This window comes from Emticicia aquatilis (assembly GCF_014644295.1).
GTDB classification, from domain to species: domain Bacteria; phylum Bacteroidota; class Bacteroidia; order Cytophagales; family Spirosomataceae; genus Emticicia; species Emticicia aquatilis.
Genome location: NZ_BMKK01000009.1, coordinates 173,015 through 230,685, shown reverse-complemented (window position 1 = coordinate 230,685; position 57,671 = coordinate 173,015). Strand labels below are relative to the sequence as shown.

Annotated in this window: 57 protein-coding genes (2 of these 57 running past the window's edge); 35 read left to right on the top strand and 22 right to left on the bottom strand. The window is 37.6% G+C overall.

Translation table 11 applies throughout. The annotated features are described in order from the left end of the window. The 3 genes from IEX65_RS20475 to IEX65_RS20465 all read left to right on the top strand — a co-directional run. A protein-coding gene (locus IEX65_RS20475; RefSeq protein ID WP_188768855.1) for a SusD/RagB family nutrient-binding outer membrane lipoprotein crosses the window boundary here: on the top strand, positions 1-1,098 show its 3' portion. 582 nt of this gene lie to the left of the window's left edge; the window shows 1,098 of its 1,680 coding nt (coding positions 583-1,680); its start codon lies beyond the left edge, outside the window; its stop codon occupies positions 1,096-1,098. 100 nt (positions 1,099-1,198) lie between these two features. After that, entirely contained in the window at positions 1,199-1,915 is a 717-nt protein-coding gene (locus IEX65_RS20470; RefSeq protein WP_188768853.1) for a hypothetical protein, read from the top strand. A 75-nt stretch (positions 1,916-1,990) separates the two neighbouring features. Next, the gene (locus IEX65_RS20465; RefSeq protein ID WP_188768851.1) at positions 1,991-3,265 is read left to right on the top strand and encodes a monooxygenase; all 1,275 of its coding nucleotides are present in this window, start codon (positions 1,991-1,993) and stop codon (positions 3,263-3,265) included. Between the two features lie 3 nt (positions 3,266-3,268). On the opposite strand, the gene IEX65_RS20460 is transcribed toward IEX65_RS20465, so the two are convergent. Continuing rightward, positions 3,269-3,886, bottom strand: coding sequence for a redoxin domain-containing protein (locus tag IEX65_RS20460; protein WP_188768850.1), 618 nt, complete (start codon positions 3,884-3,886; stop codon positions 3,269-3,271). Then, positions 3,883-5,199 carry an alkaline phosphatase D family protein gene (locus IEX65_RS20455; RefSeq protein WP_188768847.1) on the bottom strand — a complete coding sequence of 439 codons (1,317 nt, stop codon included), beginning with the start codon at positions 5,197-5,199 and terminating at the stop codon, positions 3,883-3,885. Before IEX65_RS20455 ends, IEX65_RS20460 begins: the two co-directional genes overlap by 4 nt. A gap of 201 nt (positions 5,200-5,400) precedes the next feature. Here IEX65_RS20455 and IEX65_RS20450 point away from each other — a divergent pair, with 201 nt between their 5' ends. From IEX65_RS20450 to IEX65_RS20420, 7 genes are all read left to right on the top strand, one after another. After that, on the top strand, positions 5,401-5,787 hold the full coding sequence (locus IEX65_RS20450; protein ID WP_188768846.1) for a DUF3127 domain-containing protein: 387 nt from the start codon (positions 5,401-5,403) through the stop codon (positions 5,785-5,787). Between the two features lie 116 nt (positions 5,788-5,903). Beyond that, complete coding sequence (gene lysA / locus IEX65_RS20445) at positions 5,904-7,124, top strand: diaminopimelate decarboxylase (RefSeq protein ID WP_188768845.1); 1,221 nt, start codon at positions 5,904-5,906, stop codon at positions 7,122-7,124. Positions 7,125-7,156: 32 nt separating this feature from the next. Continuing rightward, on the top strand, positions 7,157-7,690 hold the full coding sequence (locus IEX65_RS20440) for a Uma2 family endonuclease (RefSeq protein ID WP_188768844.1): 534 nt from the start codon (positions 7,157-7,159) through the stop codon (positions 7,688-7,690). A gap of 135 nt (positions 7,691-7,825) precedes the next feature. Then, positions 7,826-8,374: a hypothetical protein gene (locus IEX65_RS20435; RefSeq protein WP_188768843.1), complete on the top strand. Its 549-nt coding sequence runs from the start codon at positions 7,826-7,828 to the stop codon at positions 8,372-8,374. 104 nt (positions 8,375-8,478) lie between these two features. Continuing rightward, positions 8,479-9,690: an acyl-CoA dehydrogenase family protein gene (locus tag IEX65_RS20430; protein ID WP_188768842.1), complete on the top strand. Its 1,212-nt coding sequence runs from the start codon at positions 8,479-8,481 to the stop codon at positions 9,688-9,690. 155 nt (positions 9,691-9,845) lie between these two features. Further along, positions 9,846-11,594: an aspartate--tRNA ligase gene (aspS, locus tag IEX65_RS20425; RefSeq protein WP_188768841.1), complete on the top strand. Its 1,749-nt coding sequence runs from the start codon at positions 9,846-9,848 to the stop codon at positions 11,592-11,594. Positions 11,595-11,772: 178 nt separating this feature from the next. Further along, positions 11,773-12,156 carry a hypothetical protein gene (locus IEX65_RS20420; protein WP_188768840.1) on the top strand — a complete coding sequence of 128 codons (384 nt, stop codon included), beginning with the start codon at positions 11,773-11,775 and terminating at the stop codon, positions 12,154-12,156. Between the two features lie 122 nt (positions 12,157-12,278). Here IEX65_RS20420 and IEX65_RS20415 read toward each other — a convergent pair whose 3' ends face one another. The 4 genes from IEX65_RS20415 to IEX65_RS20400 form a co-directional block, all read right to left on the bottom strand. Beyond that, positions 12,279-13,298 (bottom strand): MlaD family protein, encoded by a 1,020-nt coding sequence (locus IEX65_RS20415; protein ID WP_188768838.1) that lies wholly within the window; start codon positions 13,296-13,298, stop codon positions 12,279-12,281. Between the two features lie 11 nt (positions 13,299-13,309). Further along, positions 13,310-14,056: an ABC transporter ATP-binding protein gene (locus IEX65_RS20410; protein ID WP_188768836.1), complete on the bottom strand. Its 747-nt coding sequence runs from the start codon at positions 14,054-14,056 to the stop codon at positions 13,310-13,312. A gap of 107 nt (positions 14,057-14,163) precedes the next feature. Further along, positions 14,164-14,943: an MlaE family ABC transporter permease gene (locus IEX65_RS20405; RefSeq protein WP_188768833.1), complete on the bottom strand. Its 780-nt coding sequence runs from the start codon at positions 14,941-14,943 to the stop codon at positions 14,164-14,166. 99 nt (positions 14,944-15,042) lie between these two features. Continuing rightward, positions 15,043-15,660 (bottom strand): YiiX/YebB-like N1pC/P60 family cysteine hydrolase, encoded by a 618-nt coding sequence (locus IEX65_RS20400; protein ID WP_188768831.1) that lies wholly within the window; start codon positions 15,658-15,660, stop codon positions 15,043-15,045. 88 nt (positions 15,661-15,748) lie between these two features. Here IEX65_RS20400 and IEX65_RS20395 point away from each other — a divergent pair, with 88 nt between their 5' ends. Both IEX65_RS20395 and IEX65_RS20390 read left to right on the top strand, forming a co-directional pair. Continuing rightward, positions 15,749-16,075, top strand: a complete 327-nt coding sequence (locus tag IEX65_RS20395) for a HesB/IscA family protein (RefSeq protein ID WP_188768829.1) — start codon at positions 15,749-15,751, stop codon at positions 16,073-16,075. A gap of 94 nt (positions 16,076-16,169) precedes the next feature. Next, positions 16,170-16,370, top strand: a complete 201-nt coding sequence (locus tag IEX65_RS20390; RefSeq protein ID WP_188768827.1) for a PspC domain-containing protein — start codon at positions 16,170-16,172, stop codon at positions 16,368-16,370. Positions 16,371-16,517: 147 nt separating this feature from the next. Here the strand turns inward: IEX65_RS20390 and IEX65_RS20385 are convergent, their stop codons facing one another. From IEX65_RS20385 to IEX65_RS20370, 4 genes are all read right to left on the bottom strand, one after another. Beyond that, a complete protein-coding gene (locus IEX65_RS20385; protein WP_188768825.1) occupies positions 16,518-16,700 on the bottom strand; it encodes a hypothetical protein in 183 nt (60 codons plus the stop codon). Positions 16,701-16,764: 64 nt separating this feature from the next. Then, on the bottom strand, positions 16,765-17,199 hold the full coding sequence (locus IEX65_RS20380) for a hypothetical protein (protein WP_188768823.1): 435 nt from the start codon (positions 17,197-17,199) through the stop codon (positions 16,765-16,767). After that, positions 17,196-17,585, bottom strand: a complete 390-nt coding sequence (locus tag IEX65_RS20375) for a hypothetical protein (RefSeq protein ID WP_188768821.1) — start codon at positions 17,583-17,585, stop codon at positions 17,196-17,198. The genes IEX65_RS20380 and IEX65_RS20375 overlap by 4 nt, the downstream gene beginning before the upstream one ends. A gap of 59 nt (positions 17,586-17,644) precedes the next feature. Continuing rightward, positions 17,645-18,286 (bottom strand): MgtC/SapB family protein, encoded by a 642-nt coding sequence (locus tag IEX65_RS20370; RefSeq protein WP_188768819.1) that lies wholly within the window; start codon positions 18,284-18,286, stop codon positions 17,645-17,647. Between the two features lie 189 nt (positions 18,287-18,475). On the opposite strand from IEX65_RS20370, the gene IEX65_RS20365 reads away from it, so the two are divergent. The 5 genes from IEX65_RS20365 (at position 18,476) to IEX65_RS20345 (ending at position 23,704) form a co-directional block, all read left to right on the top strand. Further along, the gene (locus tag IEX65_RS20365; RefSeq protein ID WP_188768817.1) at positions 18,476-18,973 is read left to right on the top strand and encodes a hypothetical protein; all 498 of its coding nucleotides are present in this window, start codon (positions 18,476-18,478) and stop codon (positions 18,971-18,973) included. A 3-nt stretch (positions 18,974-18,976) separates the two neighbouring features. Then, positions 18,977-20,695, top strand: a complete 1,719-nt coding sequence (locus tag IEX65_RS20360; protein ID WP_188768815.1) for a lamin tail domain-containing protein — start codon at positions 18,977-18,979, stop codon at positions 20,693-20,695. A 30-nt stretch (positions 20,696-20,725) separates the two neighbouring features. After that, entirely contained in the window at positions 20,726-21,610 is an 885-nt protein-coding gene (locus IEX65_RS20355) for a serine hydrolase (RefSeq protein ID WP_188768813.1), read from the top strand. 70 nt (positions 21,611-21,680) lie between these two features. Further along, the gene (locus tag IEX65_RS20350) at positions 21,681-23,147 is read left to right on the top strand and encodes a multicopper oxidase family protein (protein WP_188768811.1); all 1,467 of its coding nucleotides are present in this window, start codon (positions 21,681-21,683) and stop codon (positions 23,145-23,147) included. A 29-nt stretch (positions 23,148-23,176) separates the two neighbouring features. Continuing rightward, positions 23,177-23,704, top strand: a complete 528-nt coding sequence (locus IEX65_RS20345) for a toxin-antitoxin system YwqK family antitoxin (protein WP_229250802.1) — start codon at positions 23,177-23,179, stop codon at positions 23,702-23,704. 92 nt (positions 23,705-23,796) lie between these two features. Here IEX65_RS20345 and IEX65_RS20340 read toward each other — a convergent pair whose 3' ends face one another. After that, positions 23,797-24,063, bottom strand: a complete 267-nt coding sequence (locus tag IEX65_RS20340; RefSeq protein ID WP_188768808.1) for a hypothetical protein — start codon at positions 24,061-24,063, stop codon at positions 23,797-23,799. Between the two features lie 100 nt (positions 24,064-24,163). On the opposite strand from IEX65_RS20340, the gene IEX65_RS20335 reads away from it, so the two are divergent. From IEX65_RS20335 to IEX65_RS20295, 9 genes are all read left to right on the top strand, one after another. Continuing rightward, positions 24,164-24,532: a winged helix-turn-helix transcriptional regulator gene (locus IEX65_RS20335; RefSeq protein WP_188768806.1), complete on the top strand. Its 369-nt coding sequence runs from the start codon at positions 24,164-24,166 to the stop codon at positions 24,530-24,532. A gap of 46 nt (positions 24,533-24,578) precedes the next feature. Next, entirely contained in the window at positions 24,579-25,937 is a 1,359-nt protein-coding gene (locus IEX65_RS20330) for a YHYH protein (protein ID WP_188768804.1), read from the top strand. A gap of 6 nt (positions 25,938-25,943) precedes the next feature. Then, positions 25,944-26,486: a YbhB/YbcL family Raf kinase inhibitor-like protein gene (locus tag IEX65_RS20325; RefSeq protein ID WP_188768802.1), complete on the top strand. Its 543-nt coding sequence runs from the start codon at positions 25,944-25,946 to the stop codon at positions 26,484-26,486. 205 nt (positions 26,487-26,691) lie between these two features. Beyond that, positions 26,692-26,967, top strand: a complete 276-nt coding sequence (locus IEX65_RS20320; RefSeq protein WP_188768800.1) for a helix-turn-helix domain-containing protein — start codon at positions 26,692-26,694, stop codon at positions 26,965-26,967. Between the two features lie 244 nt (positions 26,968-27,211). Beyond that, positions 27,212-29,347: a methylmalonyl-CoA mutase gene (gene scpA, locus IEX65_RS20315; RefSeq protein WP_188768798.1), complete on the top strand. Its 2,136-nt coding sequence runs from the start codon at positions 27,212-27,214 to the stop codon at positions 29,345-29,347. Between the two features lie 404 nt (positions 29,348-29,751). Continuing rightward, the gene (locus IEX65_RS20310; protein ID WP_188768796.1) at positions 29,752-32,343 is read left to right on the top strand and encodes a DUF5686 and carboxypeptidase regulatory-like domain-containing protein; all 2,592 of its coding nucleotides are present in this window, start codon (positions 29,752-29,754) and stop codon (positions 32,341-32,343) included. A 42-nt stretch (positions 32,344-32,385) separates the two neighbouring features. Next, positions 32,386-33,000 carry a Uma2 family endonuclease gene (locus IEX65_RS20305; protein ID WP_188768794.1) on the top strand — a complete coding sequence of 205 codons (615 nt, stop codon included), beginning with the start codon at positions 32,386-32,388 and terminating at the stop codon, positions 32,998-33,000. Positions 33,001-33,114: 114 nt separating this feature from the next. Next, a complete protein-coding gene (hemL, locus tag IEX65_RS20300; RefSeq protein ID WP_188768793.1) occupies positions 33,115-34,401 on the top strand; it encodes a glutamate-1-semialdehyde 2,1-aminomutase in 1,287 nt (428 codons plus the stop codon). 155 nt (positions 34,402-34,556) lie between these two features. After that, complete coding sequence (locus IEX65_RS20295) at positions 34,557-35,534, top strand: glycosyltransferase family 2 protein (protein WP_188768791.1); 978 nt, start codon at positions 34,557-34,559, stop codon at positions 35,532-35,534. On the opposite strand, the gene IEX65_RS20290 is transcribed toward IEX65_RS20295, so the two are convergent. The 6 genes from IEX65_RS20290 to IEX65_RS20265 form a co-directional block, all read right to left on the bottom strand. Next, positions 35,515-36,456 carry an energy transducer TonB gene (locus IEX65_RS20290; protein ID WP_188768789.1) on the bottom strand — a complete coding sequence of 314 codons (942 nt, stop codon included), beginning with the start codon at positions 36,454-36,456 and terminating at the stop codon, positions 35,515-35,517. The genes IEX65_RS20295 and IEX65_RS20290 overlap by 20 nt on opposite strands. A 26-nt stretch (positions 36,457-36,482) precedes the next feature. Next, positions 36,483-36,752: a hypothetical protein gene (locus IEX65_RS20285; RefSeq protein WP_188768785.1), complete on the bottom strand. Its 270-nt coding sequence runs from the start codon at positions 36,750-36,752 to the stop codon at positions 36,483-36,485. A 79-nt stretch (positions 36,753-36,831) separates the two neighbouring features. Beyond that, on the bottom strand, positions 36,832-38,163 hold the full coding sequence (locus tag IEX65_RS20280; RefSeq protein WP_188768782.1) for a spinster family MFS transporter: 1,332 nt from the start codon (positions 38,161-38,163) through the stop codon (positions 36,832-36,834). Between the two features lie 73 nt (positions 38,164-38,236). Beyond that, positions 38,237-38,803, bottom strand: coding sequence for a DUF4126 domain-containing protein (locus tag IEX65_RS20275; RefSeq protein WP_188768780.1), 567 nt, complete (start codon positions 38,801-38,803; stop codon positions 38,237-38,239). A gap of 118 nt (positions 38,804-38,921) precedes the next feature. Then, positions 38,922-39,161, bottom strand: a complete 240-nt coding sequence (locus IEX65_RS20270) for a hypothetical protein (RefSeq protein WP_188768779.1) — start codon at positions 39,159-39,161, stop codon at positions 38,922-38,924. Positions 39,162-39,274: 113 nt separating this feature from the next. Next, on the bottom strand, positions 39,275-40,711 hold the full coding sequence (locus IEX65_RS20265; RefSeq protein WP_188768776.1) for an NADP-dependent isocitrate dehydrogenase: 1,437 nt from the start codon (positions 40,709-40,711) through the stop codon (positions 39,275-39,277). Positions 40,712-40,806: 95 nt separating this feature from the next. Between IEX65_RS20265 and IEX65_RS20260 the strand changes: the two genes are divergently transcribed. From IEX65_RS20260 to IEX65_RS20240, 5 genes are all read left to right on the top strand, one after another. Further along, positions 40,807-41,730 carry a LysR family transcriptional regulator gene (locus IEX65_RS20260; RefSeq protein ID WP_188768775.1) on the top strand — a complete coding sequence of 308 codons (924 nt, stop codon included), beginning with the start codon at positions 40,807-40,809 and terminating at the stop codon, positions 41,728-41,730. Between the two features lie 100 nt (positions 41,731-41,830). Further along, positions 41,831-42,718 (top strand): S1 family peptidase, encoded by an 888-nt coding sequence (locus IEX65_RS20255; RefSeq protein WP_188768772.1) that lies wholly within the window; start codon positions 41,831-41,833, stop codon positions 42,716-42,718. A gap of 115 nt (positions 42,719-42,833) precedes the next feature. After that, entirely contained in the window at positions 42,834-43,187 is a 354-nt protein-coding gene (locus tag IEX65_RS20250; protein WP_188768771.1) for an RNA recognition motif domain-containing protein, read from the top strand. After that, positions 43,184-44,431: a DEAD/DEAH box helicase gene (locus tag IEX65_RS20245; RefSeq protein ID WP_188768769.1), complete on the top strand. Its 1,248-nt coding sequence runs from the start codon at positions 43,184-43,186 to the stop codon at positions 44,429-44,431. Before IEX65_RS20250 ends, IEX65_RS20245 begins: the two co-directional genes overlap by 4 nt. Positions 44,432-44,565: 134 nt before the next feature. Next, complete coding sequence (locus tag IEX65_RS20240; protein ID WP_188768767.1) at positions 44,566-44,793, top strand: VF530 family protein; 228 nt, start codon at positions 44,566-44,568, stop codon at positions 44,791-44,793. Positions 44,794-44,856: 63 nt separating this feature from the next. Here IEX65_RS20240 and IEX65_RS20235 read toward each other — a convergent pair whose 3' ends face one another. Next, positions 44,857-45,804, bottom strand: coding sequence for a WG repeat-containing protein (locus tag IEX65_RS20235; protein WP_188768765.1), 948 nt, complete (start codon positions 45,802-45,804; stop codon positions 44,857-44,859). Between the two features lie 535 nt (positions 45,805-46,339). On the opposite strand from IEX65_RS20235, the gene IEX65_RS20230 reads away from it, so the two are divergent. The 3 genes from IEX65_RS20230 to IEX65_RS20220 all read left to right on the top strand — a co-directional run bounded on the left by IEX65_RS20230 (position 46,340) and on the right by IEX65_RS20220 (position 48,297). Further along, positions 46,340-46,531 carry a cold-shock protein gene (locus tag IEX65_RS20230; protein ID WP_188768763.1) on the top strand — a complete coding sequence of 64 codons (192 nt, stop codon included), beginning with the start codon at positions 46,340-46,342 and terminating at the stop codon, positions 46,529-46,531. Between the two features lie 192 nt (positions 46,532-46,723). Further along, positions 46,724-47,770, top strand: a complete 1,047-nt coding sequence (locus IEX65_RS20225) for a coiled-coil domain-containing protein (RefSeq protein ID WP_188768761.1) — start codon at positions 46,724-46,726, stop codon at positions 47,768-47,770. Beyond that, positions 47,767-48,297, top strand: a complete 531-nt coding sequence (locus IEX65_RS20220; RefSeq protein ID WP_188768759.1) for a hypothetical protein — start codon at positions 47,767-47,769, stop codon at positions 48,295-48,297. The genes IEX65_RS20225 and IEX65_RS20220 overlap by 4 nt, the downstream gene beginning before the upstream one ends. Positions 48,298-48,358: 61 nt before the next feature. Here IEX65_RS20220 and IEX65_RS20215 read toward each other — a convergent pair whose 3' ends face one another. Next, positions 48,359-50,653: a WD40/YVTN/BNR-like repeat-containing protein gene (locus IEX65_RS20215; protein WP_188768758.1), complete on the bottom strand. Its 2,295-nt coding sequence runs from the start codon at positions 50,651-50,653 to the stop codon at positions 48,359-48,361. Positions 50,654-50,809: 156 nt separating this feature from the next. On the opposite strand from IEX65_RS20215, the gene IEX65_RS20210 reads away from it, so the two are divergent. Continuing rightward, a complete protein-coding gene (locus IEX65_RS20210) occupies positions 50,810-52,936 on the top strand; it encodes a glycoside hydrolase family 97 protein (protein ID WP_188768757.1) in 2,127 nt (708 codons plus the stop codon). On the opposite strand, the gene IEX65_RS20205 is transcribed toward IEX65_RS20210, so the two are convergent. The 3 genes from IEX65_RS20205 to IEX65_RS20195 all read right to left on the bottom strand — a co-directional run. Then, positions 52,933-54,708, bottom strand: a complete 1,776-nt coding sequence (locus IEX65_RS20205; RefSeq protein WP_188768753.1) for an ABC transporter ATP-binding protein — start codon at positions 54,706-54,708, stop codon at positions 52,933-52,935. The two genes, IEX65_RS20210 and IEX65_RS20205, sit on opposite strands and share 4 nt — an antisense overlap. Before the next feature lie 126 nt (positions 54,709-54,834). Then, positions 54,835-57,051, bottom strand: coding sequence for a B12-binding domain-containing radical SAM protein (locus IEX65_RS20200; RefSeq protein WP_188768751.1), 2,217 nt, complete (start codon positions 57,049-57,051; stop codon positions 54,835-54,837). Positions 57,052-57,063: 12 nt separating this feature from the next. Then, positions 57,064-57,671: the 3' portion of a glycoside hydrolase family 26 protein gene (locus tag IEX65_RS20195; protein ID WP_188768749.1), read on the bottom strand. It continues 541 nt past the right edge of the window; 608 of the gene's 1,149 nt are visible here — the last part of the coding sequence; its start codon lies off the right edge, out of view; the stop codon is at positions 57,064-57,066.

Genomic DNA, 57,671 nt, shown 5'->3' with positions numbered 1-57,671 from the left:
TGGATTAGATTTGCAAAATCGGTTAAGATTAAATTATTATTGAACGCAAGAAAAGGACGTACAAACGGTAATGCTGAATTAGCTGCTGCCATTGCTGCTGGTGGTTATATTACGGCTCCTGCTGACGACTTTACTTATAACTTCAGTACTGCGTCTTCTCCAGAAGGTCGTCATCCTTGGTTCCAATCAGCTTATTTAGCTGATAACGGTTTTGCTTATCCAGCACACCAATTAATGGAAGAGATGATTTTCAACAAAGACCCTCGTTTGGATTATTATTTCTACCGTCAGACAGAAACGATTCTTGACCCAAGTAACCCAACTGATAGAGGTACAATTCCTTACGGTGGTACTTACTTGGTGCGTAAACCATCTTTCTTAGCAAAATGGGCTACTGTATTCGGTTCTGCTCCAAGTGCTGCTGATTTGAAATACATTGCGGGTTTCTTTGGTCGTGACAGAGGAGATAACACGGGTGTGCCACAAGATGGTGCGTTGCGTACAGCTCCTGGTTGTTATCCTGCTGGTGGTCTTTTTGGTGGCCGTAACGTGACTCCAAGAGCATTGACAGGTGGTAGAGGTTCAGGTAATGGTATTTGGCCATTGCTTACAAGCAATAACATGAAGTATTATCAAATCGAAGCTATCTTAGATGGTGGTGCTGCTGGTGATGCTAAAGCTATTTTTGAAGCTGCTATTAGAGAGCATATCGCTCGTGTAGTTGCTCTCGGTGCTAAAGTTGATGCAGCTAATGCTGTTGCTCCTACTGCAGCTTATATCAATGATTATGTAGCGGCTCAATTGAAATTGTATGATGCAGCTCCGTCAAATACTGCAAAATTAAACGTTGTAGCGAAACAGTTATGGTTCTCATCTTGGGGACAAGGTATGGAAATCTGGAACTCAATGCGTCGTACTGGTTTCCCTTCACAAGTTAATAATCCAATTATTAAGCCACCAAGACAGTATGCATTGCGTTTACCTTATCCTTCACAAGAAGGTACTTTGAACTCAAATGCAACTCCAAAATTAACTGAAGTTATCTTTGACAGAGACCCTGTATTCTGGGATAAAGTTAAACTCAAATGGGAATTCTAAAATAGATGTGAGGTATTAGATATGAGACAAAATACCAAGCGTATGAATGTCTCATATCTTAAATCAAAATCTCATTAAAAACTTTAAAACGGTACTTAAAATGAAAAAAATATTAAGTTTGACAATAGTTAGTGCTCTACTATTTGCAATCAGTGCATGTAGAGATGAATCATTGAACCCATTACCAACATTCTTACCGGGTGTACACGCATTTACGGTATTTGATGGTATCGCTTTCAACGGAAATTTGCTCGCAAGACCTCAACCTTATGAAGTTGACAACGCAAAAACTTTCCCAAAAGCAGCTCAAAATTCAGCAAAAATTGATTTCAAAACTCGTTGGGTTTCTTTAGATAATAAATTGACTGTAAACAAAATCGAAATCTACGTAAGAATGTTGGAGTCATACAATGACCCAGATGGCAACCCTAAAGTTGCTGATTTGAGCGGAAATGGTAAAGGTAAATTGATTGCGACAATCTCTGCACCTGCAGCTAACCGTCAATGGAATGCGTTCAGCATTACGCCTCAACAAATTTATGATGCTTACAAAACAGCTACTGTGAAGTATGACAAAGTAAATTCGGTAAACGTATTTAGCAACCCTGCACGACCTCGTCCAACAAATGCTTGGTTGAGACCAGCAGAAACGGCTACTTATGGTGCTGTTGCTTCTGATTCATTTGTTTTAACGTGGATTCTTTACACAACAGATGGTCAAGTATTTAATACTTGGAATCCAGATTCAATTTGTGCTGACCCAACTTCAGTTTCTGAAGCTAACTCTAACTGCCAATTAGCATTTAGTGTTAAATAATTGGATTTGATTACAAATTGTATAATTTTGAAAGAGCAGACTACTACAATGGTCTGCTCTTTCGTTTAAATATTTATGAGAAATTTTCGATATACTTTTTTTGTGGTAGGAATATTATATTCCGTGCTTGTTGATGCCCAAAAAGCGATAGAAGTTAACTTTCATGAGCATATAGCTCCCATTATCCACAAAAATTGCACACCTTGCCACCAGCCCAACAAATCTGGGCCATTTAATTTGATAACCTACGAAGACGTTGTGAAACGAGCCAAATTTATTGGTAAGGTAACCGAAACTCGTTATATGCCACCGTTTCCCGCAGACCGTAAATTTCAAGCTTACCTAAACGAGCGAGGACTGACAGTAGGCGAAATAACCAAAATAAAACTTTGGATTGAAGGTGGAATGAAAGAGGGTATTTTGAAGTCAACAGATAATAGACAACAGTCAATAGAATCAGAGTTAGTAAAACCTGATTTGGTTTTGAAAATGAATAAACCATACCCAATTTCGGGAGAGAATTTAGAAGATTTTCGATTTTTTAGTTTGCCAAGTAAAACACCGAGAGACGAATATATTACAGCTATCGGATTTACGGCAGGAAATAAAAAAGTGGTTCATCATAGCCGATTGATGGTTGATACAACCAACAATATCAGAGGCATAGATGGTTTATCAGAAACTGACCCAAAAGTTTATGAGTTTCAAAAGACCGCTTTAAAAGAAGAGTTTCTGTATGGATGGGTACCAGGAAATGACAAAATCAATTTCCCGAAAGGTACTGGGGTAAAACTGAATGCAAACGCCGATTTTCTGCTGAATATGCACTATGCACCTTCGCCTGTACCTGACACCGACCAATCGGAGATTCAACTGTATTTTGCTAAAGATAAAATCGAACGTGAGGTAAGGAATTTTACATTACGTGAAAATGATATTTCAAACAAACCATTTTTGATAAAAGCAGGACAAAAAGCCACTTTCTTTATCTCGAAAAAGATTGATAAATCAATGTCGTTGATTTCGGTGCTTCCGCACATGCACTTAATAGGCAAAACATTCCGAGCATTTGTGATTACGCCCGACGGAGAGGTGGTAAACTTAGTAAAGATTGATAGTTGGGACTTTAATTGGCAAATGACTTATCAGTTTAAGAAGTTACTGAAAATTCCCGCAGGCTCAACATTTATAGTTGAAGGTACGTACGATAATACTGCCGAAAATCCCGAAAATCCTTATAACCCACCACGAGATATTGGCTACGGTTGGGGAACAAAAGATGAAATGTTTAATTTAGTTTTATATTACCTTGATTATAAAGAAGGCGATGAAAACATAGAACAAAAATAGCCCTTAGAGCATACAGCCGACTGGTTCTACATACTTAACCTTAACAGTTTGATTATTCTTGAATGCGTTTATAGCATCTAATAAATAAAATTCTGTTGGTACTGCACGGTTTCTACCAAGACCATAAAACCAATTATCAATAGCCCCGTGATATAGTGTTTTACGCTTATTATCCAGCAGAAAAACTTCGGGAGAATAATTGGCTTTCAGTTTTTTGAGTAGCTTTCTGTTTGGGTCATAAATGATTGGCAAATCAAACTTATATTCTTCTCTAAACTCTGACAATGATTTTGCTTCAAGTACCTTAAAAGGATAAATAACGTATAATTCAATTCCTTCTTTATTGTATTTCTTCTCCATTTCAGTCAAATTTTTTGTGTATTTCTGACAAATGGGACACTCGGGGTCGAAGAAAACAATTATTGAAGCCTTGTTTTGTTTCAAACTTTTAAAGTCAAATACCTGACCTTTATCAGTATAAAGTTTTTGTGAAAAGACGGTAAATGAGAAGCAAAGCAAAACTAAAGTTAAGTTTATAGCTCTACATAGATGGATATTGTTGGCATAATATCCGTAGTGGGCTACTTGCCAACAATATTTTAACGACTGAATTGGTCTCATTTCAATTCACTTGCTTTAATTTCTTTTGTCCAAAGTTCTTTTCCATCCTTATCCAACACATTGATTTTCAGAACTCGGTCATTTCTTTTTCCAGAAACTTCCAATAGACCATAATTGTGCTTGGTCACGCTTGTACCTTCCACATAGGGTGTATCTTTTTCTTCTTTTACTGGCCCTGATGGTCCAGATGTTAGTGCTGAAACCGTCAAATCATAAAGCGGATAAGTACCTGCACGCTCGGTTTTGCAGAGGGCTGTCCAGTGGCGGTCGCCGCTAATAAATATCACACCTGGGATTTTTTCTTTCGTAATTAAATCAAAGAACTGATTACGCTCTTCTTCGTAGTTAGCATAGTTTTCAAAAATCTTGGCAGGATTGCCAACTTGCCCACCCACAACGACAAATTTGAATGGTGCATTTGAGAACTTCATCGCATCAATCAACCATTGCATTTGTTTTTGACCAAAATAATCTCTCGAACCAGTCGTACGGTCGTTTGGCGTTCGCCACCAACGGTCGTCAACCAAGAAAAACTGACAGTCAGCCCACTGAAAAGAGCCTGTAACTCCTTCATTATCAAAAGCATAATTCAGATTTCCCCAAAAAAGTTTGAAGGCATCGAGCGTTTGTTGCTTACTCACAAAACCCCTGTCAGAGTCATTTGGGCCAAAATCGTGGTCGTCCCAAATGGCGTAGTTATGTACATTTGCCAAAAGTGGTTGCATTTCTGGCAACGAGCGAGTGTGGGTATATCGGTGTAAAATACCTGTTTTGGTATTCCAATCTGCTTCTCTCAAGTAAAGATTATCTCCACCCCAAACCATAAAATCGGGTTTCGATTTGTAAATGCTCGTAAAAATCTCGTATTCTGAGCCATACGGTTTTCCAGGGCGGTCATAAGCTTCTTCGTTTACATAAGCACAACTTCCAACCGCAAATTTGAATGCTGGTGGGTCGGTTCGCCATTGCCAAAGGGTTTGCGTTTGGAATTCAAGCGGATAGCTAAAATTCACTTTCTTTTTATCGACATAAACCTCATAAGCGTATTTTTTGCCCGGTAAAACCTTATCAGCAATCAATTTTGCTACAAAAACATCGGTTTTATTGGTTTTGACTTCATCGGTTGAAAACTTTACGGCTGGATTTTCTTTATCCCAATAAATAAACTTTACGCTGGCTTCTTTTTGAGTTTGAACCCAAAGCAACACTTCTTTCATTTCCGAGTAACCAAGCATTGGGCCTGACTGGATTTGAGCGAAAGAAGAAATTGACAGAATAAATGTAGATAAAACTAAAAGGAAGATTTTTCTCATGCTGATGGTTGGTTAATTTTTAGCACACTTCAATAAACAAGGAGTGTAACAACAATTCAAATTTACACGATTATTTCAAAAGCCTGTATTAATGTTTTGTAAAACTTCCAATTTATAGCTTCATTCGTATATCCTTTATTCTTTACTTTTCCATTTCAAAGATTAGGCGTACTTTTGTAGAAACATTTATCAAATTTTAAAATGGAAATCAAAGGAAGACTTATTCACGTATTAGCTGTGCAATCAGGCGAAGGCAAAAATGGACCTTGGAAAAAACAAGATTTTGTAATAGAAACAGACGGACAATACCCAAAGAAAGTATGTCTTACGATTTGGGGAGATAAATTTAATGAAACATTTTTGACAATCGGAAACGAACTTTTAGTGTCATTCGATGCTGAAAGTCGTGAATATAATGGTCGTTGGTTTACAGACTTAAAAGCTTGGAAAATTGAGTTGGCAGGAAGCGGAGAAGAATCTGCCCCAGCTCCAGCACCATATAGAGCAGCTGCTCCTGCTCAACCAACTTCGGTAGCTTCAGAGTTTGCTGTTTCTGCTGAAGGTGATAAAGACGATTTACCGTTTTAACCTTCGACTTCGCTCAGGTAACGGTAGTTTTTTTTAATTAAAAAATTCAATGCTTCTGTTGAGTGATTTATTCTATCATTCACTCACTCAATCAATCATTGAAAATTAGATTTAGTATGTTTTCAATACAAAATATTGGCGTTGAAGCCTTAGCCGAGCAATTCGGAACACCAGTTTATGTCTATGATGGGCATAAAATCGAAGAGCAAATTGCAAAGATGCGTACTGCGTTTGCAGGAACAAACCTTAAAATAAAATATGCTTGTAAGGCACTGACCAACGTTAGTATCATGAAATTGATGCGTAAAAATGGCGTTGACATTGATGTGGTTTCGATGCAAGAAGCTCATTTGGCTATTTTGGCAGGTTATGAGCCACATCAGATTCAGTACACACCAAGTGGAGTGGCTTTTTCGGAAGTGCAAGAAGCCGTTGAAATGGGGCTACGAATGAATCTTGATTCATTGCCATTGCTCGAAAAATTTGGTCAAACTTACGGCAATTGTTTCCCGATTTGTTTGCGAATCAATCCTCATATCATGGCAGGTGGAACACTCAAGATTTCGACAGGACATAAAGATTCTAAATTTGGTATTTCGATTGAGCAAGCTGAAGAAATCAACGCTATTGTGCAGAAATATGACCTCAATGTGGTGGGTTTGCACCAACATACAGGTTCTGATTTCAAAAATGCCAACGTAATCATTGAAGCCGCCGAAAAGCTTTTCGACCTAACTTTTAAGTATTTTCCAAATATTCAGTTCATAGATTTAGGTTCGGGTTTCAAGGTAGCTTACAAAGAAGACGACCACGTGACTGATATGGAGAAACTGGGCAAAGAAGTGGTGAAAGTTTTCAATAATTTCTGTCAGAAATTTGGACGTGAAGTTGAACTTTGGTTTGAGCCAGGCAAGTTTTTGGTAAGCGAAAGTGGATACTTATTAGTAAGAGCCAATGTGGTGAAGCATAACCCTGCTCGTAATTTTATTGGCGTAGATTCGGGTTTAAATCACCTAATTCGCCCGATGATGTATGATGCTTACCACAAAATTATCAACGGTTCAAATCTTGATGGTGAAGAGAAAGAAATGTATGATATTGTGGGCTATATCTGCGAAACTGATACTTTTGGTAAAGACCGATTGCTACCAAAAACCAAAGAAGGCGATATAATGGTGATTAAAAATGCTGGTGCTTACGGGTTTTCAATGGCATCAAATTATAATTCACGTTTTCGCCCAGCCGAAGTTTTGATTTATAATGGACAAACGCACCTTATCCGTCAACGTGAAACAATGGAGGATATTCTGAAAAACCAAGTGGTGATTGATTTGTAAATTTCTTATATTTGACTAAAAATCAGAAAATCATGGAACTATTGGCAAGTATTGAGACTAAAAATCTGCAAGATTGGGACTTAGTTCAAATTATAAATGGGGAAGAAATTATGTCGCCAAGTCCTATTTCAAGACACCAAATTATTTTATCAGAACTGAATGATATTTTTAAAGCATTCGCAAAGAAAAACAAGCTTGGTAAAATTCTAATTTCACCTCTCGATGTAATTTTTGAAGAAGGCATAAACCGAGTTCAACCAGATTTGATTTATATTTCTGACGAAAACAAAGGTATCATAAAAGATTGGATTCGTGGAGTGCCAGATTTATTGGTTGAGGTAGTTTCAAAAGGCTCATTCTATATTGATACTGTTGATAAAAAAGAAATTTATCAGAAATACGGTGTAAAAGAATATTGGATAGTTTTTCCAGAATATGATACAATTGAGGTTTTTTCATTGGAAAATGATGGATACAAGATTTTCTCAAAAGGAACAGATGATGAAATCGTAAAATCAAAATTACTTGAAGGACTTGAAGTGAAGGTAAGCGATATTACAGCATAATTTCAAAGACAATATAAATTTTCTTTAGTGCCACTTCCTAATCAGAAGTGGCACTTTTTATTTAAGAAATTACACCAAATACAACCTTTAAGCCTTTTTTTCGTATTAGTTTAAATTCTCTAAACTATATACGCTATGAAAAAACTTCTTCTATTTTTCGCAATTTACTTATTCAATTACTTACTTGTGCAGGCACAACATTCGGAAATGCACCCAGAAAAAGTGGTAGTGCCTGTTAATTCTACGTTTCCGCTAAATCCAACGCCAGGGACGATGTTTTTTGATAATACTGATAATTTGATGAAGTATTGGAATGGCTCTGCTTGGATTAGTATTACAACATCATCAAGTACGCCTACAATAGTTTTTAATATAACTAATCAAGGCTTTTCAAGTTATCTTATCGGTGCTACTACTGACTATGTTTCGGGTAATAATGCTAACCCAACACTTACTTTATATAGAGGTTTTACTTACGTTTTTAATGTGCAGGTTTCTGGACATCCGTTTCGTATTACAGCTTCAAACGCAGGTCTTGGAAGTCCTTTTACAACTGGTATTACCAATCAAGATGCCCAAAATAGTCAGTTGATTTTTAAAGTGCCGATGGATGCCCCAAGTACACTTTATTATATGTGTATGTTTCATTTTTCGACCATGAAAGGCACAATAAATATTATGTGATAAGTCATTGTTAGAGAGAGTAATTTTTTGTTTTTTTGCATGGATTCTGCTCAAAATTGTTAAACTTTTGAGCATTAAATTTAATGCAACAAAATCTCGTCACTATGACTCCTTCTCAACAAACCTTCAAGCATTCAAGCAAAAAAGATGAATTTGAATCGCCCGATTTTTATCAGATAGATGATTTATTTACTGAAGAGCAACTTATGATTCGCTCGGCAGTACGTGATTTCGTGAAAAAAGAAATTTCACCTATCATCGAAGATGCTGCACAACGCTGTGAATTTCCTGAGTTTATCGTTAAAAAAATGGGTGATATGGGTGTTTTCGGGCCGACGATTCCGCTGGAATATGGCGGGCAAAGCCTCGATTATATTTCGTATGGCTTAATGATGCAGGAAATTGAAAGAGGAGATTCGGGAATGCGTTCAACGGCCTCGGTGCAAGGCTCACTCGTAATGTTTCCGATTTATAAATATGGTAGCGAAGAGCAAAAAATGAAGTTTTTGCCAAAATTGAGTAGTGGAGAATATTTAGGCTGTTTTGGATTGACCGAACCAGATTTTGGCTCAAATCCAAGTGGCATGACGACCAATTTCAAAGAAGATGGCGACCACGTGATTCTGAATGGCTCAAAAATGTGGATTTCAAATTCCCCAAAAGCCGATGTGGCGGTAGTTTGGGCAAAAAATGAGCAAGGTCGCATCAAAGGAATTATAGTTGAGCGAGGAATGGAAGGTTTTTCAACACCCGAAATTCACGGAAAATGGTCGTTGCGTGCGAGCATCACAGGAGAATTAGTTTTTGATAATGTGCGAGTACCAAAATCGAATATTTTGCCCGAAGCCGATGGGCTAAAAGCACCGATGTCGTGCCTTGATAATGCCCGTTATGGCATTGCGTGGGGAGCTTTAGGAGCAGCAATGGACTGCTACGAGTCGGCACGCAGATATGCAATGGAGCGTATTCAGTTCGATAAACCAATTGCCTCATTTCAGTTAGTCCAAAAGAAATTGGCCGAAATGCTCACCGAAATCACCAAAGCACAATTAGTTTGCTGGCGATTGGGCAATCTGAAAAATGCAGGAAAAGCAACAACCGCACAAATTTCGCTCGCAAAAAGAAACAATGTGGCTATGGCCTTAGATATTGCTCGTGAAGCACGCCAAATTCACGGCGGAATGGGCATTACGGGTGAGTATTCAATCATGCGTCATCAAATGAATCTCGAATCGGTTGTAACCTACGAAGGCACACACGATATTCATTTATTGATTTTGGGTCATGCAATTACTGGGATTGCGGCTTTTAAATAATAGTAGAACGATTTTCTAAATTGTTCGTATTAATGCTCAGGACAATTTGGAAAATTGTCCTACTATTCAGTAAAAATCCTTACTTTTGCAGAAAAATTAGTGGGCTTAATAAAGTTGCTCATTAATAACCAAAAATTGTTAACTGATAAAGAATAATGTTAAGAACTCATACGTGCGGAGAACTAAGAATCTCTGATGTGAACAAAACCGTTACATTGAGCGGTTGGGTACAAGTTGTTCGTGATAAAGGTGGTATTATTTATGTTGACCTCCGTGACCGTTATGGCATCACACAATTGATTTTAAATGAAAATAGCACCGATGCAAACGCCATTTCAACTGCACGTACTTTGAGCCGTGAGTTTGTAATTCAAGCTACTGGCGAGGTAGTTGAGCGTATTGCAAAAAATGATAAAATCGAAACAGGAGATATTGAAATAAAAGTTACTTCACTCGAAGTGCTAAATCCTGCCAAATTACCACCGTTTTTGATTCAAGACGAAACCGATGGAGGCGATGATATTCGCATGAAATATCGTTATCTTGACCTACGTCGTAGTGCAGTGCGTCAGAATCTTCAGTTGCGTCATAAAATGGCACAACAAACACGTATCTACATGGATGCACAAGATTTTATCGAAGTTGAAACGCCAGTTTTGATAAAATCAACGCCCGAAGGTGCAAGAGATTTCGTAGTGCCAAGCCGCATGAATCCAGGTGAGTTTTATGCTTTGCCGCAATCGCCGCAAACATTTAAGCAATTATTGATGGTAGGTGGTTTTGACCGTTACTATCAAATCGTAAAATGTTTCCGTGATGAAGATTTACGTGCTGACCGCCAGCCCGAATTTACACAAATTGACTGTGAAATGTCATTTGTTGAGCAAGAAGATATTTTGAATATGTTTGAAGGGCTTATCCGTCATTTATTCAAGACAGTAAAAAATATTGATATGCCAGAAGTGCCTCGCATGACTTATGCTGATGCGATGCGTTTGTACGGAAATGATAAGCCAGATACTCGTTTCGGAATGGAATTTGTGGAATTGACTGACCTTGCCAAAGGAAAAGATTTCCCAGTTTTCGATTCGGCCGAATTAGTAGTGGCTATCAATGCGAAAGGTTGTGCAGAATATACTCGTAAGCAAATTGATGAGCTAACAGAATGGATGAAACGCCCACAAATCGGAGCAAAAGGTTTGATTTATGTACGTTATAATGCCGATGGTACATTAAAATCTTCGGTTGATAAATTCTATTCAGAAGAAGACTTAAAAGCTTGGGCTGAGCGTTGCGGAGCCGAAAAAGGTGATTTGATTTTGATTGTTTCGGGAGAAGCAAATAAAGCTCGCAAACAAATGAGCGAACTTCGCTTAGAAATGGGAACTCGTTTGGGTTTAAGAAATCCACAAGAGTTTAAAGCACTTTGGGTGTTAGATTTCCCGCTTTTAGAATACGGCGAAGAAGAAGACCGTTGGTTTGCAATGCACCACCCGTTCACGAGTCCGAAGCCAGAAGATATTCCTTTGCTCGAAACAAACTTAGGAGCAGTAAGAGCAAATGCCTACGATATGGTTATCAACGGGACCGAAGTTGGTGGAGGTTCGGTGCGTATTTTCCAAAGACCTCTACAACAAAAAATGTTTGAGGTATTAGGATTTACCGACGAAGAAGCCAAAAAACAATTCGGTTTCTTGATGGATGCCTTTGAATTTGGAGCTCCACCGCACGCAGGTATCGCTTTCGGTTTTGACCGTCTGTGTTCAATCTTCGGTGGTGCCGATTCGATTCGTGACTTTATCGCGTTCCCGAAAAACAATTCAGGACGTGATATGATGATTGACTCGCCTTCAACAATCGACGCCAAACAAATGGACGAATTGAAGATTAAAACGACAGTTTAACACCAATCATATTTATTCTGGAAGAGACAACTTGCTTTGGTGAGTTGTCTCTTTTCTTTTAAAAGGTAAATGATACTTTCGGCTACTGATTTTAAGCAAGATGAGGGCTGATAATTATCATAGTTGAAGTCAAGGAAAACGCTGACTTTTGAGGAAACAAAAATACAATAATTCAACTATGGATAATCAAAAGTATATCACCGACTTACATCAAGACCACCAAGAATGGGACAAAAAATTGACATTTTATGAAGATGAATTGAAGATTATGACCAATCGTTTGTCGGAGGTAAGTGCCAAAAATACTGATACTGACATCAAAATTAAAGTTGAACAATTTCAGAATCGCTTTGTGATTCAAAAAAATGAAATAGACCACCTCAAACACTCCATAAACATAGCAGAAGACCAAATAATAGCTAACATTAAAGAAAATCCTGTGGCATATACCCACCGAAAGTTGGAAGATGATGTCGAGTTGCGAGATAAAGTGCAGGTTTTTGAACCAATTTTTGCATCGCTCAAAGAGGATTTTACACAGTTTGTAGCAGAAAATCTATAACAACCCAAGCACAAAAGCCCTACCTTTCGGTGGGGCTTTTTGTTTATAAGAACGCAAATTGCCACTAATTTTAAAGTCCTTCTCTTTCGAGTAGAAGGGTTTGGGATGAGGTCTTTAGCTTATTACTCCTTCTTCGTTTCCTGCTCTTTTGCTTGTTTCTTGAAATATCTTCTGAAAAAGATATTGTGCTTCAACGCCTCCATGTTTTGGTCGAGCTTGGCACTGCTGCTTTCTAAATTACTGATAGTTTCTTTGATGTCTTTGGCAGTTTTTTCATCGTGCAATAAAACTCCAACGGGCGATGTCGTGTTGCTCGTCATTTTATTGATAGTCTTTGATGTTTGTTCCAAATTATCGGCCATCTGTTTAGCTGCCAACGATGTTTGTTTGAGATTGTCGGCAGTAGTTTGTAGGGTCGATATTGTATTTTTTATGGATGGGTAAATCTCCTTATCGGTTGCAATCGAATTAACAAAATTTCCCTCGGCATTCAATTTATTGGTGAGTGTAGCCAAACCCGATGCTCCTTGTTTCAAATCACGAGTGGCAGCTTCAACCGTTGCTAAAGATTTTGTCAGATTGGCGTACATGGTTTCGTCTTTCATCAATTTACCAATCGAACCCTGCCCAGCACGAATATCAGCTACTAAACTTTTCAAATCTTCGGTAATCGACAGAATATTTTTATTATTTGCCTGCAAGGTCTTCATCATTTCTTGCGTCGATTCTTCTTTTTCTATTCTAAACTTATGGCCAGTTTCAATCATTGGTGCTGTCGGAGAGCCGCCCGAAATCAAGATAATTGGGTTTCCGATGAGCCCGTCGGAGCTTACTCTTACCATGGCATCTTGCTTGATAAACTTCTGAGATTCGGCCTCAATACTAAACTCAACTTGCACTTTCGAATCAGGTGTGAAAGTGATTTGTCGGACAGTTCCGACCTTCACACCCGCAAACCACACATTATTGCCTTTTGTGAGTCCGTTTACGCTCTGAAAGGTGGCAGAAGCATCAATTCTGGAAATAAAACTTTTCCGCATGGTGCCGAGAGTTAGGATTCCCGCCGCCAAAATAAGGATGCCAATCAATATAAAAAGTCCTACTTTTGCTGAAATTCTTTGTGAAGATTGTGGGTTAGACATATATTTTCTTTTTAATTTTCGATAAAATTATAATCATAAAAACTCTTGATTCGAGGGTCTTTATCTTTAAAAACCTCCTCGAAAGTACCTTGAAATTTGAAACTGCCATCAAACAAAACCGCTACTCGGTCGCCAACTTCTTTGGCACAGGTGAGGTCGTGAGTAATGATGATTGAACTCGTATGATATTTTTCTTTTACTTCATTGATTAGCTCGTTGATTTCGATACAAGTAATAGGGTCGAGGCCAGCCGTTGGCTCATCATAAAGCATAATTTCTGGGTTCATAATTAGCGTGCGAGCAATACCGATGCGTTTTTTCTGACCACCCGAAAGCTCCGACGGCATTTGGTGAATAGCTTGCAGCAAACCCACCGATTCGAGTACATCATGCACAGCTTTGTCAATCTCTTTTCGGCTCATGTTTTTGATATTTCTGACCAACGGAAACTCTAAGTTTTCTTGTACGGTCATGCTATCATACAAAGCACTATTCTGAAACGAAAAACCAATTTTTAATCGGAGAGCATTGAGTTCTTTTTTGCTAATATTTATCAGACTTTGGTTCAGAACTTTTACGTTTCCTTTATCGGCCATGAGCAAACCCGCAATGATTTTTATCAAAACCGATTTTCCTGTGCCAGACCTCCCCAAAACTACCAAATTTTCGCCCTGATAAACATCAATATTGGCATCGACCAAAATATCTCTATCTCCAAATGATTTATATAAATGCTCTATTTCGATAACTTTATTCATGAGTGTTTTACTGGTGTATTGGTTATTGGTATAATGGTTATTAAGCATTACGAAACCAAAATTGCTTTTTTTCTGCTATTGCCTGCCGACTGTGGGCCATCGCCTAACTATCTAAACCAATTGGTTACTTGAACGATGAAAACTTCTTCGATGAAAATCAAAAACATCGACATAACGACCGAAGCATTAGCGGCTTTTCCGACACCTAAAGTGCCATTGCTGGCATTGTAGCCTTTATAACACCCAACTATACCAATCGTAAAGCCATAAGCAACAGCTTTGATGATGGCCGTCCAGAGGTCGAGAAAAATGATATTATTGAAGGCTTGCTCAACAAATGCCGAAAAATTAGTTTCTTCGTTGGTCGTAACGTTCAGAAAAACACCTGCCAATGCCATTAAGGCACAATAGAAAGAGAGTAGGGGAATCGTAACGGTTGATGCTAAAACTCTCGTCACGACCAAAAATCTGACTGGATTTACGGCCGAAACTTCCATGGCATCAATTTGCTCGGTCACTTTCATTGAGCCTAATTCTGCACCGATACTCGACCCAACTTTTCCTGCACAAATCAATGATGTAACTAATGGAGCTAAAGCACGAATGACTGCAATCGTAACGAGTGAAGGAAGCCATGAAGTAGCCCCGAAAGTTTCGAGCGAAGGGCGAGATTGTTTGGTGAAAACGAAGCCTGTGACGAATCCCGTCAGCGAAATAAGAACTAACGAACTATTGCCGATGCGATAACACTGATTGATGAATTCTTTAAATTCAAAATCTCGACTAAAGGCTTCTTTGAAAAACATCGCAATGAAATCGGCTCCATCTTTGAAGCCAATCAGCCAGTTGTCGATTTTGGGAGAAATTAAATTTTGCCGTGAACTCATGATGGGGTTGTGGACTGTAAAACTTTATAAAATAATACTAAAAAAACGTGCCAGCCCTCGAAGAATATACATAAACCAAGAAAGAAGCGATAAAAAATCCTAAATAATCATGTCTTTGAGTATAATTTCTTGATTACTCCAAATTGCTGAGGGCGAAATAAAATCACCTCTTTCGTACTTCAAATAGATACCTGCGTGTTTGAAGGCTTCTCTTACGTATTCAGAGCAAGTGTATTTATCATCATGAAAAACCTTTTCTTTTCCAACAATGGTTCGCCATAAGATTCGATAATATTCTTTTTTATCGTATTGCTTTGAAAGATTATCGAGTGCAAATTCTTTGATAACAAGTGCTTGTTCGGTTGATAAATGCTCATATCTTGCCCAAGCGATTCGCCCATTGTAATGATGGTAGTGGCCATCATAATTTTTTACCAGAAACGAGAGCGGAATCATTCTTACGCCAACCTCCAATATACTTTCTACCAAAAACAAACGGTTAATTTCTTCGATTTTCACGACAACCCCTACGTGGCTCCATGCACCTTTTGAGCGAATCCTGATGAGGTTTGAAAGCCAATGATTACCCGAGAAGAAAATCAAATCGCCAGTTTGAAAACTATCCCGATTGACTTCATAGTTTTTTAGGTTTTCACGAAATCCTTTTTGCGGAAACATCTCATCTAAGATTTTTCGGTTAGGTAATGAAATCGCCATGAAACTTTTGAAGCTTGGTTTTCGTTTATTAATTGCAAAGCAAATATAGTGGTCTTCAAGCCAAATCACTCATTCATAGATTAAAATTATGGTAACAGTAACAGAAATAGCAAAAAATAAAATCATAGAGCTAAAAGCCAAAGAAGGAATCACCGAAAATCACGGTATCAGAGTGGCTGTTGAAGGTGGAGGTTGTTCGGGTTTGATGTATGATTTGCAATTTGATGGTGAACAACGCCCAACCGACCATGTTTTTGAAGATAACGGTATCAAAGTTTTTGTTGATAAAAAGAGCCTTTTGTATCTAATCGGTACAGAACTTGATTTTTCAGATGGTCTTAACGGAAAAGGTTTTCAGTTCAAAAATCCAAATGCAACCCGCACTTGTGGTTGTGGCGAAAGCTTCTCGGTGTAAAATGACCGCTTGAAAAGTTTTTAACGATATTTATACAAAAACCATCTGTTGCGAAGCAGATGGTTTTTATTTTTGATACATAAACAATCTGAAAATGGCAAAAAAACTTAGTAGAACCGTAGGTAACGAAAAAATGTTTTTCGGAGTTTGTGGTGGCGTAGCCAAATACGTAGACGTCGATGCGGCTTTGGTCAGAATTCTGTGGGCGATTCTGACGATTTTTGGTTTTGGTACACCAATTCTGATTTATTTCATTATGCTGTTTATCATGCCAAAAGAAGACCAAGTACAATAAAAAAGCACACTCGTTTCGGAATGTGCTTTTGAATATCAGTTCTTATTGAAGAAATTAATAGCTTTACTCCAAGGCATCAAGTGAGTAATTACTGAGGCCTACTAAGTGGTACTCCGCCTGCAATTGACCGTGGACTATTATTTAATCTTAGTGATGTTCGTGATTTGCAGGGTTATTGTTATAGCCACCCGCAAAAATACCAATCATAACGAATAGACCTATTATGAATGTGAAAGTATCGCCCAAGAAAAATAATACTGCCATGATTACTAAAAAGATAATCAACATGAGCCAGTCTGGAAGGGGTTGAGAACTTGAATGATTTGCCATGATATATTTATTAGTTTTTTAATTCTGCCTGCAATTTATTAAATAAGCCGCAAAATATAAAATTTTACTTCACTTTCTGATAATGATAACTATTGCCATCGGCTAAAATAGCTCCAATTGGTGCTTTTTCGTAGAGAATAATTGACGAATTGGCATCATCAAAAGTAAGGAAAGCATAATATTGTGTTTTAGTAAATACAACTGCTTCTCTCGGCTCCGAACCATTATAGCTTACCTTTTGCACATCAAAATCGGTCGTTTCCGTAACTTTCCCATTTACGGTTCGAGTAAACGTTTTATTATTAGAATCAAAACTGATAATTTCTGTATTGGTGGCTTTTATCTCGGTTGGACTATTGGGTGCTGGATAACCAATACTCGTTTTAGTAAGTTGCCATTGGCCACTTATTTTAGTCAATGATGGTTCGATTATACTCTCATTCCCAACTTGGCAAGCCATCAGAAATAACGTAAAGATAATAAAAAAAGCTGTTTTCATTTTTTTGTAATGTTTACAATTTCAATTTTTTCAACTGTCGATTTACTTCCCCAACCACATATCAATTCTCCTTTTTCTTGAGTAGTTTTGTATTTCAAAATTACTGGGAAACTGAGGTTTCCTGTGTAGGTGTTTTCTGGAAGTTTAGCAATTTCAGCGTTCAGCAAACTTTTAAACATGGCACTACTTGCTTCGGTTGGTAAGACATCTTTTATTCTATCTCCCTTTGCATCTATTAAAGATATATGCTCGGCACATCCATCAACTGGCAAATTATTATTGAAAATAATGGCATTGGCTTCCATAAGCGGAGCAGTATTATCTTCGGCTTCGTTAGTGCAAGTATTCACTAAGATTGATAGCATGATGATTAATAGCATTTTCATCGTATTAAATATCCTCTGTTTATGCTATAGTGATTCCAAAAGTTTTGAAATGGTTGGAATCAGAAATCAAATTCTATAATTTCGGGGTCATTCATTAGATTTTTGATTGCTTTTTCGTGGTTTTTTTCTGGGCCTTTTACAATCCAAATACCGCTGATTGCTTCTTGAGTTTTGCTCTGTGTGCCACGTTCGGCATCGAGGCCAAATTGCTCGAATTTTTCTTCGTAGTGTTTCAAAGATTTGTTTCTGAATTTACATACAATTCTATAGGTACGAATAGTGTTTTTGCGTTTAATAATCTGCTGAATCGGAACGAGCGAGTATAATGCAAAAACCACAAAAATCATGGCCACAAAGCCTGTTTCGTAAAGACCATCGCCAAAGCCTACACACATACCCAATGCCGCCGTTACCCAAGCTGCTGCTGCCGTAGTGATGCCAGTAATACGTCCGTTTGAGTTATCTCTGAATATGATTCCTCCGCCCACAAAGCCAATTCCAGTTACGATATTTGCCGCAATACGGGCAGGGTCAGAGCCGAGTTTCATTGAAATAATTGTGAAGAGTGTCGAACCCAAGCAAATCAGAATCATGGTACGTAAACCAGCCGATTTGCTGTGATATTCTCGCTCAAGCCCGATAATCGCCCCAGTGCCTGCCGAAATAAGTAATTTGATAATATCTTCAGTGATAAAATTCATATTTTTAGACTTTCTTTTGTAAATTCAAATGTATAATTATTCTCAAACATTCTGCAGTAATATTAAGTTTTACGAACTTTTGAAAAACTTAACACGATTTTTTTGTTTTTTTGTGCAATGTTTAGTGTCTTTGCGTTATAATTATATAACATTAATTTAACGAAAAGTTAATATTAAACATACAAAAAAATGAAATCCGAAATCAAACAACAAGCTACCGAAATTGCAACTGCCTTAGCAGCAGTAGTTAGTGGCGAATCTACTAACAAAAAAATTAGGAAAGCTATTGAAAAATCGGCCGAAAAATTAGCAAAAGAAGTTGCTGAGATTAAGAAAGATGCTGAAAAGAAAGAGAAAAAAGCAGCAAAGAAAGCTGAGGAAGAAATAAAAAAAGCATTGAAAAAGGCCGAGAAAGAAGCTGAAAAAGAAGCTAAAAAAACTGCCAAAAAACTCGAAAAAAAAGCTGAAAAGAAAGCCGACAAAAAGGCAAGTAAAAAAGCTGAAAAGAAGGCTAAAAAAGCAGAGAAAGAAGTAGCGGTAGTGGCTCAACCCGTAGCTCCAAAACCAGCGGTTGCACCAAAGCCGACAGTTACGAAAAAGGCAGCTCCAGCGAAGACTCCTACTAAACCAAAACCTGTTGCTCCAGCAAAGGTTGTGAAGAAAGAACCAGTCGAAACTAAAGAATAACCTATGAGAAAATGGTGTAAGTCAAATATTTTTCAAGTAGCAGCAGCATTGGCTTGCACCATTTTTTTTATTTCGTTTAGGGTATCGGCTCAAAATATCAATGAGTTGATTATCAGCGAAATAATGGCCGACCCAACTCCTACAAAGGGTTTGCCCGAAAAAGAGTATATCGAACTCTATAATCGAAGCGATAAAGTAATTGACCTTAATCGTTTCAAACTTACCTACAATACCACCACCGTAATTTTTCCGAGTTTTTTATTGCAGCCCAAAAGCTACGTGATTGTCACGAGCCGCACCAACGAAGCTGATTTTAAGCCTTATGGAAATGTGGTAGCTCTCACGAGTTTTTCGCTCCTCAATACAGGTACAACGCTCACTATTCGGAATCCACAAAACAAGACAATCTTCTCTGTAACCTATTCTGATAAATGGTACGAAAAAGGCAAAGACCAAGGTTATTCGCTCGAAATGATTGATACCAATTTTCCCTGCGTAGAAGAAGGTAATTGGACTTCGTCTTCGGCAGTATTGCAAGGCACACCCGCCAAAGAAAATGCCGTAAAAGCCTCAAAACCAGATCTTACACCACCATCATTGAGTCGCTTTGAGATTTCGGGTGGAACGAATGTAAAGTTGATTTTCTCCGAAAAGCTCGATAGCCTTTCGGCCGTAAGTATCAATGCGTATAGTTTAGATAAAGGATTGAAAATCAATACTATATCTATAGAGTCTCCGCAAAATACGAATGTAAATCTAACACTGGGTTCGGCATTACAAGAAAATACGCTTTACACGCTCACTGCCAAAAATATAGCCGATTGTTCGGGCAATGTATTGCTTTCGGTACAGGCTCTTTTAGGAAATCTAAAACCTGCCGACTCGGGGAATGTGGTGTTAAACGAAGTATTGTTTAATCCACGAAGTGGGGGAGAAGATTTTGTGGAAATTTATAACCGAACTGATAAACTAATTTCTCTCAAAAACTGGGCTTTGGCCAATGTTGATGCTACTGAAAAAATTGCCAATATTCGCACCATTTCTACGACCGATTTTGTCTTGCAACCGAAACAATTTTTGGTACTTTGTCGAACTGCCAGTGCTATACAAAATCAATATTTCAAGGCCGTAAAAGCTAATTTTTTACAGCTTGCATCAATGCCATCATTTCCTGATGATGAAGGCTCGGTTGTTTTACTGAACGAAACCCAAAAAGTTTTCGACCGATTCGATTATTCCGAAAGAATGCACCATCCTTTGGTTGACGATAAAGAGGGAGTTTCGCTCGAAAAAATAGATTATAACAAAACCTCTGCCGACCCAACTAATTGGCAGTCAGCCGCTTCGACCGAAGGTTTTGCTACGCCTGGTTATGCCAATTCTCAGCTTTTGGTTGATAGTCAGGAAAGTGTTTTCAAAATCGAACCTGAAGTTTTTACGCCCGATGGCGATGGCCAAGACGAAGCCACAAAGTTCATTTTTCAACTCGACCAGAGTGCGTATATTGCCAATATTCAAATCTTTGATGCCAATGGCCGATTGGTTCGTCAACTTGCTCAAAATCAATTACTTGGCAATAATGTAAGCTTTGAATGGGACGGGAAAGCTACTAATAATGAAGTTGTGCCTGTTGGATACTATATTTTACTGGCCGAACTTTTCAACACCAACGGCGATAAAAAACACTACAAAGGAAAAGTTGTTGTGGGTGGTAGATTTTAAGTGAAAACCTAATCTTCATTATAGAATAAAATGCAAAAACTATTTTTTACCCTTATTTTTTCGGTCATGCTACTGGAAATTTCTGCTCAAAAACCAACTATCGAAAACCTAAAATCAGCTATCGAAACAAAACTAAAAAGCGTTGAGGGTGAATTTGCCGTAGCATTCAAAGATTTACAGACGGGCAAAACTTTGTTTATCAACGAAAAAGAAAATTTCCACGCTGCCAGCACTATGAAAACACCTGTAATGATTGAAGTTTTCAAACAAGCAAAAGCAGGAAAATTTAAGTTGACAGATTCGATTTTGGTGAAAAATGAGTTTAAGAGCATTGTTGATGGTAGCCCATACAGCATGGATATTGCCGATGATAGCGGAGATGGTATGTATAAAATGATTGGTAAAAAAATGACCATTTATGACCTGACTTATCAGATGATTATTGTAAGTAGTAATCTGGCTACTAACATTTTGATTGATTTAGTCGATGCGAAAAATGCTAACCAAAGCATGAGAGCATTGGGTGCAAAAGACATTCAAGTTTTGCGAGGCGTAGAAGACCAAAAGGCATTTGATAAAGGGTTGAGTAATACAACCACAGCCTATGATTTGATGTTGATTTTTGAAAAAATCGCCCAAAACAAAGTGATTGATAAGAAATCGTGCGAGGAAATGCGTAAGATTTTATTCGACCAAAAATTCAATGAAATCATTCCCGAAAAGCTTCCAAAAACAGTAAAAGTTGCTCATAAAACGGGCTCAATTACGGGTGTTCAGCACGACTCTGGCATTGTTTATTTGCCCGATGGAAGAAAATATGTGCTGGTGCTACTCTCAAAAAAACTTAAAAATGCCGATGCTGGCGTGAAGGTTTTAGCCGAAGTTTCGGAGATGATTTATGAGTTGGTAAAATAATTTTTACTGATTGTGCAAGTTTATAAAGTTTTTAGCATCCAAAAGGATAAATAAATTTAAAGAAAACTTTATGACAAAAGTAGCACTTTTTTTAGCCACACTTATTTTCATCGTTGCTTATGGTTGCAGTAAATCAGATGATATAACAGTTACGCCAAGTACCACGACCACGAGTTCAAGCTACAACGACCTCTGGATTCCGCCTACCATTACGGGCAAAACTTTTGATTTAACATTAGCAAAATCAAGCAAACAACTGCGTACAGGAGCTAAAACCGCTACTTATGGCTATAATGGTGCTGAGTTTTGGGGGCCAACATTGATTATGAACAAAGGTGATTTTGTTCAGATGAATGTTACCAACAATCTTTCTGAAACTACCACAACCCATTGGCATGGTTTTCATATTCCTGCCATTATGGATGGTGGCCCTCATCAGATGATTGAACCCAACACAACTTGGAAGCCATCTTTCGAAATAAAAAATAACGCAGGTACTTATTGGTATCACCCTCATTTACACGAAAAAACATTTCAACAACTAACCTACGGTGCAGGCGGGCTTATTATTATCAAAGACCCGATTGAGTCGGCTTTGGCGTTACCCCGAACTTATGGGACTGATGATATTCCGTTGGTCTTGACCAGCAGAAGGTATAACTCTGATAATTCGTTTACTACAACCGAACACGCTTATGGCGATTATGCAATGGCCAATGGCACCCATGATGCTCAAATTAGTTTGCCCAAACAATTTGTTCGTTTCAGAATTTTAAATGCCGAAACCGAACGTGCATATAATCTTGGCTTTAGCGATAACCGTAGTTTTTATGTTATTACCAATGACGGTGGCTTGCTCGATGCTCCAGTTGAAGTAACACGAGTAAAATTAGCCGTAGGCGAGCGTGCCGAAATCTTGGTTGATTTGAGTAAAGATGCCGTTGGTGCAAGCTTAGATATGAAAGCCTATAATGCCAATCAAGAATTTGGTTTTGGTGGTAGCGAGCCACAAACTACTGGCCAATTTGGTAGTTTATTAAATAATAAAGATTTTAATGTGCTACATATCAATGTAAAAGCTGCTACATCAAATGCAATTACAGCCGTTCCTGCAAAGTTGACAACAAACACTTATTGGAAAGAATCGGACGCTACCAGCACCCGAACAATCAAGATAACTGGCGGACAAGCGGGGTCAGCTTTTACGTTTGATAATAATACTTATGGTTTCACAACCATTAACCAAACCGTGAAACTAAATGCCATTGAAAAATGGACGATTGTAAATAATAATATCTTTGGGCATTCATTTCATATCCATGATATTCAATTTAAGATTGTTTCTCGAAGCTCAGGAGCTATTGCCAATTACGAATCTGGTTGGAAAGATACTTTTTATATCCGAACTGGTGAAACAGTTTCCGTAGTAGCAAAATACGACGATTTTGCGAGTAACACCAATCCATTTATGTATCATTGCCACTTCCCGAACCACGAAGATGCGGGACTGATGGGGCAGTTTTTAGTAACCCAATAAATATTACTATTTTGAATTTTAAGCACATAGTGAGCTTATTTTTTGCTTTTCTTGTATTGGCATGTCATGAAAGAAAAGCAAAAAGTAATGTTTTAAACGTTGATACTAACCTAAAACAAACTGATAGAGGCTGGCTTTATAAAGGGCAGCCTTTTTCGGGTTATATGATTGAAAAAGAAGAAAATAGGGTGGTTTATCAATTACCTATTGCCGAAGGACGAGAGCAAGGTTTAGCAAAAGGTTGGTATAATACAGGAGAAAAATTATTAGAACGTATTTTTATTAATGGCAAAAAAGAAGGTGTGTTTAAGCAATGGTGGCCAAATGGGAGGTTAAGGTATTTGTTTCATTATAAATATGACCAATTTGATGGAAAACAATTGGTTTATTTTCCGAATGGGAAAGTCAGAGAAGAAAGTAATTATCAGTTGGGAGAAAAAGAAGGTACACAAAGGGTTTGGGATGAAAACAGTAAATTGATTTCAAACTACGTTATCAAAAATAGAAGAATTTACGGAGTAGTTTCGGTTAAAAGTTGCATTCCTGTTGGGCATTGATAGAATACTTAATAAATTCAATTGATACAGCTTGAAAACGTTAAAAAGAATCTTGAATTAAATATTTTATTGCATTCAAGCTGTATTCAAGATTAAAACATTTTATCAAAGTTCAAATACTCCACTTTTCCCATGAAAGGGAATAGAGGTAAGTGTTCAATGTTTTTAACAACTTCTGGCATTTCTGTATCTTTAAAAATAAGCATAGCTCCATCTTTTTCAGATTTGATGTAGAAATTCTCTAAAATACCTGCTTCTTTCCACTGCATAATATGAGCCATTTCTTGCTTTCTTAATTCTTCAAAATTCCCTTTCGAGTTATCGAAGTGCATTGTAATTAATACTGTGATTCTTTTCATATAATTAGTCGTTAAAATTTATTTCATGGCAAAATTATTATCTTTGACTATTAATTTAGTATAGATAAAAATTATGTGTATAGGCTAAAATTTTAGACTAATGGAAAATACAACACTTAGAAAGACAAAAGATTTTACACCGGGCAATTGTCCAGTAGTTTATTGTATGAATATTATTGGTGGAAAATGGAAGCCAAGCATTATTCACATGATACGAACCGACAGAAATAGATATAGTATTTTACTAAAAAACATTACAGAAATTAGTAAACAAACACTAACCAATCAATTACGTGAATTAGAGGCTGACGGCATTATTGAAAGAATAATTTACCCAGAAATTCCACCAAGAGTAGAATACAAAATTACGCCTTATGGAAGTACCTTATTACCGATAATTGATAGTATGTATCAATGGGGCAGACAAAACATGGAACTCGATAAAAAAAGTTATTGTGATGAAAAGTAGTTGATAGTTATTAGCCACTAATAAAAACCTAATCACCCAATCCCTTATGAAATTTATAAAATATTGCCTGTTGTTGCTCAGTTTGGCTCATTCGGGGTCGTTGCTTGCTCACGTAGGCGAGCATTCAAACACAAAAAGTGTGATTTACACAATTAAGGGTAAGCAAGTTGAAGGGCATTTCCTGATGGAACGTGAGGGAAAGGTTTTTATCGAACAAGAAAACGGCAAAATCATTTCGGCAGATTTGAATGATTTTTCTTTTTCAAATCAAGCTTCCTTGAGTAAGAAAATTGCTTTTTTGAAGCAAATAAATACTGAAAATCGAGTAGTGGGGAAATTTACTAAAAATACCGAATCAACTGATTATCAGTCTATTTATGTTTTCCTCTTCATTGGTATTCTTGGTTTTATTATTCTGATGAAGAAACAAAACCAAAACCCCAAAATGGCTTATTTCTTGGGGAGTTTTATGTTGTTTTTTTATGCTTGTAAAACCAATGAAGCCGAACCAACTACCTCGACCACTAACACTACTCCAACTTTGAGCAAAACCGACCCAAGTTTTATTGAAAAGGTTTTTACACCATACAAATCAGAAGTGAAAACACGCTTTGATGATACCTATTTTTATGTCGAAACCGAGGGTATTCCACAGACTCACAATATGATGGTTGGCATTACGAGCTGGCAACAACAAGTGCCGATTCCGCAGGGCTATACAGGCTCAAATGCGTGGTCGATTCCGCTCAAACCAGAATTTGCTGCTTCGCCTTTGAGTTTTAAAACCAATTTTATGAAAGGAGCGGTAGCCATAGCCCCCAATGGTATCCCGATTTTCAATCCACTCAATAACCGAGGTGAAGATGCTTTTGCCATTGGCGAGTTAGACCAATGGGGCGGGCATTGTGGTCGTGCCGATGATTACCATTATCATATAGCACCGCTTCATTTTGAGGCTACCGCTGGTAATAATCCGATTGCCATGGCTCTTGATGGTTTTGCCATTTATGGAACGAAAGAACCCGATGGCACCGCCATGAAAACCTTGGATGAATACCATGGACATAATTACAGCAATACTTATCATTATCACACCGATACCAAGTATCCGTATTTTATGGCTGCGATGCGAGGAAAAGTAAGCCTTGACCCAAGTACCCCAGCTCCCGAAAATCAGATACTTCCACAGGCAAAATCGGCAGGTGTTCGTCCAGCTTTAACTGCTTTGAAAGGGGCAAGTATTACCAATTTTAAAGCCACTGGAACAAATGCTTATTCACTTGAATATACACTTGATAGCAAAAAAGCCTATGTAAATTATGCTTGGGATACTAAAGGTGTTTACACCTTTACATTTATCGGCATAGATGGTAAATCAACAACAACCCAATACACTAAGAAATAAATAAAAATGAAGAAAATACAGTTTTTAATAGCCTTTTGTAGTATTTTACTAATAAATTGTGCAAAAGAAGAGGTCGAAACACCAACCAATACTGGAGTTTTTACTTTAGAGAGTTCGGGCGTAGTCAATGGTGTTTTAGATAAAAAATACACCTGCGATGGACAAAGTTTTGCTCCGCCATTGGCATGGAAAAATATACCTACTGGCACAAAATCTTTTGCCGTACTAATGCACCATATTCCACCAACGGGAGATAAACACGTGTATTATGTGGTATATAAATTACCATCGACGGTAACCTCTCTACCCGAAAACAACACAAGCATAGGTTCGTTTGGCGTAAATACTGTCAACGGGAAAAATAGTTATACACCGCCGTGTTCACAAGGGCCAGGTGCAAAGATTTATATCATTACGGCCTATGCTCTTTCTGCTGAGCCAGTTATACCAGCTTCTACCACAAAAGTAACGATGGATGTAGTCTTAGATGCCATCAAATCAACTACTTTAGCAAAGTCAGAATTATCGGTGAGTTATACTCGACCTTGATGAAGTCAAGAGAGCAGAAGCCCGATTAGACATTTATACTAATCGGGCTTTTTTATGCCAAAAACTCAACCTTTTTCTTAAATAAAACGTATCTCAAAAAATAAATAAATAATCTCACAGCGTTTCAAATTAATTTGTCGTCTTAGTAATTATAGAGCATTATTAGACGAAAAATTATGAAAAAACGTATTTAAACTTGAGAACAATGCGTTACGTAAGAAAGATAACTGAGGAACAAGTTGAACATTTAAGAGAAGTGTCACGTCGCAGTCGTAATTATCGTGAACGTGAACGAGCAAAAGCAATTTTATTGAGTTACAAAGGATACAATGTAACTGTTTTATCTGATATTTTTGAAGTAAGCCGTGGTACAATAACTAACTGGCTTGATGCTTGGGAAGAACGTGGCGTATTCGGTTTGAAAGATTTACCTAAGATGAATAATAACTCACTCAACGAAAAATCTTTGATTTATAACTAAAGCTTTTGAAACAAATCTACTTTTTTTATTCAGAAAGTCTGCTGCTATTAGTGGTAGGCTTTTTTTGTGAATAACTACGCCGTTTATTGCCTATTTTTTCTGTGGACTTGCAGGCCATCTACTGTTGACTGAAAAGGCTATTTTAATTTAGCAAGAAAATACTGGACTAATCTGATTTCTTGGGTAAATTTGCTTAGAAATATCTATAGAAAAATCATTCTGTAGATTACCGCTTCTTTCATCAATGAAACCAGACTTCTCGAAAATATCCTTAGAGTCAAGCACATCGCTTCATACAAACGAAACCCAATCGGAAACTTCGACTTATTTTCGTACAGCTGAGGGCATCAACGTAAAACCAAGATTCACCGCAAAAGATATTGAATCGGCCGAGCATTTGCATTTTTCGGCTGGTATTCCTCCGTTTTTGCGTGGGCCGTATAGCACAATGTATATCATGCAGCCGTGGACGATTCGTCAATATGCTGGTTTTTCAACGGCCGAGGAATCGAATGTTTTTTATCGTAGAAACTTAGCGGCTGGACAAAAAGGACTTTCGGTAGCTTTCGATTTGGCTACGCACCGAGGTTATGATTCTGACCACCCACGTGTAACTGGCGATGTCGGAAAAGCAGGAGTTGCCATTGATTCGGTCGAAGATATGAAAATTCTCTTCGACCAAATTCCACTTGACGAAATGTCGGTTTCGATGACTATGAATGGGGCAGTTTTACCAATCATGGCATTTTATATTGTAGCGGCCGAAGAGCAAGGTGTTTCACCCGAAAAACTTTCTGGAACAATTCAAAACGATATTCTGAAAGAATTTATGGTGCGAAACACTTACATATATCCACCAGAGTTCTCGATGCGAATCGTGGGTGATATTTTCGCTTATACCTCGAAAAATATGCCGAAATTCAACTCGATTTCGATTTCGGGCTATCATATTCACGAAGCAGGAGCTCCCGCACATTTAGAGTTGGCCTATACGCTTGCCGATGGATTAGAGTATATCCGAACGGGAATTGCGGCAGGAATGGATATTGATAGTTTTGCTCCACGTCTATCGTTTTTTTGGGGAATTGGCATGAATCATTTCATGGAAATTGCTAAAATGCGAGCTGGGCGTTTGCTTTGGTCGAAAATCGTGAAGCAGTTTAATCCTAAAAGTGCTAAATCTTTGGCTTTACGCACACACTGCCAAACTTCTGGTTGGTCACTGACCGAGCAAGACCCATTCAATAATGTTGCCAGAACTGCCATCGAAGCAATGGCCGCTGCATTAGGGCATACGCAATCGCTCCACACCAATTCTCTTGATGAAGCCATTGCTTTACCGACCGATTTTTCAGCCAGAATTGCTCGTAATACACAGTTGTATCTTCAACACGAAACCGAAATTTGTCGAGTAGTTGACCCGTGGGGAGGCTCGTATTATGTAGAATATCTCACCAAAGAATTGGTAGAAAAAGCATGGGCATTGATTGAAGAAGTAGAAGCATTGGGTGGAATGACCAAAGCGATAGAAACTGGTTTGCCAAAAATGAGAATCGAAGAAGCAGCAGCCCGAAAGCAAGCCAGAATTGATTCGGGAAAAGATATAATTGTTGGTGTAAATAAATACAGAACTGATACTGAAACGATTATTGATGTATTGGATATTGATAATCAGGAGGTTAGAAGAAAGCAAATCGAAAAACTCGAAAAAGTAAAAGCCGAAAGAAACGAAGCAGAAGTGCAAGCGATTTTGGAGAAGATTACTGAAGTAGCGAGAGGGAATAAAGTTGAAAATCTCCTCTCCCTTGCTGTCGATGCTGCACGTAAACGTACCACTTTGGGCGAAATATCTTATGCCATGGAAAAAGTAGCTGGTCGCCACAAGGCGGTTATCCGTTCGATTTCGGGAGTGTATCAAGCGGAAGTTTCTGACGATGAAAATTTCAGAATAGCCAAAGAAATGGCCGAACAATTTGCCGAAATCGAAGGTCGTCGCCCAAGAATTATGGTTGCCAAAATGGGACAAGACGGTCACGACCGTGGAGCAAAAGTAATTGCTACAAGCTTTGCCGATTTGGGTTTTGATGTAGATATAGGCCCACTTTTCCAAACGTCAGAAGAAACCGCTCGCCAAGCAGCCGAAAACGATGTGCATATTGTTGGAGCATCAAGTTTGGCGGCTGGACATAAAACGCTCGTTCCGCAACTCATCGAAGAACTCAAAAAACTGGGTCGAGAAGATATTATGGTCATTGCTGGGGGCGTAATTCCTGCCCAAGATTATCAGTATCTCTATGATGCAGGCGTAAAAGGAGTTTTTGGACCTGGAACGGTCATTTCGGTAGCCGCTCAGAAGATTTTGAAGGAATTGATGGCTTAAAACTCCATTTTTGCCATTTATCTACAGAAAAATGAGACATCCCTAATTTTTAAAAAACTTAATTGGTATTTTAAAAATAAAATGACTAAGAGTTTTATTCATTGCCGTCTGCTTTAGCTGACGGATACTTATATACAATCTATACAATCAAATTTGACTTTAGTCTAAATAAAAGGTTAGACTAAAGTCGGATTTGTTCTATCTTTTGCTGTAGTCCGTCAGCTAAAGCAGACGGCAATGAGTATTTTTTAAATCATATTCGGGATGACACATATTTTGTGTTCTTTATGATAAAGATATTCTCTCTGCAACTTTTCCACCTCTTTCTGCATCTACATTACAATATTACGTCTCTACATCCGTAGTATAATTGATATCCATTCCACAAAAACACACCAACCGTTATGCTGAAAAAACTATTACTACTATTATTTATTACTCAAAATCTATTTGCTGCTGGTATTAGGGGTAAAATCAAAAATGAAAAAGGTGAAGCGATGCCCTACGCTTCGGTACTGGTGAAAGGTACAGAAATCGGTACAATGGCCAACGAAAATGGCGACTATGAAATCAAACTCAAAGCTGGTTCTTATGAAATTGTTTTTCAATACATTGGCTATCAGTCAGTCACGAAAAAAGTTGATATTGATGAAAACGTACAGACACTCAATATCACGATGAAAGAAGTGAGCATTGAGTTGGGAGGCGTGAAGGTTTCTAACAACAATGAAGACCCCGCCCTCACAATCATGCGAAAAACTATCGCCATGTCGCCGATTCATCACAAAGAAGTAGAAAGTTATTCGCTCCGCAATTATGTTCGTGGCTCTTTTAAGGTGGATGATGTTCCGTTTATTTTAAAGAAAGAAATGGAAAAAAACTTCATTAAAGAGGGACAAACGTATGTTTTGGAGTCGGTTAATGAAATAAAATTTAAGCAGCCTAACAGCCTTAGTGAAAGAGTACTTTCGGTTCGCTCGAATATTCCGCCAACCATGAAAGGGGCAGAGAGTATTTCGTTTAGCCGAATTAATTTTTATAATCCATCTAATGCTGAATCACCGATTACAGCTAAAGGAGCAATCAATTATAAATATGTTTATGAAGGATTTTTTCAAGATAAAGGGCTGTATATCAATAAAATAAAAGTAATTCCGAAAGTAAAGTCGCCTGGGCTTTATCGTGGTACGATGAATATTATTGATGGAACGTGGAGTCTGCACAGCGTAGATTTTGAGTCGGAAGAACAGATTGGTAAAGTTAAAATGAAAGTAATTTTTTCACCAATTGAAGATATTTGGATGCCCGTACAGGCCGATGTATTTAGCACAATTGATGCTTTTGGAATAGAAGGCTCAGCACGAGTGGTTACTTCTTTTAAAAACTATCAATTGGTCAAGAATCCAAAGTATGCTACCATCAAACCACAAGTGTTGGACGATAAGATTTTCAAGACCGAAGCTAAAGACCTTAACCGTAAGAAACTGGATACAAAGACCATTCTCGAACAGAAGGAGATAACACTTAAACAACTCAAAAAAATCTCGAAAGACCTCGAAAAAGAAGAGGTAAAAGAAAAGAAAGAGAAAAAAGAGGAGATTATTGCCTCGAATTATTCTCGCTCGGAAGATACCCTCGCACGCAAACGCACCGAAGATTTTTGGGCTGAAGAACGCCAAGTGCCGCTGACTGAAATTGAGGTAAAAGGTTATCAGCGAGCTGATAGTATTTATGCCGTAAATGCAACTAAAATCAGTGTGAAAATCAAAGAAGACTCGCTAAAAAAAGCACGTCCTGCCAAATTTAAGTTTGGGCATTTGATGTCGGGTAATTCATACCCTTTTAATCCAATAGACAAAAACGATAAAAAGAAAGGCTATAAAGACTATTTTACGATTGGAAATTGGAAAGAAGATACTCGGTACAATGCAGTTGAGGGTATAAATATCGGTTTTCCGAGGTTAAGTTATCGCCACAGAATTGATTCGCTTGGTTCGTTTTCGATGAATGTTAAGCCGCATTATTCAATTCAAAGAGAAAGACTCAATGGCTCGGTTGGGATTGGTTATGGACAGAAAAAGTTTAGCATTGGAGCCGAAGCAGGGCGTAAAGTATTTCAGATGAATAACGAAGAACCCATTAATAATTTAGTCAATGCGGCTTATGCTTTGCTGGATAATCGTCATTTTGGAAAGTTTTATGAGCAGAAGTATGTACGAATCAATTTTAGCCCACGTATTAATGATAACATCACGTTCCGCACCTATTTGCAATTTGCTGAGCGATACCGCTTGACTAATATTGAGAAGCAAGGTTTCAGAAAAATAGCCGATAGATATTACGAATCGAACGACCCAATTCATCAGGATTTCAAGACAACTGCCTTTGATACCCACACACAAACCCGATTCAATGCGGTGCTGACTTACAGACCATTTTCGAGGGTAAGAATCTATAACGGGAATCGTTATGTGCAGACTTACGGCCCAACGTTCCGTCTCGAAAATCTTTCTGCATTTGGAGAAACAGGCTTCAATCGTGTAGAATTGGGCATGAACCATGATTTTGACTGGAAATTGCGAAAGGTTTCATTGAGAGCAGAAATCGGAACTTATTATGGCAATAAACCTACTTATTTTCTTGATTATAAGCACTTTAATGGCAACGAAACTTTTATTCAAACCCACCAAGATTTCCGAGATTTGCCTTATTATCAGTACAGTACAGATGGTGGCTATGCCCAATTATTTACCAAAGTCGATTTCAAAAGATTATTCCTGACCAATATTCCGTATCTCCAACGAAAAGGCTGGGAAGAACGTCTCTACGGAAACGTTTTACTGACCAACCAAATTAAACATTATGAGTTGGGATATGGTATAAAAGGTCTTTTTGGACTCTTCAATGCTGAGGTTTACAGCATTTTCAATCAAAAACGATATTCTCATACAGGCTTTAGGGTTTATTTACCGATTAAGTCGGGGGTTAATTTTTAGAATCGTGCATAAGTTTTTATCTTTGTCCAAAATAATAAGGAAATGATTGCACTACGTGAGCCAAAACCAGCCAAACGTCCGCCTCGGAATATTCCTGCCCATCTCGTTTATGAAATAATGGACGGAAAACCCATCTATTATCGTGGGTATCGAGAAGTGCTTTTGAATAAAAAAACTTTTGAGGAAATCATGGGAGCAAGTAGTTTGCAATCAATCATCATTTATTATTTGGTAAGTTTTATTGGGAAGTTTATTGATGAAGACAAATTTACTGTGCTTACTGGTGAAGCAGGTTTGCATTTAGACCATCGCAATAATTTGGCAAACGATATTGCGATTTTTGATAACACAATTTTGACTCCCGATAAAATCAATAAAAAATATGCCGATGTTCCACCTAAAATTGCCATAGAAGTAGATATTGCAGCTGATATTGAAGACTTAGGCGAGTCGGGGTACATTTACAAGAAAACTCAAAAACTACTTAGTTTCGGTACAGAAACAGTTTTTTGGGTGTTAACAGCTGCTCAGGTGGTGATTGTGGCTACTTCCGAAAAAATCGAAACTTTTAATTGGAATAAAGATATTCAATTGATTGATAATCAGTTTTTTAATATTGGAAAGTTTCTTGATAAAAAAGGAATTGTAGTTGAGTAAGTAAAAGATTTTAATCCAAAATACTGTTATAAACGTTATATAAACATGAATCAGAAGGTATTCATGTTTTTTTCATTAAATAGGGTAAACCCTATGTTATAAACTTTACTAATAATGACCACAAATACAAGCGAAGCACTTTTCGCAAAAGCCAAAAACTTCATTCCAGGGGGCGTAAACTCGCCAGTGAGAGCCTTTCGTTCGGTAGGCGGAAATCCGATTTTTATCAAAAGAGCTAAAGGTGCTTATATCTTCGACGAAGACGATAATCAATACATTGAACTTATCAATTCTTGGGGACCAATGATTTTAGGTCATGCATTCGAACCAGTTGAGCAAGCAGTGAGTGAAGCCATCAAAAACTCATTTTCGTTTGGAGCTCCCACGCGTCGTGAAGTAGAAATGGCCGAATTGATTATTTCGATGGTGCCTTCTATTGAAAAAGTGAGAATGGTAAACTCTGGTACAGAAGCAACAATGGCGGCTATCAGAGTAGCAAGAGGTTATACAGGAAGAGAGAAAATCATTAAGTTTGAAGGCTGCTATCATGGTCACGGCGATTCGTTTTTGATTGCCGCAGGAAGTGGTGCCGTTACGATGGGTGTACCTGATAGTCCAGGTGTAACAAAAGGCGTGGCAAATGATACCTTGACAGCTCCGTACAATAATTTGGAAGCCGTTCAGATGCTTTGCGATGCCAACAAAGGACAAATCGCTGCTTTAATTTTGGAGCCAGTTGTCGGAAATATGGGTTGTGTTTTGCCAAAAGAAGGTTACTTACAAGGCTTGCGTAATATTTGTACAAAAGAAGGAATCGTATTGATTTTTGATGAAGTAATGACAGGCTTCCGTTTGGCAAAAGGTGGAGCTCAGGAGCGTTTCGGTGTAACGCCCGATATGACAACTTTGGGTAAAATTATCGGTGGTGGAATGCCAGTTGGTGCGTATGGCGGAAAAGCAGAAATCATGAATTGTGTGTCGCCACAAGGGCCTGTTTATCAAGCTGGTACACTTTCAGGCAACCCGATTGCAATGGCGGCAGGACTTACTATGTTACATCACTTAAACGACCATCCAGAAGTTTATACGCAACTCGAAGCAACTGGAAACCAGATAGTTGGAGGTATTCGTTCGATTCTTGATAAACTGAATCTTAATTACCAAATCAATCATGTCGGTTCGATGTATAGCCTTTTCTTTACCGAAACCCCAGTGGTAGATTTTGAAACGGCAAAGACATCAGACACCGCCAAATTTGGTAAATATTTCCACGGAATGCTTGATAAGGGTATCTATCTTGCACCATCTCAATACGAAGCTCTTTTCCTTTCAACGGCTCTTTCGCAAGAGAATATTGCTGAGGTTTTGGCGGCTAATGAGGCAGTTTTGAGTATGATATAATTAATTTAAGCCTTTTTTATCCCGTAGGGATTGAATATCGGTAGAAAGATATAACACTATTCATTTATCATGCCGTAGGTATGAAACATTTTCGCCGAGAAGTTTCATATCTATATTCAATCCCTAAGGGATAGTTCAGAATTGATGAAAAAACGATGAAGTATTCAGTAATAACCCCCGTATATAACCGCCCCGAAGAAGTTAGAGAATTGCTTGAAAGTTTGAGCAAACAGACTTATAAAAACTTTGAAGTAATCATCATCGAAGATGGCTCGACTTTGAAGTGTGATGAGGTATGTGCGGCGTTTGAAGAAAAACTTGATTTGAAATATTTTTTCAAACCAAATTCTGGACAAGGTTTTTCTCGAAACTACGGCTTCGAGCGAGCAACAGGCGATTATTTTGTACAACTCGATTCTGATGCGATTATTCCCGAAAAATATTTCGAAATTGCAGATAATTCTTTGAAAGCCAGCTGGTTAGATGCCTACGGTGGCCCCGATGCCGCTCACAAAAGTTTTACCGATGTTCAGAAAGCCATCAATTATTCGATGACATCAGTTTTTACAACTGGCGGAATCAGAGGCAAGAAAAACAATGCTGGTGGACAGTTTCATCCACGCAGTTTTAATTTTGGAATCTCACGTAAAGTTTGGGAGGAAACTGGGGGCTATACCATGACTCGCATGGCCGAAGATATTGAGTTTAGTATCAGAATTTTATCGAAAGGCTTTAAAGTTGGCTTGATTGAAGAAGCCTTCATTTATCATAAAAGAAGAACTGATTTTGGTCAGTTCTTCAAACAATTGCATTTCTTTGGTCGTGGGCGTATCAATCTTGCCAGAATGTTTCCTTCGGAGCTCAAATTGGTGCATTATTTTCCGATGCTTTTCACACTCGGAGTTTTAGCTATTCCGATAATCTTCTTTATCGACAAAATATTATTCTTTATTGCCGTTTTCCTGCTCTTACTCTATATTATGATGATAGTGATTGACTCAGCAGTTCATAATAAAAGCCTAAAAATAGGCTTTTTGAGCGTAATTGCATGCTTTATTCAGTTAATGGGCTATGGCTTTGGTTTTATGCAGGAAAAGTTTCTTAAAGGAGAAGTTATTCTAAAACAAAATTAAAGGGCATTGTAAACCAATAATCCTCTTTAATTCCTCTTGTTTTACCACAATTCCAATTGCCATCCATTAACTTAACAACTCTGATAGCTTCTGAGTCACAATCCTGATAAATTCCTTTTAATACACTAATATCTGAAAGCGAATTGTCTGTTTTAATAGAAAATTTGATAAAGACTTTGCCTTGTCTGTTATATCTTTGAGCTGAGGCTGGATATTTCAAATTTGCTGAAATAAACTCATACATACTTTTTTTTCCTCCAATAAAAGATGGACTTTCTTTAATTTTATCGTAGATAATTTTCTTGTTATCGACTAAAATTTCTCCTTTCAGAAGTTCCCCTTTCTTATATTGTTCACTAAAACTATGGCCTTTGTATTTACCTTTACACTCTCCGTCTGGCAAACCATTTTTTAAGTTAACAACCAAAGTAGTTAAAGAGTCTGAGTATTGATATAAACCATTTCCTTTATCTATTACTTTCCTCCCAAAATTGTCCCAATTATCTAAAATTTTATATTCAAATAAATTCTTTTCATAATCGTTAAATTTAGAAAATATTTGAATTGTTTCTTTGGGTTTTCCATTCTCATCATAAGCTTTCCAAATGTCAACTTTAAAATTATCTTTATAAGTTCCTTCGTATTTTACATTACCATTTGGATAAAAATAAGTTGCACTTCCATTTGCTGATAAATAACCCTCCTTAGCATTACTTACATATTGATATGTTACGAATTTATGAGATGTTTTAATGTTGAAAAGTGTAACTTCTCCATCTTGTTTTAGCGAGTTTAATGCAAAATATTGTGCATCATCAGAAAAAACGATTGGTGTGTGTTCATCTGAAAAATAAACCGTATCAATTTGTGCAAAAGTAGAAAATGTATTTATTAACAACAGTAAAAGCAAAGTGTGCTTCATAAAAGTGTATTTTGGGTAAAATAATATCAAATAAAAACCTCCTGATTTTCAAGCACTTCTTCTTTCAAATCTTCAATGATTTTATCTAAACCTTCATACCAATCAAGGTGCAGAGAATGTGCTTCACAACCTCCTGCGTGCGGAACACAGGCTGTATATTGATGTTGTTTGTGGCAAGCTGGGCAGCGTGCAATTGTCTTGAAAGTATCCCAGATGTGGCCGCAATCGCATTGCCAATATTCTCCACCATCGGGTTCCCATTTACATTTTGGGCAACAAATCTTTATTTCACTCATAATTAATAATCAACGGACGACGGTCGGCAGTCCATAGTTTTTCTTTCAATCAACCGTCAAATTCACCAACACAAAAGACTCAATTTTGGTTTGAAACTGCCAAGTATTTTTTCAAATAATCAACACTTCTGACAAAAGGTTTCAGACCCAAATACAAACACAATGCCGATAATGAATAGCCTAAAAGTTGCGTAATAAAGATTGAATAGTGAATTTTATTTGGGTCGTTATAAACAGCATCATTGAGAAGACCAACGGTGAGCGGGCCAAAACCAAGTCCGATAATATTGACCACAAATAAGAAAAATGCTGAGAAAATTGCCCGCATTTTGTTAGGTACAATTTCTTGAATAGCCGCCGTTGCCGAACCGTAAGGAAACGAACTAAAAAAGCAAAATCCTGCAATAAAGTATATTCCAATGTTGATGTCTTCAATCAATAAACCAACTGTACAGAGAGAGGCAGCTATCATTCCTCTAAATCCTGCCAACATTTTGGCCTGAACCACACCTCTTTTTGTTAAATAATCAGCATACTTTCCGCCTGAAATTACACCCAAAGTTGAAAACACAGTCACCAAAATTCCAAATGTTACGCCAGCTTTGGTATCTGCCCAACCATGCACTCTACCGAGCATTGTTGGCACCCAATAGATACCCGCATAAGTAGCAAAAGCCATGAATGCCATACTAAAATTTAAGTATGAAAAAGTTTGTCGATTGGCTTTAAAGTAGGCAATAATCTCTTTGAAACTGCTTGTTTCGTTTATTTCTTTTTCAGAATCAAATTCAACTCGTTTGGGTTCTTTGATAGTCTGAACAAGAAAAACAATCAATATTCCTGGCAAACCAATGTAAAAGAAAATCATTTGCCATGAAAAAATTTCGCCAACGAATGGCAATACTATGTTTTCTTTTCCAATCATGGTTCTGAGAGCAGCACCAATTAAAATTGATAAGCCCGAACCTAAATAAATACCCATGTTATAAACACTTAGTGCAGTTGCCAGTTTTTTCTTCGGAAAATAATCAGAAATAATTGAGTATGCCGCTGGCGAAAGGGCGGCTTCGCCTATACCAACACCAACTCTTGCGAGAAAAAACAATGAATAACTACCAGCCATTCCACAAAAAACAGTCATAATACTCCAAACCAAAATTCCCCAGCTAATGATGCGTTTTCTATTCATTTGGTCGGCCATTAAACCAATCGGAATACCTACTAAAGTATAAAGAACTGCAAAACTTAACCCCATTAAAACACCCATTTGTGTATCTGAAATACCAAAAGAAGCTTTGATTGGCTTTACGAGTAGTGAAATGATTTGGCGGTCAATAAATGAAGAGATATAGGCAAGCAAAAGCACACCCACAACATACCACGCATAGCGTAGTGAAGGTTTGGTTTCCATGAGGCTTAGGTTTAGATTGTGTGTGGAAGTTAAGGTTTTTTGATGGTAAATTATAATTATTTTAATTAAAAATTTACTTATTCTTTGTTTGAAGACGTTTCAAAACCTTTTTTAGTAAAAATACAAAGAGTAAAACTCCAAGAACGGCAACCAAAACGGGTAACCAAAGCGTAAGAAGAGAGAAAATAACCGCAATCGAATTCTCAAAGGTAGCAAAGAAGGCATTGCCAAAACCGCCCGTAAATTTAGTAGAAGCAAGTCTCAGAAGTCCAGTTCCTGCTTGGATTGTGCCAGCCACGCCACCGCCAGCCAGAATTCCGAGTGTCCATTGGAGTTCGGGTGAATCTATTTTCAGAAATGAAGTCGTTAGTATTGTTCCTGCCACAAATGAAGCGGGCGTTGTGATGGTATCGAGCAAATTATCAACGACAGGAATATAATACGCCATGATTTCGGCCACTGTAGCTGCTCCCAAAATGTACGTAGCTGTTGGGCTACTCAACCATTCAAAACCGTTAGAAAGGTCAAGTGCATGAAATCGAGTAGCCAAATTAGCTACCAACATCGGTACAAATACCCGAAAACCCGAGCATGCACTCAGGGCAATTCCTACGGCAAGACTGATGATAAGTTCGGTCATGATTAAAAACAAGTAGATATTTTCGGAAGTAAAGCTAAGAAATTATTGCAGAAAATATGTATCAAACTGACTATAAAAAAGAATCGCAGAGCCTGCTGACTCTGCGATTTTGATTGACTTAGATTTCTATTGAAGCGTTTATATTTACGTTTTCGCCTTTCTTTTCGATGTATTGTCGTGCATCGAATAAGTCTTTTTGGAGTTGCTTTATTCGATTTTCACGCATTTTTATATCTTCTTCGTTATCGTTATTACCGATGATATTTTCGTGAAATTTCACTTTCGCATGAATCATCTGAGTTATTAGTTCGATGGCCTCTTTACCACCAAACTGCCCTTGAATAAGTTGTATATTCATCTAAAATGTAGGTTTAATTGGTTGTAAGTATTTAGTCGACAGTTTTAAAACCCATATTTGTTTGAAAATGAGTGTTTTAGATGACTGTTGACTGCCAACTATTGACTGATAAATTATTGTCCTTGACCCAACGAGAAGCCCATTTTACCATCGAACGTATAAAGATTTTCGGTTTTTACGGTATCAATACCTTTTTCGATAGCACCATTGAGCAGCTGAATAATGGCTTCTTTGCTCATCTGATTACCTTCGGTAGGCTTGAATCTACAACGCCAGTGGTCAGTGCAGAAAGTTTCTTCAAAACCTTCTGGCCAAACTTTGATTCCACGGTTGGTTATCATCGAAAGTTTCACTTCGTTGCTGTCGAGTGTTTGTACGATAGCAGCCAACTCATCTGGACTTTTACCTGTCCAGTGAACGAATAAATCAACACCGACCAACTCTTTTTTGGCTGGGGCTTTTCGCTCATATTTTGGTAGGTTAAGCGTAGCGTTTTCGGCATAACTTACTGATTTTAAAAGCTTTGGTTCTTGTCCAAGATTGGCAATTACTGCTTGGGCAAACTCTTTCGTACCAACTTTTTCTTTACTTACTCCTTCTTTAAAAACATCGTAAGTATGGATACCATCTTCGATAGTTTTTAGCCAAGCGTTTTGTACTTTTTCAGCAACTTTGGTTTGTCCGATGTGGTTAAGCATCATAATAGCTCCTTGCAAAAGTCCCGACGGATTGGCCAAATTTTGTCCTGCTCTACGAGGAGCTGAACCGTGGATTGCCTCAAACATGGCACATTCTTCACCGATGTTGGCCGAACCAGCCAAACCTACCGAACCAGCAATTTGAGCAGCCACATCGGAGAGTACATCGCCATAAAGATTTGGCATCACGATTACATCAAAAGCTTCGGGCGTGTCAGCCATTTTTGCTGCACCAATATCAATAATCCAATGCTCATTTTCAATTTCTGGGTATTCTTTCGCAATTTCATCGAAAACGTGGTGGAACAAGCCATCAGTTTGCTTCATAATATTATCTTTCGTGAAGCACGTAACTTTCTTACGGCCGTAGTGTTTAGCGTACTCGAAAGCATAACGCACGATTTTTTCGCAACCTGGGCGGCTGATAAGTTTCAAGCACTGAACCACCTCATCGGTTTGTTGATGTTCAATTCCTGCGTATAAATCTTCTTCGTTTTCACGCACAATAACCACATCCATAATCGGGTGTTTGGTAGCCACAAAAGGATGCAAGCTCATGCACGGACGCACGTTTGAGTAAAGCCCCAAAAATTTTCGGGTCGTTACGTTCAAACTTTTATAACCACCACCTTGAGGCGTTGTGATTGGTGCTTTCAAGAAAACCTTGTTGCGTCTGATTACGTCCCAAGATTCTTTGGCAATACCCGCAGTGTTACCAGCCAAATACACTTTTTCACCTACCTCAATTTCTTCGACTTCGATTTTTGCTCCTGCTGCCATCAAAATTTCAAGCGTGGCATCCATAATTTCTGGACCGATTCCGTCACCTTTTGCTACTGTAATTTTTGTCATTGCGTTTTGATTATTTTGATTTAACGCTGCAAAATTCTGAACAAAAATTCATTTGTTTTTATTTATATTTGTAATGATATACATAAACTATTATTATGAATTATACACTGCATCAATTACAGGTGTTTCTGAAAATCACGCAAACACAGAGCATCACAAAGGCTGCCGAAGAACTTTATCTCACTCAGCCAGCTGTATCAATTCAGCTAAAAAACCTGCAAGACCAATTTGAGATTCCACTCACGGAAGTGGTTGGTAGAAAGCTATTTATCACAGATTTTGGTATAGAAATAGCCGAAGCAGCCGAGAAGATTCTGAACGAAGTATATGCCATTAATTACAAAACAATGGCACACAAAGGCAAGCTAACAGGCCGCCTGAAAATCTCGGTTGTTTCGACTGGAAAATATGTAATGCCTTATTTTTTATCAGATTTTATTACCCGAAATGAAGGTATAGAATTGATGATGGATGTGACAAATCGGGCAAAAGTGATTGAAAGTTTGGAGAAAAACGAAGTGGATTTTTCGTTGGTTTCGGTGCTACCCGACAATCTGAAAGTTGAAAATATTGAACTATTACGAAATAAATTATTCTTGGTGGCTAATACCAAAACTAAGTTTGCTAAGAAAATATACGATAAAAATATTTTTGAGGAATTACCACTTATTTACCGAGAACAAGGCTCTGGTACAAGACTTGTGATGGAGCGGTTTATCGAAGAAAACAAATTACCTGTCAGAAAAAAAATGGAATTGACCTCAAACGAAGCCGTGAAACAGGCCGTTATTGCGGGATTGGGCTGCTCGATTATGCCATTGATTGGTATCAAAAACGAACTTCTACACGGTGATTTACAAATTATTCCAGTAAAAAACTTCCCAATTACTTCGGTTTGGAATTTAGTTTGGATGAAAAATAAAAGCTTCTCACCCGTAGCCGCTGCATTTTTGAAATATATCAATGAACAGAAAGAAGCTATCGTTCACGAAAGATTTGAGTGGTTTGAAAAATTTTGATACACGTTTTATCTTATGTTTGGCTCTTTTTTTGTGATAAAATTATCGTTTTCAAGAATTCTCTTTGTTACTTTGTGGCTTTACTGCTTTATTAAAAATTATGTTTGTTGATGCCATCGAAGAAGTTGGTCGATTTACTCGTCCGATTCAGTTTATTTCAAGAAATTATAACGAAACAATCGTGTCGCCTGGGGCGGCTACCATGTTTTTTGTCAACGAATTTTCTTGTGCCGTTACCTGCAAGCACGTCATTGATTTGATTGGAAATCGCACGAATATCAATCAAAAATATGCTAATTTTCGTCGAGAGCGTGCCGCCATTCCTCGCAATCATCAATACCAAAAATTTATCAAAGGACTCGAAAATAAGTATGATTATACACCCGAAACGATTGTTGAACTCAACGAACGTTTTCTTGATTGCACAGCCGACCCAACGCTTCGTTTTCGCTGGATAAACCACCCAAAATATGATTTAGCAATTATTATTTTTGAGCAGTTTCAGCAGCCATTGTATCAGTCTTACGCTCGATTTATGAAAGATAGTTCGGGTTTGAAGCAAGGAAAGTCGCTTTGCCGACTCGGTTATCCATTTCCCGAATTTACCAACTTTCAATACAATCCCGAAGCTGACGAAATTTCGTGGACAAACAGCGGAATCATCGGCACACCACGCTTCCCGATTGATGGAATGTTGACAAGGCATTTAGTCGAAAATAACGAACTTTATGGCGTTGAACTAAGCACCCCAGGCTTGCGTGGACAAAGCGGTGGCCCACTTTTCGACCGAAATGGTGTGGTTTGTGGCATGCAAAGCAAAACCAATGCTCTTCACTTAGGTTTCGATATGCACAATGCTTCGCACAACGTAAACGGCAAAACTATCAAAGTTAATAATCAGCCTTTTCTGCACGTTGGGCATTGTATTCACGTAGATATTATCAAATCATTTTTGGCTCAAAATGGTATTAAATTCTATGAAGTATAGAGAGGTATAATGATAAATATTTAATGAAATACCTTGCTATTTTCCTCTTTTCCTGTAAAATCAAAGATTTCATTCAAAAATCCGTACTTTTGTAAAATAATAATAAAAACAAACGATGGATATTTTTGTAGGCAGTTTACCTTTCAAACTCAAAGAGAAAGAATTAAAAGAACTTTTTGAAAAGTTTGGAGAAGTAACATCGGCCAAAATTGTAAAAAGTAAATCTACACGCCAAAATAAAGGTTTTGGGTTTGTGGATATGCCCAATGAAGAAGAAGTACGTAAGGCCATATTTGAGTTAAATGGTTTCGAGATAATGGGGCGTAATATTGAAGTGAGTTTATCGGAGAAAAAAGATAAGTCAAAAGCAAAATCTACTAAAGCACCAAAGTTAAATTCGCAAGGAAAGTTATTTGTGAAAGACACTTACAAACCTTTCAAAGGAATAGATAAACGAGGAAAACGATGAAATTCGACGATTATAGTATTTCGCACGAACTCAAAAAAAATATTGCTGAATTAGGCTTCAAACGCCCGACTGATATTCAGTTTAAGTCTATTCCACCGATTCTGAAAGGTGAAGATGTGTTAGCAATTGCTCAAACAGGTACAGGAAAAACCGCTGCTTTTGCCATTCCGATAATCAGTATTTTGCAAGAAATGAAGCACTCGGTGCGATACGAAGAAGGCGTAAAGTGCATTGTGCTTGAGCCAACCCGTGAGCTGGCTTTACAAGTAACCGAAGTTTTTCAGAAAATGGCAAAAGGTACAAAAGTTGAAACGCTTTGCCTTTTTGGTGGTGTTGACCAAGCTCCTCAAGTAGATAAACTCGTGAAAGGCGTTGATATTCTGATTGCTACCCCAGGCCGAATGTTTGATTTGATTTACCAAAAACACCTAAAAATCACTGGCGTTGAAATCTTAGTGCTTGATGAAGCAGACCACATGCTTGATTTGGGTTTTATCAAAGATATTCAGGATGTAAAGAAGTTTTTGCCCAAATTTCATCAAACGCTATTCTTTTCGGCAACCATCAACGAGCAAATCAAAAAAGTAGCTTACTCGTTGGTCAGAAATGCTATCCGTATTCAACTATCGCCTAAAGACCCTGTTGCCAAAAATATCAAGCACTCGGTAGCTTTCGTGGAAATGGATGATAAACGTTTCTTCTTGGAAAGAGTCATTAACGAAAATCCCGAAAGTAAGATTTTGGTTTTTGTGCGTACGAAAGTGCGTGCTGAAAGAGTCAAATCTGCCATGCAAAGAGTGGGAATTGAAAGTGAAACAATTCATGGCGATAAAGAGCAACTCGACCGCCTATCGGTGTTAGATAAATTCAGAAGTGGTGAAGTTAAAATACTGATAGCCACTGATGTAAGTGCCAGAGGAATTGATATTCCGAATGTAGATTATGTAGTAAATTATGATTTGCCCGATGTGCCAGAAAACTACGTGCATAGGGTAGGGCGTACGGGTCGAGGAATGCAAAAAGGTTTGGCAGTTTCGTTTTGTGCAACTGAAGAAAAACCGATTCTCGACGAAATCGAAGGCTTTATGGGTAAGAAAATCAGAGTTTTGGAGCTTGACAAGCAAGAATACAACGAAACGATTGATTTCTCGAAAGATACAACCAATTATGATTTGAAAGCTTTGCTCAAAGAAGCCGAAGAATTGGACGCATTAAAGAAAAAGACAAAAAAGAAGAAAAAATAATTATTGATTGGAAAACTGGTTATAGGAAAATTAGGGAATTAGTTATTGGAAAGTTATAGAAATTAGCTTCCTAATAATAAGTAACCAATTTCCCGATAACTGATTTCCCAATAACCAGTAACGAGTCACCATCAATGAACGAACAACCCAACAATCCGCTGCACGGCATTACGCTCGAAAGAATAGTAAGAGAACTCAGAGATTATTACGGCTGGGACCAAATGGCCTATCACGTGAATGTAAATTGCTTTGCTAATAACCCATCGTTGAATTCGAGTCTGAAGTTTTTACGTAAGACCGATTGGGCGAGAAAAAAAGTAGAGAAATTATACCTAAGAATGATTGAAGAACAAAAAGGCTAAAAAGAAACCGCCCCAAACTCGAGGCGGTTTTAAATTTTTACTTATTCGGGCTACTAAAAGAATTTATTTCGAAGCTAAAATTAACTTAGCGTGTTCAGCATTTGCAGCAATGATTTCGTTGCCTTTTTGATTGATATAACCCAATTTTCCTTCTTTGCGATACATCGCAACTCCCTCATTAAACGAATCAAGCATATCATATCGAGGTGAAATAATTTCTCTACCATTGTGATTGATAATACCATATTTATCTTCGTCCAAAACGATAGCAATACCATTACTAAAGCCACGAATATCATCGTATTTAGGCGATACAATCATTTTTCCTGCTTTGTTGATTACACCGTATTTATCGCCCAGCTTAACCGCTGCTAAGTTTTCTTCAAATGCACTTGCCATTTGGTATTGCAGTTCAATCACTTCTTTACCCGATTTGTCGATAAAACCATATTTCCCGTCAATCATTACAGTGGCAAGTCCCTCTGAAAATGGTAATGAAAAATCATATTTAGGAGCGATAATTTGTTCGCCTTGTTTGTCGATGTATCCGTTTTTACCGTTTACACTTATAACAGCTAAGCCGTTGCTAAAGCCCATGGCAAACTGATATTGAGGTTTGATAACTTCTTCACCTGCCTCATTAACAAAACCATATTTAGACCCGCTTCTTACGAGAGCCAAACCATCCGAGAAAACCTCGCACATATCGTACTTAGTGTCAATAATGGTAGTACCATTTTTGCGAATAATACCATATTTATTTTTGATTCTTACGACTGCATATTCGCCTTCAAAATCATTTACATAATCATAAATACACGGAACTTTAATCGTACCTGTTTTGTCAATAAATCCAAATTTCCCTTGAGAACTAATCTTGGCGTAGCCTTCCTTGAAACGAAGAGATTCCTCTTGTCCGAAAGCCATAGCGTAGGCGAAGAATGCCAGCATCAACAATAGAATTACTTTTCTATAAGCTGCGAGAGCGTTAAACAAGTATTGAGTATTCATGATTTTATAAAGGGTTTTAATAAGTATAGCAATACATATCTTAGACCAAACTATATGCCAAAAAAATATTGAACGGTGGTGACTTTTGTTTTAGAAGTTCGTCTTATAGTGTTAATACCGTTTAAATGCTCGTAAATAGCTCATTTTAAAGCATATTTTGCCGAAGGTTATACGCAGTTCCCTGAAATCTTATAAATATTTTTTTATAAACAGGCTTTTTTGAGGCTAATTGAAGAGTGTTTTGCAGGTAAATTATGCAATTGGCGTGATTTTTGATAAAGTATTTTCACCTACAAAATTGTGATGTTTTCTTCTCTAAATATTTCTATCAATAATATATCAATTTTCATGATAAATAACTGATTGATTATCAGTCTTTTATTATTACTTAATAATACGCTAATGACAAAGTCTATCTGAAAGTGGATAATATTTGCGGATATTTTGAAAAAAAAGAGAGAAAAATCAAATTTATGTTTGATTACAAATTTATTTACCTACATTTGTGTCTTTAAGTACTAATACAAATACAATAATGTCTAACGGAACAGTAAAGTTTTTCAATGAAACCAAAGGATTTGGTTTTATCAAAGTAAATGGCTCAAACCAAGAAGTATTCGTTCACGTGTCTGAATTAAAAGACCAAATCCGTCAGGATGACGAAGTTACTTTCGACATCCAAGAAGGAAAAAGAGGTTTAAACGCCGTTAACGTAAAATTAGCATAATTATATCATCACTTCGGTGAGTAGAATTATATAATTTACAGAAAGCCCCCGATGCGTCGGGGGCTTTTTTTGTGCGTAATTTTCTGATAATCAGGGTAGTACCGATAAATAAAAATGGGTTGGAGGTTTGGGTTAGGGTTTGTAGGTTTGGATGAGAAACTCAGAACTAAAACCTAAACTTATAGTATAAGAATGAAAAAAAGAATACTTCTGCAAGTGAGCTTGTTATTGCTATCTCAATGGTGTCTTGCTCAATCATCCATTTCAGAATTTAATAGAAAAGACCCCGTAAAATTAGAAAAAAAAGAGGAAGATAACCGCAAGTCAGAAAGGACTATTATGATTTATGGCAACCCAATTAAGATGAACGAACTTAGGGTTTCGGGAATAGATACCAATTTCTTAAATTCAAGATTAGATCAAGAAGCTTTGAGAGAATTGAATGATTCAATTTCAAATATTTATCAACTGTTAAATTCACAAGCAATTGAGAGCCAAAAGGCAATCAACAAAAAAGAAAAAGATATAAAAGAGATTATAGCAATCAATAAAAAAATGCAGAACTCAATTAAGGAATTGCAAGAAAAAAGGGATGACTTACAGAGATTAGTTGAAAAAACTAACAAAATTATGCTAATGCAGAAGGATAGTCTTCAGCGAGTACAAAGCAAATTAATAGAAAATAGAAATGCTATATCAACTAACTTCGTTGGTCTTGCAAGAGTGCGATATTTTGAAACTGCAAAGGATTTAGAAAAACAATATACAGAATTAAAAGCAAAAGTCGATGATATAAAAAAGACATTTGAGAAAGACTCAATTGTAAGTAAAGATGATATTAAAAAAAAAATCTTGAAAGATACATTATTAGCTGTTAGTAAGAACATTATAAAAATAGATAATTTTAGAGATACCTTGACTCTATCTATTGGTAATGACACTGCAATAGTAAACATTAGGAGGATGGAAGGAATAAGGAAAACCAGTAATCAGTTGATTCAGGCATCTTATTCAAAATTAGATGCTTTGTATTTACTCAAAAGTGTAAGCAAAGTTGATGATAATGATAATATTACTTCACTAATTGAAACCTTACCATCAATTGTTGCTACTTCGGCTTTTTTTGTTCCGACTGTCAGTTTATTGGGAAGCTTTACAAAAAATTTTCTGCTAATGTTCAGATATTTAGAGGCACTGCTAATGCCGATACTACCCAATTTGATAATCTTCGAAAATTGATTGAACCTAATGCCAGTAATTTTGGAATAAATCTAAGTATTTTTAAAGCTTTTGATATAAAAGATGATGATAGTAAACGGTTTTTAGGTGCTTATTTGAAGAATTATTTTTTGTTTAAAGATTTACCCAATCAAAAAACAATTCAAACAAAATCAAAGGAAGGTAGTAAGGTAATAAATACGGCATTTATTCAGATAAATGGTGGAATTGAGTTTGCTCCAGTTCCTAAAATCAGAGATGTTTTTACCGTATATTCTGGGGGTAATTTGATTTGGAACTTAAATCAGTATGATAATTTTAAAAGTTATTTTCAGAACAATACAAAAAAAGTTCAATATTATTTTAACACTGGTTTCCGTTTCTCAATACCTTTAGCAGTGGATGCTGGAAAAATTTCAAATAGTTTATTAGTTGTTGATATAAATTGTTTATTTGTTAATCAAAGTTTAAGACAATTGCATAATATATCAGATTCTGTAATTCCTGTAATGAGTTTAGGTATTAAAAAGAGCATTGCCAAACTTTAAATGATAATTTGCCAGTTGATTGTAAAATCAACTGGCAAATTACAATACTTAGAATTGTAGTTCACCTCTCCAGCACCCAAACCCCACGGCCATAGGTAGCAATTACCATCTTATTATCTCGTGGGTGAATGAAAAGGTCTTGTACCGAAACACTTGTTGGCAAATTTGCCTGCATTGATTGCCAACTTTTACCGCCATTTTTTGTGGTATAAATGCCCAAATCTGTTCCACAGTAGAGAATTGAAGCATTGAAAGGGTCTTCTCGAATTACGTTTACTGGTGAGGTAGGTAAATCCCCCACAATACTTACCCAAGTTTTTCCAAAATCAGTTGATTTATAAATATATGGTTTGATATTATCTTCTCGGCGGTCGCTGAGGGTGATGAAGACTGTGCCGTCTTTTGTTTTTGATGCTTCGAGTCTCGAAACGTGGACGTTTTGAGGTAAACCAGCCATTATTTTTGTCCATGTTTTGCCGTCATCGGTGGTTAGATGTACGTTTCCGTCGTCAGTGCCTACATATAAAGTGCCTTGCTTAAATGGCGACTCTGCCAAAGCCGTAATGGCTTGGTGAGCAATGGCATACGGTAATTTACCCATTCGGTTTTTATCATTCGTAGTCAAATCTGGACTGATACGTTTCCAAGTTTCGCCCATATCGGTTGATTTGAACAAATATTGCATTCCGTGGTAAATCGTGTGATTATCGAAGTTAGAAATGTGTGTATAGGCCAACCATTCGCCTCGATGTGTTTCTTCGTCTTCGGCTTTTTTAATTGTAATATTCTTGATTCGTTCTTTGCCTTCTTTAGTCAAATCTCCTCGTTGGATTCTGCCATAAAAAGCACTCGAATACGTAATATTTGGGTCTTTTGGGTCAATCGCAATAATGCTACCTTCGCCACCTGGCACAAAATGCCAGCCATTTTTCTTATCATTAATTCCACTTCCTGCTTGCCACGATACGTTTGCACCCATCGAACCTTCGTCTTGTACTGAACCGTGAATATTGAATGGTGTTGCCATATCATACGAAACATTATAGAACTGAGTTGTTGGAATTTCCTTGAAGAAGTTCTTCCAAGTTTTACCGCCATCATACGTAACTATGATACCTCCATCGTTTGAAATCAAGATATAATTTGTGTCTGATGGGTCAATCCAAAGGCCATGATTATCACCGTGAATGCGGGTGTTTTCACTTTTGATAATCTTCCAAGTTATGCCCGCATCTTCCGACTCAGCGGTGTTAATTCCCATAATAAAAATCTTGTTTTCATTAATTGGGTCAACTCTTATTTGACTAAAAACCCAGCCATACGTTCCGCCAAATGTTTCCATTTGCTTGTCATTTTCGCTCATTTTTGTCCAAGATTCGCCTTTATCGGTGCTTTTATAGACTTCTGCTCCTAAAATAACCAGTTCTTTCGGACGGCCATACGAATCGAGTTCCCCTTCGTTGCCTTGACGTTTTGGTGTGTGATTATCAACGTAGGCGTACAAAACATTTGGTTTTGAAGCACACATTGCTAAGCCGATTCTACCAGTGTTTTTGGTATCTGGCAAACCATTCTTGATTATTTTCCAAGTTTTGCCTGCATCAGTCGATTTGTAGAGATAATCGCCGTCTTCGGGGGTTGGGTCGCTCCAACGTTTACGAATTCTATTCCACATCGAGGCATAAAGTGTATTGGGTTCTGATGGGTCAATCAATAAATCTATACAACCCGTTTTCTCGTTTTGATACAAAACTTTACTCCAAGTTTTACCGCCATCGGTTGTTTTATAAACTCCTCGGTCGGCATTATAACTCCATTCATTGCCACTTGCTGCTACATAAACAATATCAGGATTTGTCGGGTGAATAACCACACGAGCAATGGTTGAAGTATTTTCAAGTCCGAGGTGCTGCCAAGTTTTTCCTGCATCGCTTGATTTGAATACTCCCATTCCTGGCAATGAAGCTCGAAGAATATTAGCTTCGCCAGTGCCAACATAAATAACATTAGGATTTGATTTTGACACTGCAAAATTTCCGATTGATTGAGTACCGATTTCGTCCATCAAAGGCTTCCAGGTTTTGCCTGCATCTTCGGTTTTCCAGAAACCACCTGTAGCAAAACTTGCGTAAATGATATTTTTATTGCCTTCAATTCCCCAGACATCGGTTGCACGGCCGCTTGTATTATCGGGGCCGAGGAGTCGCCAATTTAGATTTTTATACGGAGATTTTTTGACCAATTCGGCGTGTTTCTGAAAGACCATCTTTCGGTCAATACCTGTCGATGCACGGTTATTTTGTGCAATGATTTGCTGATGAATGAAAATCGCCAAAAAGAGCGTAAGTTTTTTCATGTTTAGGTTTGTTAGGGTGAAGGAACAATGTGTCGAATATAAATCTAAAATATGAAAAGAAGAAATGTTACCAAGTAAAGATATTGTTTTGAATTATGATGGAGTTTTTAGAACAGATTCAATACTTTTGCATAATTATCTATTGATTGTATAAATATGAATGTATTTCGCTGTTTTATAATATTACTACTTGTTTTTTCACTGAATGTCTCTGCCCAAAATCAATGGCAAGTTACTTCTCCAAATGGGCAACTTCAAGCTAAAATTACTCTTAATGAATTTGGAATTCTTTATTATTCGGTTGATTATATCGAAAATTCGATAAATACACAAGTAATACAATCTTCCATGTTAGGTGTTGAAAGAGCTGATGAAAATTTCATTGGAAATCTTACCTTCGAAAGTATTACGAACCAAGTGATTAATGAAAATTATTCAATGGTTTCGGGAAAGCAATTGAGCTTACAAAACTATGCCAATGAAATAACCATAACATTCGTGAAGTTTAGTAAAAAGCTTTCCTTGATTTTTAGAGCCTATAATGATGGAATTGCATTTAGGTATTATTTCCCTGAAACATCAAATAATAATTATACTGTTAGAGGCGAGCATACAAGAGTTAAACTTGCATCATCTGCTGGCAAAGCTTGGATGCAACCTTATGATGTAGTACCCTATTACGAAAAAAGGATTAACGAGTATAATATAGGACAAGATTCGCCAAGTGAAGCGGGATGGGCCTTTCCTGCGTTATTTAATACCAATAATTATTGGGTACTTGTCAGTGAGTCAGATGTTAGTCGAAACAACTATGTATCACACATTAATCGTTATGTAGGTAGTGGTGACTACAAAATTGATGCACCTATTCAAGGTGACTTTAAACCTAATATTACAAATAGTGCTACGTCAACTTTACCTTGGGCTTTGCCTTGGCGAGTGCTAATTATTGGAAAATCACCGAGTACAATTATTGAGTCAAATTTAGTTAATCACTTAGCTACTTCATTAAGTAATACCACTGATACAAGTTGGATTAAATCAGGGGTTGGACTTTGGAGTTGGTGGTCAGATTTGGGTAGCCCTACAAATTATCAACGTCAGCGAGAATATATAAAAGCAGCCGATAGCCTTGGTTTGAAACACATTGTTGTTGATGGAACTTGGGAAGTAATGGGGGAAACAAATTTCAGAAACTTAATTAGTTTTGGAGATAGTCTGGGAGTTAGCGTGTGGAATTGGTATGATGCAGGAGGTTTATGTGAACAAACATTTGGCTCGGATTGTAATTTAATGCGTGACCGAAACAGAAGACGTGCCGAATTTGCTAAAATTCATGAATGGGGAGTAGTTGGTATCAAACTCGATTTTTTCATGAGTGATAAACAAGAATTCATAAAGTTGTATTTTGATATATTAGAAGATGCTGCCGAATTTAAATTGTTAGTGCTTATGCACGGTTGTACGATTCCGCAAGGTTGGCAGCGTCGTTTTCCTAATTTACTATCATCAGAAGCAGTAGAAGGTAACGAGATGCTGCTTTTTAGGGAGGAATTTCGTTATGATTCCCCGCATCATAACGTCAATATAGCTTTTACTCGAAACGTCATTGGTTCAATTGATTTCACACCTGGAGTATTAAGTACGGATAGAGTTTTTCATAATACAACCACGGCTCATGAATTAGCACTTTTGAGTGTTTTTGAAACTGGTTTCACTACTCTTGCTGACCGTTATCAGAGTTATCTCCAATTACCAGCTATTGCAAAAGATATTATCGGGACAATGCCAGTAGCATGGGATGAAACCAAGTTTATTGAAGGCATTCCTGACAATTATATCGTTTTGGCACGTCGAAAAGGGGACACTTGGTATGTTTCAGGCATCAACGGAAAGAGTACGTCACGTAGTGTAACAATTTTACCCACATTTCTTCAAACAGGAAACTATCAAAAGCAAATGTTGATTGATGGGGCTGATGCTCGCCAAGTAAATGTTAGTCAAGAAAATTTTCAGTCGAATGGGCAAATACCTATTACAATGCTTCCTTACGGGGGTTTTACAGTTGTATTGAAAACAAGCTGCCCGAATGAGTTAAATCTTGTACAAGGAATTAATGCGACAACAATTCCTTATACAGCACAGACTATTCAAGCATCAAATATTGTTGGAAGTAGTGCCAATGCAGTTTATTCAGCCAATAAATTTATCCAACTCAATGCTGGATTTTCTGCCCAAATGGGAAGTGTATTTAAGGCCGAAATTGGAGGCTGTACTAATTAAACCAACACCTCTTTATACTGCATATTATATAGATTAGCGTAGAAACCATCAAGTTTCAGCAGTTCTTCGTGGCTTCCTTCTTCCATGATTTGACCTTTGTCGAGAACGATGATTTTATTGGCTTTTTGAATCGTGCTTAGGCGGTGAGCAATTACTATTGAAGTACGTCCACGCATCAATTTATCAATGGCATTTTGAATCAATTCTTCGGTTTCGGTATCGACTGATGAAGTGGCTTCGTCTAAGACAATGATTTTCGGGTCATGTACCATAGCTCGCACGAATGAGATAAGTTGGCGTTGCCCAACTGAAAGCGTCGCTCCACGTTCTTGAACGTTATAGTCGTAGTCGTTCGGTAATTGCATAATAAAATCGTGTACGCCTACGAGTTTGGCAGCTTCCACAATTTTTTCTCTCGAAATACTGCTATCGCCCAGTGTAATGTTGTTTTCGATGGTATCAGAAAATAAAAATACATCTTGCAAAACTACACCGATTTGTTCACGCAAGCTCCGTAATTCGTATTCTTTTACGTCTTGATTATCAATCAAAATGTGTCCTTTATTTATGTCATAAAACCTTGATAATAAATTAATTATCGAAGATTTTCCTGCACCAGTTGCACCTACAAAAGCAACGGTTTCGCCATGATTTACATTGAATGAAATATCTTTCAAAACATAATTTTCATCATTATAAGCAAACCAAACATTCTTAAACTCGACTTCACCTTTCAGGTTGGCTTTTTTAGAACCATCATTGGCTGTGTAATCATCGCTATCCAATAATTTCAGAATTCTGTCCGTACTCACAATTCCCATTTGAAGCGTATTCATTCTATCGGCAATCATTCTGATTGGACGAAAGAAAATATTGATAAACATAATGAAAGCCGTAACCGTACCGTAAGTTACTTCGGCATTGAGCATCTGTTTTGCCCCAAACCAAACCACCAAACCCGTCCCCAAAGCTGCAATTACCTCTGCAACTGGATAATAGATTGAGTAGTACATGATTGATTTAATGTTTTCATCACGGTGTTTGGTATTGATGGCGTGAAATTTATCAAACTCGATTTTCTCAGAATTAAAAATCTGCACAATGCTCATTCCTGTAATGTGTTCTTGCACAAAAGAGTTGAGATTTGAAACAGCATTACGCACTTCATTGAAAGATTTTTTTACTTTTTCCTTGAAAACATAAGTACTCACCAACATAAACGGAATCGTACAAAGACTAATCAGCGAAAGTCGCCAATCGGTGTAGAACATTACCGAAATGATAAGAACCAATTGCAAAATATCGCCCGCAATGGCTGCAATACCATCGCTAAAAACATCGGCCAGTGTTTCAATATCCGAAATTGTACGAGTAACGAGTCTGCCAATAGGCGTATCATCGAAGAATTTTAAACGTAAATGCAGGATTTTATGGTAAAGTTGCACCCGAATATCACGAATGATATTCTGCCCGAGCCAGCCAGCCAAATAAGTATTGGTAAATTGTATGAGTGATTGTACTACCAAAAGACCAATCATAATAGCCATCATTTTAGCAAGACCAGTATAATTACCTGCCGAAACTGGGCCGTCAATCGTTTGGCGAATCAGCAAAGGTAGGGCAGGGGCTAAGGCAGCACCGAGCATGATTGTCAGCACCAAACTATAAAACTTAACATTATAAGGCTTAATAAATTGGAAAAGTCGTTTGAGAATTTCCAAATCGAAGATTTTGCCAGAGGGTGAAGTTTCGTTTTTTTGTATTTCCGCCACAGATATTATTTATTGAAAGTATCAATTATTTAACCGATTTTGATGCTCAATAGTTTCAAAATGACTGTTTTATCCTGTAAAATTTGTGCCGATTGAGACTTAATTGTGTCTATTGTCGTAAAGAAATCACAACCCCAATAATCCATAATCACGCAGCACATTCACAGGTTTATTGTAGAAAAATAACTCGAAATCTTCAAAACCAGCAGCTTCGTAATCGGCTTTTATTTCTTGAAAAGTATAAACCTTTTTATTTTTTGTAGAAATTTTATCCATCATTTCAACTAACCAATCGCCTTGGGCTTGGTTTAGTTTGATACTGAAAGTTTCTTTTTTATCGTGAAAGGTGAGATTGGCCGTCTGAAAAGTTTGTCCTTTCTTAGTTGTGTTTGTGTAATTTACCAAAGGCTTTTTACCCAACCAAACTACTTTTGAGGTAGGTTTTAGTATGATTTCATCATCTTCCAAAAGTGCATTTTCAATATAATTTTTCGGAACTCTCGTGCGAGGAATCTTAAAATCGAACCATTCTTGTAGCGGGTATTCAAAACAAATGCCGTGCATATAATTGAGCAGAGATTTCTTTAAACCAAAGCTAAAAGCCTCATGGTCAGTGCCTTTTGGGTCGGAGAAAACTAAATCATTATTGGCAAAAGTACCGACTGTATTGCTTGCTTTTTGCACCGAAAACTGCTCGGGATACATTCCAACTGGGCTGTGAACTGTCATGGCAAATTGGTGCCAAAATCCCGATTGTAAAGTGCCAATTTCAAACATCTGCCGTACCATTTCGAGCGAATCAATGGTTTCTTGGGCAGTTTGGGTCGGAAAACCGTACATCAAATAAGCATGAACCATGATTCCTGCTTCGGTGAAATTGCGAGTGACTTGTGCCACTTGTGCCACCGTCACACCTTTTTGAATTAATTCCAGCAATCGGTCAGAGGCAACTTCCAAACCTCCCGAAACAGCAATGCAGCCCGAAGCTTTGAGTAACTGACACAAATCTCGACTAAAACTTTTCTCGAATCGGATATTCGTCCACCAGGTAACGGTTAGTTTGCGGCGTAAAATCTCCAAAGCCAATGCTCGCATCAATGCAGGTGGAGCAGCCTCATCGACAAAATGAAAACCATTTTCACCCGTTTGGGCAATCATTTCTTCCATTCTATCGCAGAGCAGGTTTGCCGCAATGGGCTCATAGATTTTGATATAATCGAGCGAAATATCACAAAAAGTACATTTTCCCCAGTAGCAACCATGAGCCATTGTGAGTTTATTCCAACGGCCATCACTCCACATTCGGTGCATCGGATTGACGATTTCGATAACAGAAATGTATTTATCCAACAGTAAATCGCTATAATCTGGCGTTCCAACTTCTGACTGTTTGTAGTCTTTCAGCAAAGAATTATTTTTATAAACAACTTCTCCATCTTCAAGAATAAAAGTTCGTTTTAATGAGATTGTACTTTCTTGGCTTGAAGATTCTCCTTTAGGGGTTAGGGGCTTTATAATTTCCTCCAACGGAGCTTCGCCATCATCGAGCGATACGTAATCGAAAAATTCAAAAACTCGGGCATCTGATAACGAGCGTAATTCCGTATTAGCAAAACCTCCACCCATTGCAACTTTGGTTGTTGGATAATTTTGTTTGACCCATTGTCCGATTCTAAACGCACTGTAAAGGTTTCCAGGGAACGGCACGGAAATTACCACCAATTTAGGTTGAATTTCAGTTATGCGTTCTGCTAAAATCTTTACCAGAATTTTATCAATATAGCTGTATTCTTGCTGTAAAACGGCATATAATTCATCAAAACTATTGGCCGAACGCCCCAAACGCTCGGCGTAGCGACTAAACCCAAAATGTGGGTCAACGCACTCCATGATGAGGTCAGAAATGTCTTCGAGATAAAGCGTTGCCAAATGTTTGGCTTTGTCTTGCATTCCCATCGAACCAAAAGCCCATTCGAGGTCTTCGAGTTGAGCAAATCGTGATGCTTCGGGAAGGAAATTTTCTTGACAGATTACATGTGAAAGCGTTGGGTTTTTGCCTTGAAGAAATAAAATTACGGCATCAATCGTCTGAATATAATCTTCTTGAAGTGCAATAATCCGCTGAGAATTTTCAGAGAAAACCTCTGCTTTTTGATTGGTAAAACCGAATAGTTCTGTTAAACCCCTTTTAGAAAATAAAGCCAAAATAACCTCAATTCCCAAATCGGCTTGAAAGCATGAAATATTTTTAGTATTTAGAAATCCCTTGATATAGGCCGTTGCTGGATACGGTGTATTCAGTTGGGTAAAAGGGGGAGTTATGGCAAAAACTGTCTTGTTCAAGAAATTAGTATTTTATGGCTGCTTTCGCTCCATTGTCCAAGTATTCGTAATCATTTCATTCCACCAAATACTTATTTTATCATTGGCTTGTATGCGTGAATCTCCCCAATAGGTACCTGATTTTGGTAGGGCAAACATCGGTTGAGTATCAAAGTTCTGATTGATGTAGGCCACAACCTTGATGGTTTGCTTGTTTTTTTCGATAAACTCAAAGAAAGGTTTATACCATTCGTTCCAGATTTGTAGCGGAGTAAGTTTTACTGTTCCTTCGCCTGCCACACCATCCCAATATGGGCTAATATTTTTACGGTAAAGTCCGCTTAGGCTATATCCTTGCGGTGCAGCTTCACAAATCATTACAGGTTTGTTTTTATTGATGGCGTAATAAAGCATTTCGCTGGCCAGACTTTTCTGACTACGTTTATAGACCAAATTTGTGCTATTGCTATATTTAGGAGCAAGTTTTGTCCCTGCTAAATACCACGAAATTCCACAAAAATCAACGTATTTATCGCCTGGGTACCAATCTCCGATATTTTCGATTTTATTTTCCATAATATCGTCAATAGGAGAGGTGCAAGCCTGCCAAACCGAAATCCAGTTTCGAGGAGTTTTGCTTT

What these genes read in the sequence shown, in the direction of transcription:
- IEX65_RS20470 (WP_188768853.1), top strand. Translation starts at nt 1,199, where the DNA reads ATGAAAAAAATATTAAGTTTGACAATAGTTAGTGCTCTACTATTTGCA.
- IEX65_RS20465 (WP_188768851.1), top strand. Translation starts at nt 1,991, where the DNA reads ATGAGAAATTTTCGATATACTTTTTTTGTGGTAGGAATATTATATTCC.
- IEX65_RS20460 (WP_188768850.1), bottom strand. Translation starts at nt 3,886, where the DNA reads ATGAGACCAATTCAGTCGTTAAAATATTGTTGGCAAGTAGCCCACTAC.
- IEX65_RS20455 (WP_188768847.1), bottom strand. Translation starts at nt 5,199, where the DNA reads ATGAGAAAAATCTTCCTTTTAGTTTTATCTACATTTATTCTGTCAATT.
- IEX65_RS20450 (WP_188768846.1), top strand. Translation starts at nt 5,401, where the DNA reads ATGGAAATCAAAGGAAGACTTATTCACGTATTAGCTGTGCAATCAGGC.
- lysA (WP_188768845.1), top strand. Translation starts at nt 5,904, where the DNA reads ATGTTTTCAATACAAAATATTGGCGTTGAAGCCTTAGCCGAGCAATTC.
- IEX65_RS20440 (WP_188768844.1), top strand. Translation starts at nt 7,157, where the DNA reads ATGGAACTATTGGCAAGTATTGAGACTAAAAATCTGCAAGATTGGGAC.
- IEX65_RS20435 (WP_188768843.1), top strand. Translation starts at nt 7,826, where the DNA reads ATGAAAAAACTTCTTCTATTTTTCGCAATTTACTTATTCAATTACTTA.
- IEX65_RS20430 (WP_188768842.1), top strand. Translation starts at nt 8,479, where the DNA reads ATGACTCCTTCTCAACAAACCTTCAAGCATTCAAGCAAAAAAGATGAA.
- aspS (WP_188768841.1), top strand. Translation starts at nt 9,846, where the DNA reads ATGTTAAGAACTCATACGTGCGGAGAACTAAGAATCTCTGATGTGAAC.
- IEX65_RS20420 (WP_188768840.1), top strand. Translation starts at nt 11,773, where the DNA reads ATGGATAATCAAAAGTATATCACCGACTTACATCAAGACCACCAAGAA.
- IEX65_RS20415 (WP_188768838.1), bottom strand. Translation starts at nt 13,298, where the DNA reads ATGTCTAACCCACAATCTTCACAAAGAATTTCAGCAAAAGTAGGACTT.
- IEX65_RS20410 (WP_188768836.1), bottom strand. Translation starts at nt 14,056, where the DNA reads ATGAATAAAGTTATCGAAATAGAGCATTTATATAAATCATTTGGAGAT.
- IEX65_RS20405 (WP_188768833.1), bottom strand. Translation starts at nt 14,943, where the DNA reads ATGAGTTCACGGCAAAATTTAATTTCTCCCAAAATCGACAACTGGCTG.
- IEX65_RS20400 (WP_188768831.1), bottom strand. Translation starts at nt 15,660, where the DNA reads ATGGCGATTTCATTACCTAACCGAAAAATCTTAGATGAGATGTTTCCG.
- IEX65_RS20395 (WP_188768829.1), top strand. Translation starts at nt 15,749, where the DNA reads ATGGTAACAGTAACAGAAATAGCAAAAAATAAAATCATAGAGCTAAAA.
- IEX65_RS20390 (WP_188768827.1), top strand. Translation starts at nt 16,170, where the DNA reads ATGGCAAAAAAACTTAGTAGAACCGTAGGTAACGAAAAAATGTTTTTC.
- IEX65_RS20385 (WP_188768825.1), bottom strand. Translation starts at nt 16,700, where the DNA reads ATGGCAAATCATTCAAGTTCTCAACCCCTTCCAGACTGGCTCATGTTG.
- IEX65_RS20380 (WP_188768823.1), bottom strand. Translation starts at nt 17,199, where the DNA reads ATGAAAACAGCTTTTTTTATTATCTTTACGTTATTTCTGATGGCTTGC.
- IEX65_RS20375 (WP_188768821.1), bottom strand. Translation starts at nt 17,585, where the DNA reads ATGAAAATGCTATTAATCATCATGCTATCAATCTTAGTGAATACTTGC.
- IEX65_RS20370 (WP_188768819.1), bottom strand. Translation starts at nt 18,286, where the DNA reads ATGAATTTTATCACTGAAGATATTATCAAATTACTTATTTCGGCAGGC.
- IEX65_RS20365 (WP_188768817.1), top strand. Translation starts at nt 18,476, where the DNA reads ATGAAATCCGAAATCAAACAACAAGCTACCGAAATTGCAACTGCCTTA.
- IEX65_RS20360 (WP_188768815.1), top strand. Translation starts at nt 18,977, where the DNA reads ATGAGAAAATGGTGTAAGTCAAATATTTTTCAAGTAGCAGCAGCATTG.
- IEX65_RS20355 (WP_188768813.1), top strand. Translation starts at nt 20,726, where the DNA reads ATGCAAAAACTATTTTTTACCCTTATTTTTTCGGTCATGCTACTGGAA.
- IEX65_RS20350 (WP_188768811.1), top strand. Translation starts at nt 21,681, where the DNA reads ATGACAAAAGTAGCACTTTTTTTAGCCACACTTATTTTCATCGTTGCT.
- IEX65_RS20340 (WP_188768808.1), bottom strand. Translation starts at nt 24,063, where the DNA reads ATGAAAAGAATCACAGTATTAATTACAATGCACTTCGATAACTCGAAA.
- IEX65_RS20335 (WP_188768806.1), top strand. Translation starts at nt 24,164, where the DNA reads ATGGAAAATACAACACTTAGAAAGACAAAAGATTTTACACCGGGCAAT.
- IEX65_RS20330 (WP_188768804.1), top strand. Translation starts at nt 24,579, where the DNA reads ATGAAATTTATAAAATATTGCCTGTTGTTGCTCAGTTTGGCTCATTCG.
- IEX65_RS20325 (WP_188768802.1), top strand. Translation starts at nt 25,944, where the DNA reads ATGAAGAAAATACAGTTTTTAATAGCCTTTTGTAGTATTTTACTAATA.
- IEX65_RS20320 (WP_188768800.1), top strand. Translation starts at nt 26,692, where the DNA reads ATGCGTTACGTAAGAAAGATAACTGAGGAACAAGTTGAACATTTAAGA.
- scpA (WP_188768798.1), top strand. Translation starts at nt 27,212, where the DNA reads ATGAAACCAGACTTCTCGAAAATATCCTTAGAGTCAAGCACATCGCTT.
- IEX65_RS20310 (WP_188768796.1), top strand. Translation starts at nt 29,752, where the DNA reads ATGCTGAAAAAACTATTACTACTATTATTTATTACTCAAAATCTATTT.
- IEX65_RS20305 (WP_188768794.1), top strand. Translation starts at nt 32,386, where the DNA reads ATGATTGCACTACGTGAGCCAAAACCAGCCAAACGTCCGCCTCGGAAT.
- hemL (WP_188768793.1), top strand. Translation starts at nt 33,115, where the DNA reads ATGACCACAAATACAAGCGAAGCACTTTTCGCAAAAGCCAAAAACTTC.
- IEX65_RS20295 (WP_188768791.1), top strand. Translation starts at nt 34,557, where the DNA reads ATGAAGTATTCAGTAATAACCCCCGTATATAACCGCCCCGAAGAAGTT.
- IEX65_RS20290 (WP_188768789.1), bottom strand. Translation starts at nt 36,456, where the DNA reads ATGAAGCACACTTTGCTTTTACTGTTGTTAATAAATACATTTTCTACT.
- IEX65_RS20285 (WP_188768785.1), bottom strand. Translation starts at nt 36,752, where the DNA reads ATGAGTGAAATAAAGATTTGTTGCCCAAAATGTAAATGGGAACCCGAT.
- IEX65_RS20280 (WP_188768782.1), bottom strand. Translation starts at nt 38,163, where the DNA reads ATGGAAACCAAACCTTCACTACGCTATGCGTGGTATGTTGTGGGTGTG.
- IEX65_RS20275 (WP_188768780.1), bottom strand. Translation starts at nt 38,803, where the DNA reads ATGACCGAACTTATCATCAGTCTTGCCGTAGGAATTGCCCTGAGTGCA.
- IEX65_RS20270 (WP_188768779.1), bottom strand. Translation starts at nt 39,161, where the DNA reads ATGAATATACAACTTATTCAAGGGCAGTTTGGTGGTAAAGAGGCCATC.
- IEX65_RS20265 (WP_188768776.1), bottom strand. Translation starts at nt 40,711, where the DNA reads ATGACAAAAATTACAGTAGCAAAAGGTGACGGAATCGGTCCAGAAATT.
- IEX65_RS20260 (WP_188768775.1), top strand. Translation starts at nt 40,807, where the DNA reads ATGAATTATACACTGCATCAATTACAGGTGTTTCTGAAAATCACGCAA.
- IEX65_RS20255 (WP_188768772.1), top strand. Translation starts at nt 41,831, where the DNA reads ATGTTTGTTGATGCCATCGAAGAAGTTGGTCGATTTACTCGTCCGATT.
- IEX65_RS20250 (WP_188768771.1), top strand. Translation starts at nt 42,834, where the DNA reads ATGGATATTTTTGTAGGCAGTTTACCTTTCAAACTCAAAGAGAAAGAA.
- IEX65_RS20245 (WP_188768769.1), top strand. Translation starts at nt 43,184, where the DNA reads ATGAAATTCGACGATTATAGTATTTCGCACGAACTCAAAAAAAATATT.
- IEX65_RS20240 (WP_188768767.1), top strand. Translation starts at nt 44,566, where the DNA reads ATGAACGAACAACCCAACAATCCGCTGCACGGCATTACGCTCGAAAGA.
- IEX65_RS20235 (WP_188768765.1), bottom strand. Translation starts at nt 45,804, where the DNA reads ATGAATACTCAATACTTGTTTAACGCTCTCGCAGCTTATAGAAAAGTA.
- IEX65_RS20230 (WP_188768763.1), top strand. Translation starts at nt 46,340, where the DNA reads ATGTCTAACGGAACAGTAAAGTTTTTCAATGAAACCAAAGGATTTGGT.
- IEX65_RS20225 (WP_188768761.1), top strand. Translation starts at nt 46,724, where the DNA reads ATGAAAAAAAGAATACTTCTGCAAGTGAGCTTGTTATTGCTATCTCAA.
- IEX65_RS20215 (WP_188768758.1), bottom strand. Translation starts at nt 50,653, where the DNA reads ATGAAAAAACTTACGCTCTTTTTGGCGATTTTCATTCATCAGCAAATC.
- IEX65_RS20210 (WP_188768757.1), top strand. Translation starts at nt 50,810, where the DNA reads ATGAATGTATTTCGCTGTTTTATAATATTACTACTTGTTTTTTCACTG.